47 protein-coding genes and 1 tRNA gene (2 of these 48 only partly in view) are annotated in these 57,394 nt (G+C 71.0%); 32 read left to right on the top strand and 16 right to left on the bottom strand.

What is annotated here, in order from left to right; translation table 11 throughout:
• Positions 1 to 5,908: the 5' portion of an amino acid adenylation domain-containing protein gene (locus ABFJ78_RS12110; protein ID WP_436386012.1), read on the bottom strand. 12,221 nt of this gene lie to the left of the window's left edge; only the first 5,908 of its 18,129 coding nucleotides appear in the window; it begins with the start codon at positions 5,906 to 5,908; its stop codon lies beyond the left edge, outside the window.
• A 136-nt stretch (positions 5,909 to 6,044) separates the two neighbouring features.
• Between ABFJ78_RS12110 and ABFJ78_RS12105 the strand changes: the two genes are divergently transcribed.
• The 4 genes from ABFJ78_RS12105 (at position 6,045) to ABFJ78_RS12090 (ending at position 9,504) form a co-directional block, all read left to right on the top strand.
• Complete coding sequence (locus ABFJ78_RS12105) at positions 6,045 to 7,082, top strand: FecCD family ABC transporter permease (RefSeq protein ID WP_436386011.1); 1,038 nt, start codon at positions 6,045 to 6,047, stop codon at positions 7,080 to 7,082.
• 1 nt (position 7,083) lies between these two features.
• The gene (locus ABFJ78_RS12100) at positions 7,084 to 8,136 is read left to right on the top strand and encodes a FecCD family ABC transporter permease (RefSeq protein ID WP_436386009.1); all 1,053 of its coding nucleotides are present in this window, start codon (positions 7,084 to 7,086) and stop codon (positions 8,134 to 8,136) included.
• Between the two features lie 4 nt (positions 8,137 to 8,140).
• Positions 8,141 to 8,944, top strand: coding sequence for an ABC transporter ATP-binding protein (locus ABFJ78_RS12095; RefSeq protein WP_436386007.1), 804 nt, complete (start codon positions 8,141 to 8,143; stop codon positions 8,942 to 8,944).
• A gap of 74 nt (positions 8,945 to 9,018) precedes the next feature.
• Positions 9,019 to 9,504 (top strand): DinB family protein, encoded by a 486-nt coding sequence (locus tag ABFJ78_RS12090; RefSeq protein WP_436386006.1) that lies wholly within the window; start codon positions 9,019 to 9,021, stop codon positions 9,502 to 9,504.
• Here ABFJ78_RS12090 and ABFJ78_RS12085 read toward each other — a convergent pair.
• On the bottom strand, positions 9,491 to 10,789 hold the full coding sequence (locus ABFJ78_RS12085; protein WP_436386005.1) for a lysine N(6)-hydroxylase/L-ornithine N(5)-oxygenase family protein: 1,299 nt from the start codon (positions 10,787 to 10,789) through the stop codon (positions 9,491 to 9,493). The two genes, ABFJ78_RS12090 and ABFJ78_RS12085, sit on opposite strands and share 14 nt — an antisense overlap.
• Positions 10,790 to 10,903: 114 nt before the next feature.
• Between ABFJ78_RS12085 and ABFJ78_RS12080 the strand changes: the two genes are divergently transcribed.
• Positions 10,904 to 11,848, top strand: a complete 945-nt coding sequence (locus ABFJ78_RS12080; protein WP_436386003.1) for a methionyl-tRNA formyltransferase — start codon at positions 10,904 to 10,906, stop codon at positions 11,846 to 11,848.
• A 5-nt stretch (positions 11,849 to 11,853) separates the two neighbouring features.
• Here the strand turns inward: ABFJ78_RS12080 and ABFJ78_RS12075 are convergent, their stop codons facing one another.
• Positions 11,854 to 12,843: a hypothetical protein gene (locus ABFJ78_RS12075; RefSeq protein ID WP_436386001.1), complete on the bottom strand. Its 990-nt coding sequence runs from the start codon at positions 12,841 to 12,843 to the stop codon at positions 11,854 to 11,856.
• Between the two features lie 172 nt (positions 12,844 to 13,015).
• Here ABFJ78_RS12075 and ABFJ78_RS12070 point away from each other — a divergent pair, with 172 nt between their 5' ends.
• The 4 genes from ABFJ78_RS12070 (at position 13,016) to ABFJ78_RS12055 (ending at position 18,258) form a co-directional block, all read left to right on the top strand.
• Entirely contained in the window at positions 13,016 to 15,106 is a 2,091-nt protein-coding gene (locus ABFJ78_RS12070) for an alpha-galactosidase (protein WP_436385999.1), read from the top strand.
• Positions 15,107 to 15,215: 109 nt separating this feature from the next.
• The gene (locus ABFJ78_RS12065; RefSeq protein ID WP_436385998.1) at positions 15,216 to 16,487 is read left to right on the top strand and encodes an extracellular solute-binding protein; all 1,272 of its coding nucleotides are present in this window, start codon (positions 15,216 to 15,218) and stop codon (positions 16,485 to 16,487) included.
• Positions 16,469 to 17,440 (top strand): carbohydrate ABC transporter permease, encoded by a 972-nt coding sequence (locus ABFJ78_RS12060; protein ID WP_436385997.1) that lies wholly within the window; start codon positions 16,469 to 16,471, stop codon positions 17,438 to 17,440. The genes ABFJ78_RS12065 and ABFJ78_RS12060 overlap by 19 nt, the downstream gene beginning before the upstream one ends.
• Positions 17,437 to 18,258, top strand: coding sequence for a carbohydrate ABC transporter permease (locus tag ABFJ78_RS12055; protein WP_436385996.1), 822 nt, complete (start codon positions 17,437 to 17,439; stop codon positions 18,256 to 18,258). The genes ABFJ78_RS12060 and ABFJ78_RS12055 overlap by 4 nt, the downstream gene beginning before the upstream one ends.
• A 769-nt stretch (positions 18,259 to 19,027) precedes the next feature.
• Here the strand turns inward: ABFJ78_RS12055 and ABFJ78_RS12050 are convergent.
• Positions 19,028 to 20,665: an ABC-F family ATP-binding cassette domain-containing protein gene (locus ABFJ78_RS12050; RefSeq protein WP_436385995.1), complete on the bottom strand. Its 1,638-nt coding sequence runs from the start codon at positions 20,663 to 20,665 to the stop codon at positions 19,028 to 19,030.
• 147 nt (positions 20,666 to 20,812) lie between these two features.
• Between ABFJ78_RS12050 and ABFJ78_RS12045 the strand changes: the two genes are divergently transcribed.
• From ABFJ78_RS12045 to ABFJ78_RS12015, 7 genes are all read left to right on the top strand, one after another.
• On the top strand, positions 20,813 to 21,724 hold the full coding sequence (locus tag ABFJ78_RS12045; RefSeq protein WP_436385993.1) for a PaaX family transcriptional regulator: 912 nt from the start codon (positions 20,813 to 20,815) through the stop codon (positions 21,722 to 21,724).
• Between the two features lie 2 nt (positions 21,725 to 21,726).
• Positions 21,727 to 22,506, top strand: coding sequence for an enoyl-CoA hydratase/isomerase family protein (locus ABFJ78_RS12040; protein WP_436385992.1), 780 nt, complete (start codon positions 21,727 to 21,729; stop codon positions 22,504 to 22,506).
• A 118-nt stretch (positions 22,507 to 22,624) separates the two neighbouring features.
• Positions 22,625 to 24,880 carry a glycosyl hydrolase family 18 protein gene (locus ABFJ78_RS12035; RefSeq protein ID WP_436385991.1) on the top strand — a complete coding sequence of 752 codons (2,256 nt, stop codon included), beginning with the start codon at positions 22,625 to 22,627 and terminating at the stop codon, positions 24,878 to 24,880.
• A 173-nt stretch (positions 24,881 to 25,053) separates the two neighbouring features.
• Positions 25,054 to 26,226 carry an alginate lyase family protein gene (locus tag ABFJ78_RS12030; protein WP_436385989.1) on the top strand — a complete coding sequence of 391 codons (1,173 nt, stop codon included), beginning with the start codon at positions 25,054 to 25,056 and terminating at the stop codon, positions 26,224 to 26,226.
• Positions 26,227 to 26,343: 117 nt separating this feature from the next.
• Positions 26,344 to 26,417, top strand: a tRNA-Pro gene (locus ABFJ78_RS12025).
• 136 nt (positions 26,418 to 26,553) lie between these two features.
• Positions 26,554 to 27,075, top strand: a complete 522-nt coding sequence (locus ABFJ78_RS12020; RefSeq protein WP_436385988.1) for a hypothetical protein — start codon at positions 26,554 to 26,556, stop codon at positions 27,073 to 27,075.
• 87 nt (positions 27,076 to 27,162) lie between these two features.
• Positions 27,163 to 27,966, top strand: a complete 804-nt coding sequence (locus tag ABFJ78_RS12015) for an SAM-dependent methyltransferase (protein ID WP_436385986.1) — start codon at positions 27,163 to 27,165, stop codon at positions 27,964 to 27,966.
• On the opposite strand, the gene ABFJ78_RS12010 is transcribed toward ABFJ78_RS12015, so the two are convergent.
• The 3 genes from ABFJ78_RS12010 to ABFJ78_RS12000 all read right to left on the bottom strand — a co-directional run bounded on the left by ABFJ78_RS12010 (position 27,956) and on the right by ABFJ78_RS12000 (position 30,029).
• Positions 27,956 to 28,315 (bottom strand): ClpX C4-type zinc finger protein, encoded by a 360-nt coding sequence (locus tag ABFJ78_RS12010; RefSeq protein ID WP_436385985.1) that lies wholly within the window; start codon positions 28,313 to 28,315, stop codon positions 27,956 to 27,958. The genes ABFJ78_RS12015 and ABFJ78_RS12010 overlap by 11 nt on opposite strands.
• Positions 28,316 to 28,341: 26 nt before the next feature.
• Positions 28,342 to 28,719, bottom strand: coding sequence for a hypothetical protein (locus ABFJ78_RS12005; protein ID WP_436385984.1), 378 nt, complete (start codon positions 28,717 to 28,719; stop codon positions 28,342 to 28,344).
• 95 nt (positions 28,720 to 28,814) lie between these two features.
• A complete protein-coding gene (locus tag ABFJ78_RS12000; protein WP_436385982.1) occupies positions 28,815 to 30,029 on the bottom strand; it encodes a GDSL-type esterase/lipase family protein in 1,215 nt (404 codons plus the stop codon).
• Between the two features lie 131 nt (positions 30,030 to 30,160).
• Here ABFJ78_RS12000 and ABFJ78_RS11995 point away from each other — a divergent pair, with 131 nt between their 5' ends.
• Positions 30,161 to 30,397 (top strand): hypothetical protein, encoded by a 237-nt coding sequence (locus tag ABFJ78_RS11995; protein WP_436385981.1) that lies wholly within the window; start codon positions 30,161 to 30,163, stop codon positions 30,395 to 30,397.
• Here the strand turns inward: ABFJ78_RS11995 and ABFJ78_RS11990 are convergent.
• The 3 genes from ABFJ78_RS11990 to ABFJ78_RS11980 form a co-directional block, all read right to left on the bottom strand.
• Positions 30,394 to 31,233, bottom strand: a complete 840-nt coding sequence (locus ABFJ78_RS11990; protein WP_436385979.1) for a lysozyme — start codon at positions 31,231 to 31,233, stop codon at positions 30,394 to 30,396. The genes ABFJ78_RS11995 and ABFJ78_RS11990 overlap by 4 nt on opposite strands.
• 91 nt (positions 31,234 to 31,324) lie before the next feature.
• Positions 31,325 to 32,773: a radical SAM protein gene (locus ABFJ78_RS11985; protein WP_436385978.1), complete on the bottom strand. Its 1,449-nt coding sequence runs from the start codon at positions 32,771 to 32,773 to the stop codon at positions 31,325 to 31,327.
• Positions 32,773 to 35,391, bottom strand: coding sequence for a glycosyltransferase (locus ABFJ78_RS11980; RefSeq protein ID WP_436385977.1), 2,619 nt, complete (start codon positions 35,389 to 35,391; stop codon positions 32,773 to 32,775). Before ABFJ78_RS11980 ends, ABFJ78_RS11985 begins: the two co-directional genes overlap by 1 nt.
• A 138-nt stretch (positions 35,392 to 35,529) precedes the next feature.
• Between ABFJ78_RS11980 and ABFJ78_RS11975 the strand changes: the two genes are divergently transcribed.
• From ABFJ78_RS11975 to ABFJ78_RS11955, 5 genes are all read left to right on the top strand, one after another.
• Positions 35,530 to 36,612 (top strand): sensor histidine kinase, encoded by a 1,083-nt coding sequence (locus tag ABFJ78_RS11975; RefSeq protein WP_436385975.1) that lies wholly within the window; start codon positions 35,530 to 35,532, stop codon positions 36,610 to 36,612.
• Positions 36,609 to 37,253, top strand: a complete 645-nt coding sequence (locus ABFJ78_RS11970) for a response regulator (RefSeq protein WP_436385974.1) — start codon at positions 36,609 to 36,611, stop codon at positions 37,251 to 37,253. Before ABFJ78_RS11975 ends, ABFJ78_RS11970 begins: the two co-directional genes overlap by 4 nt.
• A gap of 88 nt (positions 37,254 to 37,341) precedes the next feature.
• A complete protein-coding gene (locus tag ABFJ78_RS11965) occupies positions 37,342 to 37,731 on the top strand; it encodes a hypothetical protein (protein ID WP_436385972.1) in 390 nt (129 codons plus the stop codon).
• 1 nt (position 37,732) lies between these two features.
• Positions 37,733 to 39,019 carry a DJ-1/PfpI family protein gene (locus ABFJ78_RS11960; protein WP_436385971.1) on the top strand — a complete coding sequence of 429 codons (1,287 nt, stop codon included), beginning with the start codon at positions 37,733 to 37,735 and terminating at the stop codon, positions 39,017 to 39,019.
• Positions 39,020 to 39,163: 144 nt separating this feature from the next.
• Complete coding sequence (locus tag ABFJ78_RS11955) at positions 39,164 to 42,811, top strand: family 78 glycoside hydrolase catalytic domain (protein WP_436385970.1); 3,648 nt, start codon at positions 39,164 to 39,166, stop codon at positions 42,809 to 42,811.
• A gap of 16 nt (positions 42,812 to 42,827) precedes the next feature.
• On the opposite strand, the gene ABFJ78_RS11950 is transcribed toward ABFJ78_RS11955, so the two are convergent.
• Together ABFJ78_RS11950 and ABFJ78_RS11945 are read right to left on the bottom strand one after the other, a co-directional pair.
• Complete coding sequence (locus ABFJ78_RS11950) at positions 42,828 to 44,150, bottom strand: cytochrome P450 (protein WP_436385969.1); 1,323 nt, start codon at positions 44,148 to 44,150, stop codon at positions 42,828 to 42,830.
• 38 nt (positions 44,151 to 44,188) lie between these two features.
• Positions 44,189 to 44,533, bottom strand: a complete 345-nt coding sequence (locus ABFJ78_RS11945; protein WP_436385968.1) for a hypothetical protein — start codon at positions 44,531 to 44,533, stop codon at positions 44,189 to 44,191.
• 186 nt (positions 44,534 to 44,719) lie between these two features.
• Here ABFJ78_RS11945 and ABFJ78_RS11940 point away from each other — a divergent pair, with 186 nt between their 5' ends.
• The 10 genes from ABFJ78_RS11940 to ABFJ78_RS11895 all read left to right on the top strand — a co-directional run bounded on the left by ABFJ78_RS11940 (position 44,720) and on the right by ABFJ78_RS11895 (position 51,354).
• Positions 44,720 to 45,979: a cation:proton antiporter domain-containing protein gene (locus ABFJ78_RS11940; RefSeq protein ID WP_436385967.1), complete on the top strand. Its 1,260-nt coding sequence runs from the start codon at positions 44,720 to 44,722 to the stop codon at positions 45,977 to 45,979.
• Positions 45,980 to 46,018: 39 nt separating this feature from the next.
• A complete protein-coding gene (locus tag ABFJ78_RS11935; RefSeq protein WP_436385965.1) occupies positions 46,019 to 46,480 on the top strand; it encodes a hypothetical protein in 462 nt (153 codons plus the stop codon).
• Positions 46,477 to 46,731, top strand: a complete 255-nt coding sequence (locus ABFJ78_RS11930; RefSeq protein ID WP_086675478.1) for a hypothetical protein — start codon at positions 46,477 to 46,479, stop codon at positions 46,729 to 46,731. Before ABFJ78_RS11935 ends, ABFJ78_RS11930 begins: the two co-directional genes overlap by 4 nt.
• Positions 46,728 to 47,027 (top strand): monovalent cation/H(+) antiporter subunit G, encoded by a 300-nt coding sequence (locus ABFJ78_RS11925; protein ID WP_436385964.1) that lies wholly within the window; start codon positions 46,728 to 46,730, stop codon positions 47,025 to 47,027. Before ABFJ78_RS11930 ends, ABFJ78_RS11925 begins: the two co-directional genes overlap by 4 nt.
• Positions 47,024 to 47,260, top strand: a complete 237-nt coding sequence (locus ABFJ78_RS11920; RefSeq protein ID WP_372665374.1) for a Na(+)/H(+) antiporter subunit B — start codon at positions 47,024 to 47,026, stop codon at positions 47,258 to 47,260. The genes ABFJ78_RS11925 and ABFJ78_RS11920 overlap by 4 nt, the downstream gene beginning before the upstream one ends.
• Positions 47,257 to 47,991 carry an MnhB domain-containing protein gene (locus ABFJ78_RS11915; RefSeq protein WP_436385963.1) on the top strand — a complete coding sequence of 245 codons (735 nt, stop codon included), beginning with the start codon at positions 47,257 to 47,259 and terminating at the stop codon, positions 47,989 to 47,991. Before ABFJ78_RS11920 ends, ABFJ78_RS11915 begins: the two co-directional genes overlap by 4 nt.
• 5 nt (positions 47,992 to 47,996) lie before the next feature.
• A complete protein-coding gene (locus ABFJ78_RS11910) occupies positions 47,997 to 48,332 on the top strand; it encodes a sodium:proton antiporter (RefSeq protein ID WP_436386770.1) in 336 nt (111 codons plus the stop codon).
• A gap of 4 nt (positions 48,333 to 48,336) precedes the next feature.
• Complete coding sequence (locus ABFJ78_RS11905) at positions 48,337 to 50,127, top strand: complex I subunit 5 family protein (protein ID WP_436385962.1); 1,791 nt, start codon at positions 48,337 to 48,339, stop codon at positions 50,125 to 50,127.
• A gap of 94 nt (positions 50,128 to 50,221) precedes the next feature.
• Entirely contained in the window at positions 50,222 to 50,404 is a 183-nt protein-coding gene (locus ABFJ78_RS11900; protein ID WP_436385961.1) for a CsbD family protein, read from the top strand.
• A gap of 68 nt (positions 50,405 to 50,472) precedes the next feature.
• Positions 50,473 to 51,354 carry an alpha/beta fold hydrolase gene (locus ABFJ78_RS11895; protein ID WP_436385959.1) on the top strand — a complete coding sequence of 294 codons (882 nt, stop codon included), beginning with the start codon at positions 50,473 to 50,475 and terminating at the stop codon, positions 51,352 to 51,354.
• Here the strand turns inward: ABFJ78_RS11895 and nrfD are convergent.
• The 4 genes from nrfD to selB all read right to left on the bottom strand — a co-directional run.
• On the bottom strand, positions 51,332 to 52,255 hold the full coding sequence (nrfD, locus tag ABFJ78_RS11890) for an NrfD/PsrC family molybdoenzyme membrane anchor subunit (RefSeq protein WP_436385957.1): 924 nt from the start codon (positions 52,253 to 52,255) through the stop codon (positions 51,332 to 51,334). The genes ABFJ78_RS11895 and nrfD overlap by 23 nt on opposite strands.
• Complete coding sequence (locus ABFJ78_RS11885) at positions 52,252 to 53,097, bottom strand: 4Fe-4S dicluster domain-containing protein (RefSeq protein ID WP_436385956.1); 846 nt, start codon at positions 53,095 to 53,097, stop codon at positions 52,252 to 52,254. The genes nrfD and ABFJ78_RS11885 overlap by 4 nt, the downstream gene beginning before the upstream one ends.
• Positions 53,090 to 56,317, bottom strand: coding sequence for a formate dehydrogenase (fdh, locus tag ABFJ78_RS11880; protein ID WP_436385954.1), 3,228 nt, complete (start codon positions 56,315 to 56,317; stop codon positions 53,090 to 53,092). The genes ABFJ78_RS11885 and fdh overlap by 8 nt, the downstream gene beginning before the upstream one ends.
• 279 nt (positions 56,318 to 56,596) lie before the next feature.
• Positions 56,597 to 57,394, bottom strand: partial view of a selenocysteine-specific translation elongation factor gene (selB, locus tag ABFJ78_RS11875; protein ID WP_436385953.1) — the 3' portion only. 918 nt of this gene lie beyond the right edge of the window; the window shows 798 of its 1,716 coding nt (coding positions 919–1,716); its start codon lies off the right edge, out of view; it ends in the stop codon at positions 56,597 to 56,599.

The following is a 57,394-nucleotide window of genomic DNA, read 5'->3' as shown; positions in this document are numbered from 1 at the left end:
GCACCGGCCGCAGGGCGGCGTCGAGTACGTAGGTCCGGGTGTTCCACACCGGACGTCCGATCGGGACACTCGTGTCGTCAGTGGACGTTCGCCAGGACGTGACGTCGACCGAGGCTTCGGTCGGGCCGTAGAGGTTGTGCAGCTCGGCGCCGAGGACCCGGCCGAACTGGGTGACGGCGTCGAGCGGCAGGGCTTCGCCGCTGCACAGCACCCGGCGCAGGCTGGTGCACTCCCTCGCCGCCGGCTCCTGCAGGAAGACCTGGAGCATCGACGGGACGAAGTGGACGGTCGTGATCCCGCGGTCTCGGATCAGCCGGGCGAGATAAGCGGGATCCTTGTGGCCGTCGGGCCGGGCCAGGACTTCGGTCGCGCCGGTGATGAGCGGCCAAAGGAACTCCCACACGGAGACGTCGAAGCTCGACGGCGTCTTCTGCAGGACCCGGTCGTCGCCGGTCAGGCCGTACTCGTCCTGCATCCAGAGCAGGCGGTTGACGATGCCCTCGTGCGGCACGACGACACCCTTGGGCCGGCCCGTCGAACCGGACGTGTAGATGACGTACGCCGGGTTCTCCGGCCGGAGGGTGACCTCGAGTGGCGCGTCCGAAACACCGGCGACAACCTCCGGGTCGTCCAGGAGCAGCGCACCCTCGACGGCGGTTTCCGCAGTAGCCAGGACCAGCGCGGGCCGGGCGTCTTCGAGCATGAACGCGATGCGGTCGGCCGGGTAACCCGGGTCGAGTGGCAGGTAGGCCGCGCCCGTCTTGAGCACCGCGACGATGGCCGTGACGAGGTGCGTCGAGCGCGGCAACGCCAACGCGACGACGCGCTCGGGACCGGCGCCCCGCTCGGCGAGGACCCGGGCGAGGCGGTTCGAGACGGCGTCCAGCTCGACGTAGGTCAGCTCTTCGTCCTCGAAGACGAGCGCGGTGGCCTCCGGGGTCCGCGCGACCTGGGCGGCGAACAGCTCGGGCACGGTGACCGCGGGGACGTCCTCGACGGCGCCCGACCAGGTCTTTTCGAGGCCGTCGCGCTCGGCCGGGGTGAGCACGTCCAGCGTGCCCAGGCGGCGGTCCGGGGCGGCGACGACCTGGCGCAGCAGGACTTCGAGGCGGTCGAGCAGGCCGGTGACGGTGGCGTGGTCGAAGACCTCGGCGTTGAACTCGGCCTGCCCGTGGATGCCGTCGGCCCGCTCGGTGAAGGAGAACCAGAGGTCGAACTTCGCCGTGCCGGTGCCGACCGGCCGCTCGGTGACGGTCAGCCCGGGCAGCTCGACGCCGGCGCCGGGCGTGTTCTGCCAGGCCAGCATGGTCTGGAACAGCGGGTGGTGCGCGAGCGAGCGCACCGGGTTCAGTGCCTCGACCAGGCGCTCGAACGGGACGTCCTGGTGGGCGTAGGCGTCGAGGCTGCGGTCGCGGACGCGCGCGACGAGGTCTCGGAACGACGGGTCGCCATCGGTGCCGACGCGCAGGACGAGCGTGTTGACGAAGAACCCGACGAGGTCGTCCAGCGCGGGGTCGGTCCGGCCGGCGATCGGCGTGCCGACCGGGATGTCCGTCCCACCACCGAGCCGGGACAGCAGCGCCGTCAAGCCGGCGTGCACGACCATGAACGGGCTCGCGCCGCACGCGCGGGCGAGCTCGGCCAGCCCGGCCTGCAGATCGGCGTCCCAGGTGAAGGTGAAGAACTCGCCGCGGTAGGCGGACACCGCCGGGTGCGGCCGGTCGAGCGGCAGCGGGATGCGCTCGGGCAGTCCGTCGAGGGTCCGGCGCCAGTAGTCCAGCTGCGCGGTCTCCTCGGCTTCGAGGAGTTCCCGTTGCCAGAGCGTGTAGTCCGCGTACTGCACGGGCAGCGGCGTCCACTGTGGATCGTCGCCGCGCAGCCGGGCGCGGTAGGCCGTGGCGATGTCCCGCCAGAGCGGGGTCAGCGACCAGCCGTCGGCCGCGATGTGGTGCACCACGAGGACGAGCACGTGCCGTCGCTCGTCGACGGTCAGCAGCGCGGCCCGGACCGGGACGCCGGCCCCGAGGTCGAACACGCCGCGCACGAGCGTGTCCACCTCCGCGTCCACTTCGGACTCCGGCACGTCGCGGACGGTCAGGTCCACCACCACGTCGGCCAGGATTTCCTGGTACGGCACGCCGTCTGCGGTCGGGAAGACCGTCCGCAGGGCCTCGTGCCGGTCGAGGACGTCGTGCAGAGCCGCCCGCAGCGCCTCGACGTCCAGCTCGCCGGCCAGCCGCATGACGAGCGGGACGTTGTAGGTCGCCGAGCCGCCTTCCAGGCCGTGCAGGAACCAGAGCCGCTGCTGCGCGAACGACAGCGGCAGCCGTTCGGGCCGGTCGGCGACGCGGGTGAGCGGGCGCCGCTCGGTGCCGGTCACCGCGCCGGCGAGGAGCTCGGCGAGGGCGGCCGGGGTCGGCGCGTCGAACACCGCCCGCACCGGCACCTCGGCGCCGACGGCCGCGCGGATGCGCTGGATCAGCCGGGTCGCGAGCAGCGAATGCCCGCCGAGGCCGAAGAAGTCGTCGTCCGGACCCGCCTGCGGCACTCCGAGGACGTCGGCGAACATCTCGCACAGCAGCTGTTCGACGGGGTTGCGCGGCGCGCGGCCCGGCCCGGCGGCGAACCGCTCGGGACTGGGCAGGGCCTTGCGGTCGAGCTTGCCCGAAGCCAGCACCGGCAGCTTGTCGAGCACGACGAACGCCGACGGCACCATGTACAGCGGCAGCCGGTCCCGCACGTGCGCCCGCAGCGACGCCACCAGCGCGCCGGTGTCCCGCCGCGCCGCCGGGTTGTTCGCGTACGACGCCGGCGCGCCCGATTGCCGCCCGGGGCGGTAGGCCTGGCCGTCCTCCCCCCTCGAGAAGACGGCCTCCAGCACACCGCTCTCGGCGGCCCAGGTCACCGCGACCCGGTAGCCGGCGGTGTCGCCGAGCCGGTGCAGATCCTCGGGGTCGACGCCGTCTCGATGCTCGAGTGCCTCACGAGCGGCGGCCGGATCGCCGGTGTCGAGCGCGCGCGCCGCCGCCAGCTCGCCGGACAGCCGCGCGTCCGGAATGCCGGTGACCCGCAGCCGGCTCGGCGTCTCGGCGGCCAGGAACCGTTCCACCGCGCCGAGATCGCCGAACGCGACGACCTGCTCGTCGACCGGCTCCGGCTTCGGCGCCTTCCGCAGGACGACGTCGTAGCGGTGCCGGGTCAGCTCGTTGTGCGCCCGGCCGCGCTTCACCCAGAGGTCGACGTCGCCGAAGCCGTCGAGACCGCGGGCCAAAGCCGGGAAGAAGTCCGGGTCGAGGACCAGCTCGCCCTCGCGCGCGATCGCCTGGTCGACCGCCGCCACGTCGGCGCGGCCGTGCCGCAGCTCGACGGAGGTGCGGAACGCGCGCAGCGACCGGAGGTTGCGGATGTCGCCGAGGAAGATCGTGCCGCCGGGCTTCAGGAGGCCCGCGGCGGTTTTCACGACCTCGGTGAGGTAGTCGGCGCTCGGGAAGTACTGCGCGACGGAGTTGATGATCACCGTGTCGAACGGTTCGGCCGGCAGCTCGCCGAGGTCGTGCGCCGGGCGGGCGGCGAGGTGCACCCGGTCGGCGTAGGGTGTCGCGGCGACCTCGCGCCGGACGTTCTCGATCGCGCTCTCGGAAAGGTCGACACCCCAATACGTTTCGGCGTCCGGGGCGATCCGCGAAAGGATGAGCCCGCTCCCGACGCCGATCTCCAAAACCCGCCCGAGGCCGGAGCTTTCACGTGAAAGCGATGGTTCCCTCAGGGAACGGATGCGCTCGATCGTCGCCGCATGCCACTCCCGCATCTCTTCGAGGGGGATGTCGGAGCCGTCGTAGCTGGAGTTCCAGCCCGCGAAGTTCTCTTCGATGCCGGTGGATCCGGCGAGCATCTCCTCGTGGACGGCGTGCCACTCCTCGACGTGCCCCTGTTCGGCCGCCTGGTCGCGGTCGGGCAGCGGCACCGCGTAGGCGACGAGCCGGCCGTCCTGCGCGACGACGACCGACTGGCCGACGCGCGGGTGCCCGACGAGCACCGACTCGATCTCGCCCAGCTCGATGCGGTAGCCGCGGATCTTGACCTGATCGTCCGCGCGACCCAGGAACACCAGCCGCCCGTCCGGCAGCCACTTCACCAGGTCACCCGTGCGGTAGAGCCGGCCACCCGACCCGAACGGGTCCGCCACGAAGCGTTCCGACGTCAGCCCGGGCCGGCCGAGGTACCCACGCGCCAGGCCGGAGCCGGCGAGGTACAGCTCGCCGGTGACGCCGACCGGGACCGGCGCGAGCGAGGCGTCGAGGACGTACGCGCGGGTGCCCGGGTCCGGGACGCCGATCGGCACGGCCGAGCCGGGCGCGATGTCCGGGTCGCACAGCCCGAGCGTCGAGTTGGTCGTGGCTTCGGTCGGGCCGTAGGCGTTGAACATCCGGCGGCCCGGCGCCCACCTCCGGACGAGTTCCGGCGACACGCGCTCGGTGCCGGCCAGCAGCACGCTGTCGCGCGGCAGGTCGCAGTCGTCGGGGAACTCGGCGAGCAGCGCGGGCGGCAGGATCATGAAGTCGACGCCGTGGGCGTGGGCGTACTCGGCCAGTTCGGGGCCGGGCACGCGCCGCTCGGCGGGCACGACCACCAGGCGCCCGCCGGACAGCAGGCCGAGGCACAGGTCCCAGAAAGCGACGTCGAAGCTCGGCGACGCGAACTGCAGCACCCGGCTGTGCGGGCCGATGCCGAAGCGCTGCGACTGCGTCGCGACGAGCTTCGCCACCCCGGCGTGGGACACGACGACGCCCTTGGGCCGTCCGGTGGAGCCGGAGGTGTAGATGACGTAGGCCGCGTTCGCCGGGACGATCGCCGCTCGGGGCTCGGTGTCCGGAGCCGCGGCGAGGTCCAGTTCGTCGAGAAAGACCGGGCTCTCGAAGTGATCCGCCAGTTCACCGGTGGTCAGCACGCACACCGGGCGGGCGTCGGCGACCATGAACGCGAGGCGCTCGGCCGGGTAGTCCGGGTCGAGCGGGAGGTAGGCGGCGCCGGCCTTGAGCACGGCCAGCTCGGCCACGATCATCTCGACCGAGCGCGGCACGGCCAGCGCGACGACCCGCTCGGGCCCGGCCCCGAATCCGATGAGGACGTGGGCGAGCCGGTTCGCTCGCGCGTCCAGTTCGGCGTAGGTCAGTTCCTCGTCCTCGAAAACGAGCGCCACGGCGTCCGGCGCCTCGCGGACGCGGGCGGCGAACAGCTCCGGCAGCGTCGACAGCGGGGTGTCGAGGTCGGTGTCGTTCCATTCGTCCAGGAGCTGACGGAGTTCCGGCGCGCTCATCAGGTCCAGCCGCTCGACCGGCCACTGTGGACGCTGCCGCGCATCGGCCAGGAGGTTCGCCAGGTGCCCGAGCATCCGGTCCACTGTGGACTCGTCGAGCACGTCGGCGCGGTAGTCGGCGACGAGTTCGTCGTCGACGACGAGCAGGTTCAGGTCGAGCGGGAGGTCCGTCTCGGCGCCGAAGCCGACGCTGACGAGCACCGATCCCCCGCGACCGGGCTCGGGCTTCAGCTCGGCGACCAGCTCGTCCAGGGGGACTTCGTGCGCCAGTGCTTCTTCGCGCGCGCCACGCACGCGCGTGACGACGTCGGCGAAGCCGGGCGAGCGGCCGAGGTCGACCCGCAGCGGGGTCAGCGAGCCGATGCCGAGGACGACGTCGGCGGTGCCCGCGTACCGGGACAGCAGCACGACGAACCCCGCCAGGAGGGTCAGCTCGCCGGCGTCCGGCCGGGGCCTGGCCAACCGGGCCCGGACGGGCTCCGCGGAGTACGGCCGGTCGACCGGCAGCGCGAGCTCCTTCGGCGCCGAGGCGAGGCGGTCACGCCAGAATTCCAGCTCCGCCACCTGCTGCACAGCGTCACCGTTGCTCACCGGTAGACCAGCCTCCCACTGCTCGAGACGCCCCGAACCGGGCGTGGACTTAGGGCAACCTAACAAACCGAGGGTGAGAATGCACTGCTGTACCATCGGTTAGCCTTACCTAAAATCAGTACCAGTCGGAGGTGCGGTGCGAACAGACCCCGGAGGGATCGCTCTCACGCGACGCCCGCCACACACGGGCCGCGCCCTCGGTCTGCTGGCCGCTTTCGCCGTGCTGGTCTTCCTGTGCCTGCTGAGCGTCTGGCTGGGGTCGAAGGAGATCTCGTTCGGCGCGGTCTGGCAGGTGCTGTGGCACGACGACGGCTCCGCGGACGCCGTGATCATCCACAGTGTCCGGATGCCGCGGACCTTCCTGGCGGTGCTGGTGGCGGCCGGCCTCGGCCTGGCCGGCACGGTGATGCAGGCGCTGACCCGCAACCCCCTGGCCGATCCGGGCCTGCTCGGCGTCAGCGCCGGGGCCGCGTTCGCGATCGTGTTTTCGATCACCGTGCTGGGTGTCAGCTCGCTGTACGGCTACATCTGGTTCGCCTTCGCCGGCGCGCTCGCCGCGACGGCCGTCGTCTACTACCTGGGCACGCGGGGCCGGGCCGGGTCGAGCCCGGTCAAGCTGGCACTCGCCGGTGCCGCCGTCACGGCGTTGCTCTCTTCCTTCACCAGCGCGATGGTCCTGTCGGACCCGGTGGCGCTCAACCGCTACCGCTTCTGGTCCGCTGGTTCGCTTTCCGGCGTGGACGCGACGGCGTTGCTGCGGGTCCTGCCGTTCCTCGTGGTCGGGGTGGTGCTGGCGATCGCGAGCGGTCCGGCGCTGAACAGCCTCGCCCTCGGCGACGACGTCGCGATCGCGCTCGGCCGCAAGCTCGGCCCGCTGCGACTGCGCGGCGCGCTGGCGATCACGCTGCTCACCGGCGCGGCCGTCGCCGTCGCCGGGCCGATCGTGTTCCTCGGCCTGATCGTCCCGCACGCGGTGCGGTTCGTGATCGGGCCGGACCACCGCTGGCTGCTGCCCTACACCGCCGTGCTCGCGCCGTGCCTGCTGCTCGCCGCCGACATCCTCGGCCGCGTCCTGGCGCGGCCGAGCGAGATCCGCGCGGGCGTGATCGTCGCGTTCCTCGGCGCGCCGTTCTTCATCTACCTGGTCCGCCGACGCAAGCTCGTGGAGTCGTGACGTGAGCCTGCTGCGGATCCGGCGCGACCGGGTCACCTTCCGCGCCGGTCCGGTGTCCGGCCGGGTCCGGCCCCGGCTGCTGCTCGTTTCGATCGTTCTCGCGGCGCTCGCGTTCGTGCTGTTCTGCGTGGGCATGACGATCGGCGACGTCCCGATGACCGTGTCCGACGTGCTGTCCGGCCTCTTCGGCGGCAGCGACAGCGGAAACGGCTACATCGTCCAGGAACTGCGGCTGCCGCGGGCACTGACCGGGCTGCTGGCCGGGTTCGCGTTCGGCGCGTCGGGCGCGGTGTTCCAGACGATCACCCGCAACCCGCTGGCCAGCCCGGACATGATCGGCATCAACGCGGGCGCGGCCACTTTCGTCGTCGCGGGCATCGCGTTCGGCTTCGGCGGCGGGCTCGGCACCACCACGCTCGGCCTCCTCGGCGGCCTGCTCACGGCGCTGCTGGTGTACGCGCTGGCGTGGCGGCGCGGCACGACCGGCTACCGGATCCTGCTGGTGGGCATCGGGATCTTCGCGATGTGCACCAGCCTCACCGACTACCTGCTGAGCAAGGCGCAGATCACCGAGGCGCAGGCGTCGCTCGGCTGGCTGGTGGGCAACCTCGCCAACCGCGGCTGGGAACACGTCGTGCCGCTGTCGCTCGCGCTCGTCGTGCTGTACCCGCTGGTGCTGGCGCTGTCCCGGTGGATGGGCACGCTGCTGCTCGGCGACGACGTGGCGGCCGGGCTCGGCACGCCGGTGCAGCCGGTCCGGCTGGGCCTGCTGCTGGCCGGCGCCGGCCTGGTGGCGTTCGCGACGGCGTCGGCGGGCCCGGTTTCGTTCGTCGCCCTGACGGCGCCGCAGATCGCGCAACGCCTCGCCCGGCTGTCGTCGCCGCCGGTCACGGCGTCCGCGCTCACCGGCGCGGTCGTGGTGCTGGGCAGCGACATCATCGCGCGCTCGCTGACCGCGTCGGCGCTGCCGGTCGGCATCGTGACCGGCGTGCTCGGCGCCCCGCTGCTGCTCTGGCTGCTGGCCAGGGCCAACCGATCCGGCTCCGGAGGCTGAAAAGATGACACCGTCCCTGCGTGTGCAGGACCTGCGCGTCGCCTACGACGACCGGGTCGTCATCGACGGCCTCGACCTCGACATCCCCTCGGGGCAGATCACCGCGATCGTCGGTCCGAACGCGTGCGGGAAGTCGACGCTGCTGCGCACGCTGGCGCGCCTGCTGACGCCGAAGGCGGGCGGGGTGTACCTGGACGGCCGGTCGATCCACGACCTGCCGACGCGCCAGGTCGCCCAGCGGCTCGGGATCCTGCCCCAGTCCCCGGTGGCGCCCGAGGGCATGACGGTGGCGGACCTCGTCGGCCGCGGCCGCGCCCCGCACCAGAGCTGGTGGCGCCAGTGGTCCACATCGGACGAAGGGGCGGTGCACGCCGCCCTGGCGGCGACTTCGATGACCGACCTGGCCGACCGCCCGGTGGACGAGCTGTCCGGCGGCCAGCGCCAGCGCGCGTGGATCGCGATGGCGGTCGCGCAGGGCACCCCGGTGCTGCTCCTGGACGAGCCGACGACGTACCTCGACCTGGCTCACCAGATCGACGTGCTGGACCTGGTGGTGGACCTGAATCGCAGCGAAGGCCGGACGGTGGTCATGGTGCTGCACGACCTGCCGCAGGCGTGCCGCTACGCCGACCACGTGATCGCCATGAAGGCGGGGCGGATCGTGGCGTCGGGCAAGCCGGTGGAGGTGATCACCGAGGAGCTGGTGGACGAGGTGTTCGACGTCCGCTGCCAGGTGACCCCGGACCCGGTGAGCGGAACCCCGATGGTGATCCCGATCAGCCGCCACCACCCGGCTCCGGTCAGCTAGCGCTATCCTGGCCGTGGCCCGCCTCGTGCCGTTCCGAGGTCCGTCCGGCCGCAGACCCACTTTTGGAGCTGACTGTGTTCGTGCTGCCCGAAACCACCACCGGACCCGAGCGCCGCCTGCTGGAGGCGACGATGGACCGCAACCGCCGCGCGGTGATCGACACCGCGCGCGGCCTTTCCGAGACCGACGCCCGCGAGCGGCTGGTCACGTCGCTGACCACGCCGATCGGCCTGGTCAAGCACGCGGCCATGGCCGAACGGCGGTGGTTCCAGCTGTTCCTGCTCGGCTTGCCCGAGTCCGAGTGCGACGGCCCCACCACCCCCGGCGACGCCAGTTTCGTCGTCGCCGAGGGCGAAACGCTCGCCGACGTGATCGCCGAATTCGAGCGGGCGAGCGAGCGGTCCCGAGAGATCGCCGCCGGCTTCGGCCTCGACGACACGTGGACCCACGAGATCCTCGGGGAAGTGAACCTGAGGTTCGTCTACCTGTTGCTGATCGAGGACTTCGCCCGGCACGCCGGCCACGGCGACATCCTGCGGGAGCAGCTCAGCGCGCGCTGACCGCGTACTCCCCCGCCGGCTCCGCGACCACCCGTCGGTCCACAATGGACTGCAGGATCTCCCCCACCCGCACCGCGGTGTTCGACAGCAGCGACGACGTGATGCCGTGCGTGTGCTCGGTGCCGCCCTGCAGGTAGATCCCGCCGCGCAGGGGCGCGTCGGTCGACAACCGGTAGTCGCGCTCGATGCGCAACCGGCCGGACTCGTCGCGCAGGAAACGCTCTCCCAGCTCGCCCAGCAGCGGCGTCGGGTCCGCCGGCCGGTAGCCCGTCGCGTACACCACCGCGTCCGCCTCCAGCACCGTCCGCGCGCCCGTCGTCAGCGACTCGACCGTCACCGTTCCCGACGGCGTCACCTCGACCGGCCGCGACACGTTGAACAGCCGCAACCGTTCGACGCCCAGCACCTTCTCGCGGTAGACCCGGCGGTAGAGCTCGTCGATCAGGTCGATGTCGACGGCCGAGTAGTTCGTCGCGCCGTGGTAGCGCATCAGGCGGTCCTTGACCGGCTCGTCCGCGCCGTAGAACTGGTCGACCGCTTCGGGGTCGAAGATCCGGTTCGCGAACGAGCTGTCGTCGGCCGGGCTGTAGCCGTAGCGCGCGAACACCGCGCACACCTCGGTGCGCGGGAACTCGTCGTGCAGCAACGCGGCCACCTCGGCCGCGCTCTGCCCGGCGCCCACGACGACGAACCGCCGTGGCGAAGTGCCGCGAAGGGCGTCCACGCGGAACAGCAGCTCGCTGTTGTGCCAGATCCGGTCGCCGGCGGCGACGCCGTCGGGCAGCTGGGGCCGCAGGCCGGTGCCGACCACGAGGTTCCGGGCGCGCAGGGACGAGCCGTCCGAGGCCTCGACGTCGAAGTAGGCCACTTCGGAACCGTCGTACACCGGCTTCACGGCGACGACCTCGGTGCCGTACGAGACGACGTCGTCGACCTTCGCGGCCGCCCATTCGAAGTAGTCGTGGAACTCGACGCGCAGCGGGAAGAGGTTCTTGTGGTTGATGAAGTCGACCAGCCTGCCGGCCGCGTGCAGGTAGTTCAGGAAGCTGAACTCGCTGGTCGGGTTCCGCATGGTGACCAGGTCCTTCAGGAACGACACCTGCATCGTCGCCGTGTCGATCAGCATGCCGCGGTGCCAGCCGAAGCGCGGCTGCCGCTCGAGGAAGTGCGCGGTCACCGGCTCCCCGGCGCCGGCGTTGTGCTCGGCGAGGGCGATCGCGAGGGCCAGGTTCGACGGTCCGAAGCCCACGCCGACGATGTCGTAGATCGGGACCTCTGCAGTCATGTTGCTCCCTCGCGCGCTCCGGTACGGTTCAGGGAACCCTAACCTAACTTAGGCGAGCCTCGCCTAGTACGTTCGTGGTGATGTTCGTCCCCGATCACGAAAGGGCACTCTCGAATGCGCGTGGCGATGTTCGGCTACCAGACCTGGGGGCACCGGACCCTCCAGGCGCTCATCGACGCCGGCCACGAGGTCGCCCTCGTGGTCACCCACCCGAAGAGCGACCACGCCTACGAGCGGATCTGGGCGGACTCGGTGGCCGACCTCGCCGAGGCCAACGGCATCCGCGTCCTGCTGCGCGACCGCCCGGACGACGCCGAACTGCTGGCCGAGCTGAAGGCCGCGGACCTCGACCTCATCGTCGCGAACAACTGGCGCACCTGGCTGCCGCCGGAGATCTTCGAGCTGCCGCGCCACGGCACGCTGAACATCCACGACTCGCTGCTGCCGTCCTACGCGGGCTTCTCGCCGCTGATCTGGGCGATGATCAACGGCGAGCCGGAGGTCGGCGTGACCGCCCACATGATGGACGGCGAGCTGGACGCGGGCGACATCGTCCTGCAGCGCGCGATCCCGGTCGGGCCGGCGGACACGACGACGGACCTGTTCCACCGCACGGTGGACCTGATCGCCCCGATCACCGCCGAAGCCATCTCGAAGATCGAGACGGGCTACACGCCGGTGCCGCAGGACCGCTCGAAGGCGAGCTTCTTCCACAAGCGCGCGGCCCGCGACAGCCTCATCGATTGGACGTCGTCGCCGTCGGACATCGAGCGCTTCGTGCGGGCGCTGTCGGACCCGTACCCGAACGCGTTCACCTACCACCGCGGCGAGCAGTTGCGGATCCTGAAGGCGTCGGTGTCCCGCGGCCACTACGGGGGCACACCGGGCCGCATCTTCATCCGCGAAGGCGACGGGGTGGTGATCGTGGCCGGCCCGCAGGCGCGGCACGGCCAGTCCCCGGGCCTGGTGGTCGAGCGCGTCCGCACGGCCGACGGGACCGACCTGCCCGCGGCCGAGTACTTCAAGACCATGGGCGGGTACCTGACCGACCGCCCCTGACCTCCTCAGCCGTCCTTGCCCCGCGCCGGTTCCGCCACGTTCTGCTCCACGGCGCCGGGCAAGGTGCGGACGATCGTGTCCTGCGCCCGCCGTTCGCTGAACCCGGCGAGGAAAGCGAGCCCGGCGAAGAACAACGTGACCTGTTCCCCCGGCACCGGAACGGCGAGCGGGAGCAGCCCGGCTCGGACGAGCACGAACATCGCGGCGCCGAAAACCGCACCGATGATCAGCCGGAAACACCCGGAAAGAATGACGACCAGCCAGCCTTGGTCGAGGCTCACCCGCACTCTTTGCCGGTTCGCCGTGCGCGTCATGACGCTGACGATCGCGCCGATGGCGCCGGCCACCACGCAGATCACCAGGTGCGAACCGATTTCGACCTTCAACAGCGAATGCACGGCGATCGCGACGGCGGCGGCCACGACGACACCCACCGCGAGGCCACCGAGATAGCGGACGAGAGCCCGGTCGAGCGCGGCGTCACGCGCGTTCTGCTCGATCTGGCGGATCTCCTTCCGGGCCGATGCGACGGCGGCGGTCAGCCGCGCACCCTTCTGCTCGGAGCCCACCATCGCGTCCAGCACGCTCAGGAGGGCGACGGCCTCGGTGTAGATGCCCTGCACCAGAATCTCCTGCGGCTGTCCGCCGAGCAGCACCGAGTACTTCCGCTCCACCCGGCGCGCCGACCGGAAGACATCGTCGAATTCGGCGGTGCTCTGAACCGCGTCGTAATACTGCCGCAGCTTGTAGACGGCCCGCTTCACCTCGCCGTTCTGTTCTTTGGCGACCACGAGAAGAGCCGCCTGGAAATGGGTCGCGTAATACTCCTCGACGATCTTTCCCTGGTTCGCCTCGTACGCGGCCCGCAGCCTCGCGAATCGTGGCCGGCCCTTCTCCTGGTAGGCCTCGATCAGATCGTGCACACACGGGCAGGCGACCGGCTCATCGGCCTCCGAGTCCGCGACCGCGGTTATTTTTCTCGCGTTGATCACCATGACACTTCTCCCCTCGCTGACGACCACAAGCAGGCGCCGCCACCCCTCACCCATTGTGATGGCGCATGCCCGGAAGAACCAATATCGCGCGGCAACGCCACCCGAACGGCCGTAGTGCCGATGGCCGGGACGGCCCTTGGCGGCACCGCACCCCGGCGCCAGGATGTGCCGCATGGGCGAGATCAGCTACCTCGAGCGTCACCGCGCCTGGGTGCTCACCGGCGAAAAGACCACCTACGCACTGCGTCTGAACGAGGACGACGTACCGACCCACCTCTACTGGGGCCCTGCCCTCCCGGCCGACACCGTCGAAGAGCTCGTCACGGAAACACTGCCCTGGTGGGACGGTTTCAACGACCCCAACGAAGGCCTGGACGAACTGGCCGCCGACGGAGGCACCCGTTATTGGACCCCCGCCCTGCAGGTCCGCTTCGAAGACGGCACCCGGGCCCTCGAATGGCGCTACGAAACGCACGAAATCGCGCAAGATCACCTGACGATCCGGTTCGAGGACCGCCACTACCCGCTCCGGATCGCCCTCCACTACCGCTTGAAGACCGACGTCCTCGAACGCTGGACCGAGCTGACCGCGGACACCGACGCCGAGGTGGTCCGGGCCGACTCCGCGACCTGGTCGCTGCCCGTTCGGGACGACTACCGGCTCAGCCACGTCACCGGCCGCTGGGCCGCGGAAACCCAGCTGCACCGGACCCCCGTGCCCCACGGTGAGACCGTCTTCGCGAGTCGCCGCGGGATCACCGGGCACCACGCCAACCCGTGGGTCATGGTCGACGACGGCACCGCCACCGAGCGCCACGGCGAGGTCTACGGCGTCGCCCTCGCCTGGAGCGGGTCGTGGCGGCTCACGACCACGCGGTCGTCGACCGGGCGCCTCACGGTCAGCGGCGGCTTCGGCCAAGACGGCGTCGTCCACCGCGTCGGCCCCGGCTTGCCCTTGCGCACGCCCGTGCTAGCCGGTCTTTACACCTCCGGCGGCTTCGGCGCCGCCAGCCGCGCGTGGCACGCTTACGTCCTCGGAGACGTCCTGCCGCACGCGCGAGAACTGCGTCCGGTGCTCTACAACTCCTGGGAGGCAACGGGTTTCGACGTCTCCGAGGAAGGACAGCGCGCCCTCGCCGAGCGGGCCGCGGCGCTGGGTGTCGAACTGTTCGTCATGGACGACGGCTGGTTCGGCGCCCGGACCGGCGACCACGCCGGGCTCGGCGACTGGCACGTCAATCGGGAACGCTTCCCCGACGGGCTCAAGCCCCTGGTCGACACCTTGCACGGGCTCGGCATGCGGTTCGGCATCTGGGTCGAGCCCGAAATGGTCAACCCCGACAGCGACCTCTACCGCGCCCACCCGGACTGGGTCCTGCACCACCCGCACCGGCGCCGGTCGGAGCTGCGCAACCAGCTCGTGCTCAACTTCGCCCGGCCGGACGTCGCCGAGTGGGCCCACGCCTGGCTCGACCGGCTCGTCGGAGACCACGGCGTCGACTTCCTCAAGTGGGACATGAACCGGCCGTTCAGCGAAGCCGGCTGGCCGGGCGACGCCGACCCGGACCGCCTGTGGGTCGAGCACACGAGAGCCGTCTACGCGCTCATGGACCGGTTGCGCGCGGACCACCCCGGTCTGCGGATCGAAGCGTGCAGCGGCGGGGGCGGGCGGATCGACCTCGGTGTGCTGGCGCGCGCCGACCAGGTCTGGACGTCGGACAACACCGACGCGCTCGACCGATTACGGATCCAACACGGCTACAGCCAGCTCTACCCGGCGCGCGCGATGTCCGCGTGGGTCACCGACAACCCCAACTTCGTCACCGGGCGGTCGGTGCCGCTGCGGTTCCGCTTCCACGTCGCCATGGCCGGCGTGCTCGGCATCGGCGGCGACATCGTGCGCTGGCCCGACGAGGACCTCGCGCTCGCCCGCGAGCTGATCGCCCTCTACCAGGACATCCGGCCGGTGGTCCAGCACGGCGCGCTGTACCGGTTGCGGCCCCCGGTCGACGACGGCGTCACCGCCCTGCAGTACGTCCACGAAGATCGGACGGTCGTCTTCGTTTACCGGCAGGCCGCGCACTTCGCCGCGCCGGAGCGCCCGTTGCGCCTCGATGGCCTGGATCCCGCTCACCGGTACCTCGATTCGGCTGCCGGCACCACGCACAGCGGAGCCGTGCTGCTCGCCCGCGGACTGCCGCTCACGCTGCCGACCGGCGACTTCGCGAGCACGGTGATCCGCCTGCGTCGAATTCCGCGCTAGAGATCGGATCTATCGACCGCGCATCGACGGTTTCGTGGCCGGATCCCGCTTGACAGCCGGTTAGACGTCAGATCAAATGCGTCATACATCACATATGGTGGGAGGCTCGATGAGAAGGTTCCTGGCGTTGGGGGCAGCGGCGCTCCTGGCCCTGAGCGCGTGCTCGGTCGGCTCGAACACCGGCAGCGGCGGCGCCGCGGAGATCACCTTCCTGACCTTCGAGACCCCGAACCTCACCCCGGCCTACTGGGACGCGGCCATCAAGCGCGTCACCGACAAGAACCCGGGGATCAAGGTCAAGAAGCTCGTCGCGCCGACCGCCGACGGCCGGACGTCGTACGCGAAGCAGCTCCTGCAGTCCGGCCAGTTCCCGGACGTGATGATCGCCGTGGATTCGGCGGGCTTCGCCGAAGCGGGCAATCTCTACGCCTGGACACCGGACGAGCTCAAGGACTTCCAGTTCCCCGACGCCAATCCGGTGCACGGCAAGTACTACCAGCTGCCGGCGAACACCCAGACCATCCCGCCGATCTACTACAACAAGAAGATGTTCGCCGACGCGGGCATCAGCGCGACTCCGAAGACGTGGGACGAACTCGTCGCCGACGCCGGCAAGCTGGCGGACAAGGGTTTCGCGCCGTTCACCATCGGCGGCGGCAAGGACGGCTTCCCGTCGTCGATGATCCTCTCCGGCCTGGTCAGCACCGAGGTCTACAACACGATGCCGGACTGGCTGACCCAGCGCCGCCAGGACAAGGTCAAGTTCGCCGATCCCGCGTTCCAGAAAGCGTTTTCGAAACTGGCCGACCTCGCGTCGAAGGGGTACGTGGACAAGACGAGCGTGTCGCGCGACTACGCGGCGACCGAGCAGGCCTTCCTCGACGGCAAGAGCGCGATGTACCCGATGGGCAACTGGTTCGCCGCCAACGCCGACAGCAAGAAACACGACTTCGAGATCGGCGTGTTCGACTTCCCCACCGAGGACGGCAAGCTCGTCGTCCCCGCCTACACCGGCGGCGGCATGATCGTGAACGCCAAGGCCGCGAACCTCGACGCCGCCAAGAAGTTCGCGCTCGGCTTCCAGCTCGACAAGGACCAGCTCGACGCGTCGGTCAAGGCCGACGGCCTGTTCCCGGCGATCAAGGGCTACACCCCGCCGGCGGACGTCGGCCCGACCTTCAAGGCCGGCTACGACCTGTACACCCAGGCCGTGGCGAAGAACGCTGTGGTGCACGCGTTCCGCTGGGAGACCGCCGACGACGGGCTGCTGCCCGGCATGAAGGACAAGGTCGACCAGGCCGCCCAGGACGTCATCACCGGCCGCAAGTCCGTGGCCGACGCGTGCGCGTTCCTGGACACCGAGTGGGCGAAGGCGGGCTGACGACCTTGGCCGCCGTCGTCTCCGCGCCCGCTCCGCCTCGCCCCCATCGTTCCCCCGCGCACCGTCGGCGGCGCAAACCGATCCTCCCGCGGGTGTGGCACTTCGCGTCGTTCGGCGCCCCGGGCGTGCTCGTCTACCTGTGCTTCGTGCTGGCGCCGATCTTGATCAGCTTCGGGTACAGCCTCACGAACTACAACCCGTTCAACCCGCCGGTGAAGTTCGTCGGCTTGGACAACTACAAACTCCTCTTCACCGACGAACAGTTCCTCACCGCGTTGAAGGTCACGACGATCCTGACGCTGATCGTGGTCGTCGTGCCGAACGTGCTGGGTCTCGGTGTCGCGCTGCTGCTGGACCGGAAAGGCTGGCTGTACAACGCTTTGCGCAGCGTGTTCTTCACGCCGGTGATCCTCAGCTCGGTCGTCGTCTCGATCGTCTGGTCGCGCTTGCTCGACGACCAGGGCCCGTTGAACAACTTCCTGCGCGCCTTGGGCGTCGAGCACCCGCCGGGCTGGCTGTCCGATCCGGACGTCGCGCTGTTCTCGGTCGCGTCGATCGTGTGCTGGCAGATGCTCGGGTTCTGCGTCGTCGTCTACCTCGCCGGGTTGCAGGGCGTGCCTCAGGAATTGTTGGAGGCTGCGGAGATCGACGGCGCCGGGCCGTTGCGGCGGTTCCGGGCGGTCACCTGGCCGCTGCTCGCGCCGTCGCTGACGATCAACACGGTCGTGCTGCTGATTTCGGCGTTCAAGACCTACGACTACGTCAAGGTGATCACCAACGGCGGCCCGGGTTCCGGCGCCACCGCGACGATCGCGTTCGACGTCCTGCAGACGGGTTTCGACTCGAACCACGTCGGCTACGCGTCGGCGATGGCCGTGCTGATGCTGGTGATCGTCGCGGTCGTGACGACGGTCGTGCTCGGTTTGCTGCGCCGCCGGGAGGTGGACCTGTGACCCGGTCCTGGCTGCGGCCGACGGTCGCGTTGCTGGTCAGCGCGGTGTTCTTCGTGCCGCTGTACCTGGTGCTGACGAACGTGGTCAAGCAGGGCGACCTGATCGCGAAGGAGCCGGCGTCGCTACCGCTGCCGCCGACCCTGGCCAACATCCACGCGGTGCTGACCCGGCCGGACGGCCTGTTCTGGGTCAGCCTGGCCAACAGCGTCGTCGTGACGGTGTTGTCGATCCTGGTGTTGACGGTGCTCTCGGCGATGCTCGGCCACTACCTGGCGCGGTCGGGCAAGCGGTGGACGAGGGTCCTGACGCTGGTGTTGTTGGCCGGCCTGATGATCCCGCCGCAGGTCATCCTCATCCCGATCACCGACGTCCTGCGGGTGACGCACCTGATGGCGACGCTGCAGGGGCTGGTGCTGTTCAACGTCGGGTACTACGTGCCGTTCGGCGTGTTCGTGTTCACGGGGTTCATCCGCGGGGTGCCGGTGGAGTTGGAGGAGGCGGCGCTGCTGGACGGCGCGAGCCGCATGCAGGTGTTCTGGCGAGTGGTGTTCCCGCTCCTGCGCCCGGCGACGGCGTCGGTGCTGATCTTCCTGGGGGTGTGGATTTGGAACGACTTCATCGACCCGCTGATCATTCTCGGGCCGAGCCAGGGCACCACGATCACCACGGGGATTTACCGGTCGATCGGCCAGTACCAGGCGGACTTGGGCAGCGTGTTCGCGTTGATGTTCTTGGCGACGTTGCCGGTGTTGATTTTCTACCTGGCGCTGCAGAAGCAGTTCGTGAAGGGTTTGACGGGCGGCGCGACCAAGGGCTGAGCGGAGCTCTCATGCGAGAGCACCGCTCTCTCTGCCGGCGCGTGCCGTGCTCACGCCTAAGAGCGCTGCTCTCATTAGACGGCGAGCGGCGCTCAGCTTCGAGAGCACCGCTCTCACACGCACGGGAGCACCGCCCCGGGCCGAGAGCACCGCTCTCGCGCACACGCGAGCGCCGCCCCGAGTCGAGAGCGCCGTTCACGCGCACATGAGAGCAGTACCCTGGGTCGAGAGCACTGCTCACTCGCACACGCGAGCGCCGCCCCGAGTCGAGAGCACTGCTCACTCGTGCGGGAGCACTCCCCAAGTCGAGAGCACTGCTCACTCGCAGACGAGAGCGACACCCGGGGCCGAGATCACTGCTCACTCGCGAACGAGAGCGGCACCCCGGGTGGAGAGCACTGCTCACTTGCGAGCGCTACCCATTCACGAGCGCTGCTCACTTGCGGGTACTGCTCATGCTTCTGCGGCCATCGCCGAGACCGAGCGCAGCTCACACTCCTGCGGACATCACTAAAACCGAGAGCACCGCTCTCGCGTGGGCGTGCAGGCGCCCCGAACTCGAGAGCGCTGCCTCGACATAGCTCCGCACCACGCTCAGAACCGTGAGCACCGCTCGCAAGCGAGAGCAGAACCTTGCTCAGACTCAAGAGCACTGATCGCCCGCAAGGTCACCGCTCACAGTCGAGAGCACTGCTCACAACCCTTCCCGACCGATGCTCACAAACGAGAGCACCGATCACCATCTCGACAACCAGAAGCACCAAGCGACTCACAATTCGCGGACCTTGCCGCCGTCCACCTCAAGTCGCCGCCCCACGTGCACGGCGTCCAGCATCCGCCGGTCATGGGTCACCAGCAGCAGCGTCCCCGGGTACTTGTCCAGCGCCGACTCCAGCTGCTCGATCGCCGGCAGATCAAGGTGGTTGGTCGGCTCGTCCAGCACCAGCAAGTTCACCCCGCGAGCCTGCAACAGAGCCAACGCCGCTCGCGTCCGCTCCCCCGGCGAGAGCGTCGCCGCGGAGCGGAGCACGTGCGCGGCCTTCAACCCGAACTTCGCCAGCAACGTCCGGACATCCGCATCCGCCAGCTCCGGCACTTCACGAGCGAAGGCCGAAGCGAGCGGAACGTCCCCGAGGAACAACCGCCGCGCCTGATCGACCTCGCCGACGACGACACCCGGGCCCAGCGCGGCAGCACCTTCGTCCAACGGCAACCGGCCGAGGAGCGCCGCCAGCAACGTCGACTTCCCGGAGCCGTTGGCACCGGTGATGGCGACCTTGTCCGCCCAGTCGACCTGCAGGTCCACCGGCCCGAGCGTGAACCCGCCCCGGCGCACGACCGCGCCGCGCAGGGTCGCGACCACCGCGCCCGCCCGCGGGGCCGCGGCGATCTCCATCCGCAGCTCCCACTCCTTGCGCGGCTCCTCGACGACCTCCAGGCGCTCGATCATCCGGTCGGTCTGCCGCGCCTTCGACGCCTGCTTCTCCGTCGCCTCGGTGCGGAACTTGCGGGCCGCCTTGTCATTGTCGGGCTGCTTCCGGCGCGCGTTCTTGACGCCGTTCTCCATCCACGCCCGCTGCATCCGCCCACGCGCCTCCAGGGAAGCCTTCGTGTCGGCGAACTCCTCGTACTCCTCGCGCGCGTGCCGGCGCGCGACCTCGCGCTCCTCGAGGTAGGCCTCGTACCCGCCGCCGTAGACGTTCACCTGTTGCTGCGCCAGGTCCAGCTCGACGACGCGGTCGACCGTGCGGGCCAGGAACTCGCGGTCGTGGCTCACCAGGACGGTCGCCGCCCGCAGCCCGGACACGAACCGCTCCAGCCGGGCCAGGCCGTCCAGGTCGAGGTCGTTGGTCGGCTCGTCGAGCAGGAAGACGTCGTAGCGGCTCAGCAGCAGCGACGCGAGCCCGGCGCGCGCGGCCTGCCCGCCCGACAACGACGTCATCGGCTGGTCCAGGTCCACGGCGAGCCCGAGGTCGGCGGCCACTTCCGCGGCGCGTTCGTCCAGGTCGGCGCCGCCCAGGTCGAGCCAGCGGTCCAGCGCCACGGCGTAGCGGTCATCCGCGCCGACCGCGCCCTCGGTCAACGCCGAAGTCGCCGCGTCGAGGTCCGCCTGCGCCGCCGACACGCCGGTCCGCCGCGCCAGGAAGGCCCGCACCGACTCGCCTTCGCGCCGCTCCGGTTCCTGGGGCAGGTGCCCGACGGTCGCCGTCGGCGGGTTCAGCCGGATCTCGCCGTCGTCGGGCTTCGCGAGCCCGGCCAGCGTCCGCAGGAGCGTCGACTTGCCGGCGCCGTTGACGCCGACCAGGCCGACGACGTCGCCGGGCGCGACCACGAGGTCGAGGCCGGAGAAGAGGATGCGGTCACCGTGGCCCGCGGCCAGGTCCTTCGCGACGAGAGTTGCGCTCATGAGGTGGCCAAGTCTACGGGGCCGTGCTGAACTGTCAGATCATGGTCAAAGCCACCGACTGTGTGTGTCCGGTGGCGCTTTGATCACTCAGTGTGGGTACCCTGTTCGGTTGTCGGAACAGCCAAGCAGTGAGGTCGGTGAAACAGCATGGGCGAATCCGCTCCCCCGGTCACCCTCGGCCGCAGGCCGAAACCGAGGGAAGGCCGCCCGTCCGCGCCCCGGCCCACGGTGAGCCGCCGGCGCGAGGTCAGCCACGCGAGCGCGCGGTCGCTGCTGATGACCGTCCTCGGCGAGTACACGCTGCCGCGCGACACGCCGGTCTGGACGTCGATGCTGGTCGAGGTGCTCGGCATCCTCGACATCGAGGAGAAGTCGGCGCGGCAGGCGCTGGCCCGCTCCGCCGCCGAGGGCTGGGTGGTCTCCGAGCGCGTCGGGCGCCGCGTGCGCTGGTCGCTGACGCCGCCGGGACGCCGTCTGCTGACCGAGGGCGCCGAGCGGATCTACGCGTTCGGCCGCGAAGAGCGCCCGTGGAACGGCCAGTGGCTGATGCTCATCGTCTCCGTGCCGGAGGCCAAGCGCGACCTGCGCCACCGGCTGCGCACGCGGCTGACCTGGGCGGGCTTCGGCTCACCGGTGGCCGGCGTGTGGGTCAGCCCGGACCTGAGCCGGCAGCGCGAGGCCCAGCAGATCGTCAACGACCTCGGCCTCGACGCCCAGGCCATGTCCTTCACCGCCACCTACGGCGAGGTCGGCGAGCAGGAGACGATGGTCGCCCGGTCCTGGGACCTGACCGAGCTGAAGGACCGCTACGAGGACTTCATCGACCGGTTCACCGGCCTGCACCCCACCGGCGGCCGCGCGGTGCTGCGCGCGCAGACCGAGCTGGTGCACGAGTGGCGGCGGTTCCCGTTCCTCGACCCGCAGCTGCCCGCCGAGCTCCTGCCGGCGAAGTGGAGCGGGACGAAAGCGGCGGAACTGTTCCATCACAAACACGTCGACTGGCGCCCCGAGGCCCAGCAGTATTGGGACGACATCGTCGCCGCCGAAGAAGCAGGGTGAACATGACCGACCAGGTCCGCCTCGATCGTGACGGCGGGCTCGCCGTCCTGACCGTCGACGCTCCGCCGTTGAACCTCTACACGGCCGCCCTGCAGGATTCGCTTTCGTCTGCGCTCGACGAACTGGAGCAGGCGCCCGCGCGCGCTCTGCTGGTCCGCGCCGAGGGCAAGATCGTCAGCGGCGGCGTCGACGTCTCGCTGTTCGACGCGCAGGGTTCGCCCGCCGAGGCGAAGGTGCTGTTCGACGAGATGCTGGCGATTCCGGACCGGGTCGCGGCCCTGCCGTTCCCGACCGTGTTCGCCGCGCACGGCCTGTGCCTGACCTGGGCGTTCGAGGTCGCGGTGGCCTGCGACATCATCCTGGCGGCTTCGCGCGCGAAGTTCGGGCTCGTCGAGAAGGTCGTCGGCCTGACGCCGACCATGGGCGGCACCCAGCGGCTCGCCGACCGCGCCGGCGTCGGGCGCGCCAAGGAGTTCGTGATGACCGGCGACACCTACGACGCCGCGACGCTCGAGCGTTGGAACGTCGTCAACCGCGTCCTGCCGGACGAGGGCTTCGACGACGCCGCGCGGGCCTTCGCGCGTCAGCTGGCTTCCGGACCGACCCGGGCCCACGCGGCGACCAAGCGCGTCCTCGACCACTTCTCCGCCGGCGGAGTCCCGGAAGCGAACGCGCACATCACTGCGATCGCGGCCGAGCTGTTCGAAACCGAGGACCTCCGGGGCGCCGTCAAGTCGTTCCTCGCGGACGGGCCCGGCAAGGCGACATTCTCGGGTCGTTAACAGTCCGTTCGGACACCGGTTGCCGCCGTTCGGGCGTGCGCGGTTCTCCCCGCACCGGGTTACATTCGATGTGGTCTAGACCACATCGTCCCCGCCTCGTGCCGCTTGGAGAACCGCCATGAGACGCACCTCCGCACGACTACGCTCCGCACTCGCCGTCGTACTGATAGCGGCCGGCGGCACCGCGGCGCTCGCGCCACCCGCCGCCGCAGCCGGTTCGCTGACCGCCACCCTGGCGATGAGCGGCACGACCGGCACCTACACCGTCGCGAACACCGGCACCGCGTCGGTGAGCAACTGGGCGATCACCTTCACACTGCCCGCCGGCGTGACCGCCTCGACCGGCGAAAACGGCACGGTGACCCAGAACGGCACCCAGGTCACGCTCACCCCGGCGTACTACATCGCGACGCTGGCGCCGGGCCGGACCACCTACCCCTACAGTCCGACGTTCCGGCTCAGCGCCGCTGCCACGCCGGCGCAGTGCCGCGTCGACAACGCCAACTGCGACGGTTCACCCGACACTCCCCCGGGCGCGCCGGCGAACCTGCGGCTGGTCACGAAGACGACCAAGACGGTCGCGCTGGCGTGGAACGCCTCGGCGGCCGGTTCGTTGCCGGTGACCGGGTACGACGTCTACCAGGGGTCTTCGCTGGCCACGTCGGTGACCGGGACCGGCGCCACCATTTCCGGGCTCACGCCGGGCACGGCGTACTCGTTCACGGTGAAAGCCAAGGACGCCAAGGGAAACACGTCGGCCGCCAGTGCGGCGCTGGCCGTCACGACCAACAACCCGGCCGACGACACCCAGCCGCCGTCGGCGCCGAGCGGGCTGCGCTCGACGGCCGCCGACTCGGGCAGCGTGTCCCTGGCGTGGACGGCGCCGACCGACAACACCGGCGTCGTCGGCTACGACGTCTACCGCGGGTCCACTTTGGCCACGACGGTGACGACGACGGCCGCCGTCGTGACCGGGCTGGCACCGTCCACTTCGTACACCTTCACGGTGCGCGCCCGTGACGGCTACGACAACGTGTCGGTGCCGAGTGCCGCGGTGACAGCCCGGACCGGCGACATCGTTTCCGGCTACGCGAAGGTCGGGTACTTCGTCCAGTGGGGTATCTACGGGCGCCAGTACTTCGTGAAGAACCTCGAAACGTCGGGCGCGGCGGCGAAGCTGACCCACCTGCTGTACGCGTTCGAGAACATCGATCCGGTGAACCTGACGTGCCTCTCCGGCGTCACGAAGGGCACGACGACGAACCCGCAGGACCCCAACCAGGGCGACGGCGCGGGTGACGCCGAAGCTGACTACTCGCGCCCGTTCTCGGCGGCGCAGTCGGTCGACGGGGTCGCCGACACGGGCTGGGAGTCGTTGCGCGGCAACTTCAACCAGCTGAAGAAGCTCAAGGCGAAGCACCCGAACCTCAAGGTGCTGGTGTCACTGGGCGGCTGGACGTATTCGAAGTACTTCTCGGACGTCGCGGCCACGGACGCGTCGCGCAAGAAGTTCGTCTCGTCGTGCCTCGACACGTGGATCAAGGGCAACATCGCGCCCTACGGCGGCGCCGGCGGCCCGGGCACCGCGGCGGGCATCTTCGACGGCATCGACCTCGACTGGGAGTGGCCGGCCAGCGCCGACGGCCACCCGGGCAACCACTGGAGCCCGAACGACAAGAACAACCTGACCGCCCTGCTGGCCGAGTTCCGCACGCAGCTCGACGCGTACGGCGCGACCACCGGCAAGCGGTACCAGCTGCACGCGTTCACCCCGGCTGACCCGGCGAAGGTCGCGGCCGGGTGGGACCTGTCCCGCGTGTTCAGCTACCTGGACGTCGCGAACGTGCAGGGCTACGACTTCCACGGCTCGGGCAGCGACAACTCGTGGGAGCCGAACCGCACCGGTCACCAGGGCAACCTCTACGCCGACGCGGACGACCCGTACAACTTCCACTTCAGTGCGGAAAGCGCGATCAATGCGTACACCGACGCGGGCGTCGACCCCCGCCGGTTGACACTCGGATTGGCGTTCTACGGGCGCGGTTGGCAAGGCGTCGCCGACGGCGGAAAGCACGGCGAATGGCAGTCGGCGACCGGCGCGGCGCCGGGACAGTTCGCCGAGGAAGCCGGCACCCGCGGGTACGCGAACCTCGTGGCGAGCGTGCCGGCGTGCACGGTCTACCACGACACCGCGGCGGTGGCGACGTCCTGCTACACCGGCAACGGCGGCCAGTGGTGGACGTTCGACGACGCGTGGTCGATCGGGCTGAAGACCACGTGGCTCAAGTCCCGCGGCCTGCTCGGCGTGATGGCGTGGGAGATGTCGGGTGACACCGGGACGTTGATGAACGCGGTCAGCGCCGGGCTCGGCTGATGCGTTCAGCCCGCTGAACGGAAACCACCTTCCGTTCAGCGGGCTGAACATTTCCGCATTCTTTTCTTCAGGAGCCAAAGAAAGGGCTGCCAGCTCCTTGACTAGTGGTGGTCTGGACCATAAAACTTGAGCGCAGCGCGCTTGCCCCGGACACCGTCGTCTCGAGGAGAGCCATGTCCCGCTTGAGAAAAGTCGTCACGCTCGCCGCCCTCGTCCCGCTCGCGCTCGGCCTGGTCAGCACCCCGGCCCCCGCGGCGCCGGCGACGTTCACGCACCCGGGTGTACTGGTCAGCCGCCCGCAGCTCGACTTCGTCAAGACCCAGGTGAACGCCGGCGCCCAGCCCTGGAAAGCGGCGTACGACCAGGCGGTCTCGAGTTCCTACGCCTCGCTTTCCCGCACGCCGAAACCGCGAGCGGTCGTCGAATGCGGGTCCTATTCGAACCCGAACTACGGGTGTACCGACGAGCGGGAAGACGCGCTCGCGGCGTACACGGACGCGCTGATCTGGTACATCTCCGGCGACGCCCGGTACGCGCGGAAGGCGATAGCGTTGATGGACGCGTGGTCGGCGACGATCACCAGCCACACCAACAGCAACGCACCGCTGCAGACGGGCTGGGCGGGTTCGTCGTGGCCCCGCGCGGCGGAGATCATCAAGTACACGTATTCGAGCTGGCCGAACTCGGGCCGCTTCGGCACGATGCTGCGCAATGTGTACCTGAACAAAATCATCAACGGCAGCAACAGCAACGGCAACTGGGAACTGTCCATGATGGAGGCCGCGGTGGGCATCTCGGTGTTCCTGGAGGACAAGACGAACTTCGACAAGGCGGTGACGAGGTACCGCAACCGCGTCGCGGCGTACGTGTACCTGTCCTCCGACGGCGCGTTGCCGAAGACGGTCCCGGGCAGCGGGTTGTCTTCTCGCGACCAGATCGTGAACTATTGGCAGGGCCAGTCGACGTTCGTGGACGGCCTGACCCAGGAAACCTGCCGCGACTTCACCCACACGGGGTACGGCATAGCGGCGATAGCGGACGTGGCGGAGACGCTCCGCATCCAGGGCCAGGACGTGTACGGAACGGATGTGGGCGAGCGCCTCAGGCAAGCGCTGGGCTTCCAGTCGAAGTACCAGCTGGGCACGGCGGCCCCGTCCTGGCTGTGCGGCGGCTCGTTGAAGCTCGGCCTGGGCCCGGTGACGGAGGTGGGGTTCAACGCGCTCCACACCCGCTTGGGCATCGCGATGACGAACACGCAGACGTTGACGGAGCGCCAGCGCCCGGCGGGGTCGAACAACCTGTTCGTGGCCTGGCAGACGCTGACCCACGCAGCGAACCCGGCTTGATCTTGAGGTGGTCCGTCTGACCTGCATTCTCGCAGGTCAGGCGGATGGGGGCCCCAGTTGCAGGGGGTCTTGGCGGGCACGCTAAAGTACTTCTCACGCACTCAGCGAGTGCGGGTCCGGGCTGTGGCGCAGTTTGGTAGCGCACTTGACTGGGGGTCAAGGGGTCGCAGGTTCAAATCCTGTCAGCCCGACGGACAAGCCACGTTTACGCAGGTAAACGTGGCTTTCGTCGTATCTGGGGTTCCTTCGCGCGCCACGTGGCGGCTAAACCGACTCGGCGAGTCATGCGTGGAGCAGCGGGGAGCAGACCTCCGGGAGGCACACGAAATGAAGCCGGGCAGAACCGCCGTCAGCGTGGCAGTCGCAGCGGCCGCCGTCCTCAGCTTGTCGACTTCGGCCGAAGCGAGACCCTCCGTCGGGGCCTACTGCGTTCAGGACCTCACCGGTGGCGCCGAGGCTTGCTTCACGACCGAGCGCGCCCTTGACGCCTACCAAACGCAGCTGTCGCTCAGTCCCTTGCTCACCGTCTTCGACAGCACCGGCTGGCACGGCGGAAGCGGGTACCTGAACTTCGTCAGCGCCTACGGACGCACCTACTGCGACGCCGCCAAGGACGAGAACGAGGCCTCGGAAGGAGATCTCGGCACGCGGCACTTCTCGAACGGCTTGAACGTGGCCGGCCACATCAGCTCTTACGTTCTCAAGGCCGGCTCCGGGTGCTTCGTCACCTTCTCAGACCAAACCGGCTTCAACGGCAATAGCGTTACCTCGAATCAGAACTGCGACGATATGGCCCGGTGCTTCGGCCGCTACTTCAACGACCGCGCACGTTCGCTCGCCGTCACCTGACCGGTTGGTGAAGCAACGGACTGGCAGCGGCACCGCCACCGCCGGACCCGATAAGGTGTTCGGAGCCGATTCGAGGGGGGAACTGTCATGACCGACCAGGAAGGCGCGGACTGGATTCCGCCCGGCGCGGATCTTTCCCGGCCCAGCGCCGCCCGGATCTACGACTACCTTCTCGGCGGCGCGCACAACCTCGCCGCCGATCGGGCCGTTGCCCAGAAGCTCGAGGCCATCCAGCCCCAAGTTGCCGGCGTGGCGAGGCGGAACCGGGCCTTCCTGCGACGCGCCGTGCGGTTCATGCTCGACCAAGGCGTCCGGCAGTTCCTCGACCTCGGGTCCGGCATTCCGACCGTCGGGAACGTGCACGAAGTCGCCCAAGCCGTCGATCCGATGGCCAAGGTCGTTTACGTCGACTACGAACCCGTTGCCGTCGCGCACAGTCTCATGCTGCTCAAAGACAACCCGAACGCCCAGGCGCTCGAGGCCGATGCCACCGATACCGCAGCCGTGCTCGGGTCCGGGCCCGTCAAGGACCTGCTCGATCTCAAGAAGCCCGTCGGGCTGCTTGCCATCACCCTCGGGCACTACCTTCCCGACGTCAGCCACGTCTTCAAGAACTACCGCGACGCACTCGCGCCCGGTAGCCACCTCGCGCTGACCCACCTCACCAACGACTTCGCCGTCCTGCGCGACCCCAAGATCGCCGAGACCATGCGGTCGACGCAGGACCACATCTACCCGCGCTCACGCGACGAGGTGCTCGCCCTCTTCGACGGATTCGAACTCGTCGAACCCGGCCTGACGACCTCCGCGAACTGGCGGCCGGACCGCGTTGCCGCCGTTGTCGATCCCGAAGAGGACGGCCTCTACGCCGGCGTGGGCATCAAGCGGTAGAGCCGCCGAAACGCTCCCACGCCGACTGGCGGGTCATTCCCAGCGCTTCGCCGATCTGCGACCACGTGCCGCCGAGCGAACGCGCCTTGCCCACCCACGCCGCGAGATTTTCCTGCACCTGCGTCGTGGCGGCCGCGACCGGGCGCAGGTTCTGCAGAACCTGCTCGAGCGGCAGGTCGTGCTCCCACGGCGCGATGAGCGGCGCGTCCGCCGGCTTGCCTTCGATCACCGATACGCACAGCTGCACGCACCCGTCGCAGATGAAGACGCCCGGGCCGCCGACCAGCGTGTCGACCTCCGTGTTCGGCTTCGCGCAGAACGAACAGCGCGCGATCACCCCAGTTGCCATCCTGACCTCCTTTGTCAGGATGGACCTTACAGCCGTAAGGCGGAGCCTGACAAGCTCAGGAAGTTCGACGTCCACTCGGCGAGTTCGGCGAAGCGGCCACTCAACTCTTCGATCTCGGCCCACCGCCGGTGCTCGCGTTCCAGATCCGATACGAGGAAGTCCTCGACGAGGAGCAGCAACGTGGCGATCTCGTAGGCGACGTCGGCGAGCTGCAGGAAGGGCCGGTACTCGGCCTCGGTGCCGGTCCCGTTCCGCGCGGCCCACTCACGAGCTCCGAGCCCGGCGGTTCGGCAGGCCGACTCGACCGAGCGCCGGATCGCGCCGCGCCGGGAGTCGGGCCGCCCTTCGGTCAGCGGGGCGATGTTCCAGGCCACGGACAGCAGGCAGCACCCCGCGTCATCCATTGAGTTGTGCTTCACGCGACGTACTCTGCGGACCCGCGGGCACCATCCCCGCGTTCCGACTCGCCGGGTCACCTCATCGTGTGCAGAACCGGCCCCTATCGGGCGAGCATCGGCACCGAAACGAAGTCCGCCAAGGCCTGCTGGCCCGCCGCGTTCGCGTGGATCCCGTCGCCGTTGTCGTACGCCGGCAGGATGCTGTTGGGCTTCAGCGGGTCCTTGAGCACCATGTCGAAGTCCACCACGCCGGAACACGTCCCGCCGCAGGAAGACCAGCGGGACACGAACAGCCCGATCTCGTGGCGCGCCAGGTTCGCCTGGTCGTTGTACCCCGGCCGCGGCGTGCTCGGCGTGACGTACACCGCGATACCCGCCGCGCGCAGCCGCTGGAACACCGACCGGTAGCTCGCCAGGATCGTCTCCGCGTCGCAGCCGTACGCTAGGTCGTTGGTGCCGTAGTAGTAGATCACCGACTTCACGCCGTGCAGGGCCAGGACGTCTCGGTCCAGGCGGCTTCCCGCGTCCAAGCCCGCGACCGACGGCGGCATGCCCGGGCACGACGGCGCGCTCGTCGTGCCCGAGACGCCGGCGTTCGCGACCGCGAGCGACGCCGGGACGAGGCGCCGCGCCAGGTCGTCCGTCCAGCGCTTGTCCGCGCCCAGCTGTGTGCAGCCGGGGCCGCAGTTCGTGCTGCCGATCCCGTCCACCACCGAGCTGCCGAACGGGACCACCGTGCCCTTCAAGGACACGTTGTGCACGTCCACCGCGCTGACCACGTACGTCGAACCGACCGTCGACGTGAAGGCCGCGCCCGAAGCGTCGGCTGTGTGGTCGCCAGCGCCGACAGCGGTCAAGTAGTTGTCGCGCAGGGCCGCGCCGTGCCGCCCGACGACCGCCGTGCCCTCGACGGACATGCTCACGGCCAGGTTCGTGTCCGGCCTCGTCACGAGCCTGGTCTCGTCGCTCCACACCTCGCCGCCGGCGGGGATCGTCACGCCCGGACGGCCGCCGAAGGTCAGCGGACGCGGGGCGGTCACGGCGGCGCCGCCCGCACTCGGCCCCGCGGTCGCGTGCCCGATGGTCAGCGGCCCGGTGCCGAACGTGTTCTGGAGCCGGACGCGGACCGCGTCGCCACCCTCGCTGAGGTGGGTGATCATGCGCAGCGACTGCCCGGACACCGGCGCGTCGGCCCGGCCGTCCTGCGACTGGGCCCACGACGTGAACCAGGCGTGCCCGGTGCCGGCGGCGCCGGGCGCCGAGGCGACGACGGCCGCGGCCACGGAAAACGCGGTCAGAAGGGCGATCCTGCGCACGGCGGCTCCCTTGTCCATTGAGGACAGTCGACGGCGACGGTCCCGCAGCCGATCGTAAGCAGCCGATCACGGGAACGACAGGATTCTGTCCGATCTTGTCAGCGGCGGAGCGAGTGCAGTTCCATGGCGGCATGGAGCAACCACTCTTCGGCGAACCGTACGAGACGCACGACGGCACGACCGTGATCCCGGTCAGCCGCCCGGTCGGGGTGTTCGCGATCCGCGACGGCCAGGCCAAGTGGGAGCCGGCGGTCGACGCCACGCGCGTGGCCCTGCTGGCCGTCGGCACCGGGCTGGTCGCCGCGACGCTCGGCGGCCTCGCGGTGCTGCACCGGCCGCCGTGGCCGGACCTGCGCCGACGCCGCTAGGCCGCCCCGCCCGCCAGCGCCACGACCCGGCCGAACGGCCCGTTGTAGTAGTTCTGGTCCCCCGGCAGGCCGCCGCCGCGGGCGAACTGCCAGATGCTCTGCTTGTCCCAGCCCGCCGGGAGCTCGCCGACCTCCGGGCCGTAGCGCGCGAGCCACAGCGGGTTCGTGTTGCCGAACCCGGACGCGTTGCCGGTGCACCGCTTCCACCACGCCGTGCTGGTGTAGATCAGGGCGCTGCGCTTGACCTTCGCCAGGTAGGTCCGGGTGAAGTCGGTGATCCACGCCGTCATGTCGGCCTGGTTCTTGCCGTAGCAGACTTCGCCGTACGGGTTGTACTCGATGTCCAGCGCGCCCGGGAGCGTCTTGCCGTCGGCGCGCCAGCCGCCGCCGTGGGCGATGAAGTACTCCGCCTGCTGCGCGCCACCCGAGATGTCGGGACGGGCGAAGTGGTAGGCGCCGCGGATCAGGCCCGCGTTGTGCGCGCCGTCGTACTGCTGGGCGTACTGCGGGTTGACGAACCCCGTGCCCTCGGTCGCTTTGACGTAGGTGAACTTCGCGCCGCCGGCCGACGCGGCGGCCCAGTCGACGGCGCCCTGGTGCCCGCTGACGTCGTGCCCGAGCGTCTGGTCGGTCGGTTCGGCTCGCGCGGAGCCGGGCACCACGCCCTCGTGCAACGCGATCTGCGTGCCCGCGAAGTTCGTGGCCGCGAGCGAGTAGTCCGGCGAGGCTTCGGCGGGGACGGCTACGACCAGCGAAGCGAACGCCGCCAAGGCACCCGCCGCGGCGAGCCGGGGCCGCCGGCGCTGTTCGTCGTGTCCGGCAACGGTTCGGCTCATCGGGGCTCCGATCTCGGTACTGGCACGTCCGAAGCCCATGGTGCCTGCCCGCGTCGCTCGCCGCGAGCGATGTGTCACTCGATGTAGTGATCTATAGCTCGGTGGTGATGATCGCTTCGACCAGCACCTCCCCCACCGGGGTGAGTTCGACGACGCCGTCGTGCGGACGCAGCTCGACGAGACCCCGCTCGGCCAGCGAAGTGAACTTGCCCAGCCACGGTTCCGCGAACAGCGAGCGTGCCGGGAACCGCGCCGCGTGCAGGGAATCCCGCAACGGCTGCAACGTCGTCAACGCCATCTTCACCGCCCGCGCCTCCTGCGCTTCGGGCGTGAACCGCGTCGCCGACCCCAGCGGAATCCGGCCGGCCGACACGGTTTCGATGTACCGGCGGGAGTTGACGTCGGTGATCGCCTCGGACGCGCGGCAGCTCGACGAACCGCCCAGCCCGATCGCGACCTCGGGCTCCTGCTTGTCCTGGTCGACCATGATGGCCTTCCACTTCTCGGGCCCGAGGCCGGCGCGCGCGAAGTACATCGTCGGGTGCTCGGTGTAGCCCGCCGCGCGCAGGCCGCCGGTGAGCAGCTCGCGCATCTGGTACTGCTCGCCGAGCGTCGGCCAGCGGTGGCCGTCGCGCACCAGCTTGTCCCGGTACGCCGGCAACTGCCACGCCGCCGGCTTTTCACCGGTGACGCCGGTGCGGGTGTCGCTGTAGGACGCCAGGTGCAGCTTCGTGCACACGACGGCCGTGACTTCGTTCTCCAGCACGACGTCGAGGTCGCGGCGGACGCTGTCGAGGGTTTGGTCCAGCAGGCCGTACATCAGGTCGATGCTGACCCACTCGAAGTCCAGCGAAGCCGCGTTGCGGACGAAGTCGACGCACATCTGGGCGCTGTGCTCACGGCCGCACAGCTCCAGGACGTGGTCGTCGAACGACTGGACGCCGCTGGACAGCTTGGTGCACCCCAGTTCGCGCAGCAACGAAAGCTTGGCGGGCGTGAACGTGCTCGGGTCGCCCTCGAACCGGATCGTCGTGCCGGCGGTGAACCCGAACTCCGCGCGGTAGAACTCGAGGAGCCGGCGGATCTCCGGCTCCGGCAGCAACGACGGCGTGCCGCCGAAGACGTTGAACTCCCCCACCTCCGCGCCGCGCAGGTTCGGCACGGCGTCGAGCCACAACCGCGCCTCGGCGATGTTCAGGTCGACCCAGTGCCTGGCTTTCTCGTACTGCACCTCGGGTTTGCCCTTGACCAGCACGACCGGGTACTGGCAGAACCGGCAGCGGTACGCACACGTCGGGATGTACGACCAGAGGTGGATCGGGCCCGAGGACGCCAGCTGGGCATCCAGGTCGCGCAGGAAGTCCGCCGGCGAACCGGGGACGTTGCCCGGGAACACGTGCGCCCCGAACGGGTCCTCCTGCACGAAGTCGAGCAGGTGCCGGTTCTCCGGCGCTTCGAGGACGTCGAGCACCGCGGGCCGCGGCCACGCGGGGTCGAGCGTGTGCAGCGAGCCGATCGCCTCTTCGTAGGCGAGGGTCATCAGAACACCCCTCCGTTGCCGAAGTAGTTGTGGGCTTCTCCCGATTCACGGTCTTCGCAGTAGTAGTGGACGAACTCGGCGAACCGCGCGGCCGGGACTTCCGCCAGGCACGGCGGAAGGGGTGGCGGGTAGCCGATGTCCTCGCCGACGTGCCGGCGCAGGCAGGCGAACAGCTCGTCGGCGAACTCGAAGTACAGCCGGTACGACGGCGTCTTGTACGCGTGGATCGGCGTGAAGTCGACGACGCGCATCTCGTCGCGGATCTCGGCGATCCGCCGCGCGAGCCGGGCGGCGAGGTCGGCGCCGAAGAACGCGATGACGGCGTCGTCCTCCAGCAGGGCCGGGGTCAGCAGCACCGGCAGGATCGTGTTCTTCGGCGTGAAGTCCTTGATGGAGAACTCCCACGCCTGCCGCGCCTCGGCTTCCGTGAGATCGGCAGGCGCCGCCGGCGCGGACGGCCGGATGTCCCGCATGACGATGATGCCGTCGGAACCGTAGGCACGGCCGGCGATCACCTCGTCGATCGCGTGGTCGACGCGCCGTGGGTTGATCTCGACGCGTGAGCGCGGCGCGTACGTGATCGCGTCGCCGCCACTGGCGACCTTGATGCCGAAGTCCCAGTCGTCGGACAGGTGGCTGACGAACTTCCCGTCCCGCAGCTGGTAGAAGATCTCGATGCCGCCCGCGCGCTCGTAGGCGTCGCGCTCGACGGCGAAGCCCTTGCCGTCCGGGAAGCCGCCGAACAGCGAAAACGTGACCGCGCGGCACCGCAGCGGCCGCTGGATGGCGTCCCACAGCCGCGGCCGGCCGGTGAAGTGCGAAGCGTTGTAGTAGTAGTCGCAGACGCCGATGGCCGCCTTGCTCGACTCCATCGCGGTGAACAGTTCGCTCAGCCAGTGCGGGTCGACGCGGCAGTCCGCGTCGGCCGAGACCAGGTAGAACCGCTCGGCCGGATCGGCGTCCGGCCGGTTTCGGCTGCGGGCGAGGGCGAAGTCCATGCCCGCCCGGCGCGCGCACGACACACCCTGCTCGGACTCGGCGATCACGTGCAGCGCCAGGTCCGGGTGTGCCGCCGCGAAGGCCTGCGCGACGGCGACGGTGTCGTCGGTCGAGTTGTTGTCCACCAGCACGACCTCGTACCGGCTCTTGTCCAGCGGACCGTCGCCGTCGCGCTGGTCGTGCAGCGTCCGCAGGACCTCCGGGAGGTTCGCGGCCTCGTTGTACACCGGCAGCACGACGGACAACCGCGTGCCGGCCCCCATCGGCGGCGGGTACAGCCGGTCGACGAGGTCGTCGACCACCTCCGTGCCGAAGTGCGCCTGCCCGAGTTCGGAGTTCGCCCGCACCACGTCCGCCCGTTTCCCTTCGTCGGTGATCAGCTCGGCCACTTCGCGGGCGAACGCCGCGTCCGGCAGGTCGCGGGCCCGGATGTCCAGCACCGGCGCCCGGAACCCCTTGCGGCCGTAGACGACGTCGTACAGCTCGTACCCGCTGGTGATGTACGGCGTCCCGGAGGCGATCGCCTCGCTGACCGGGTTGCCGTAGCTCTCGTAGTCGTAGGAGGTCAGGAACGACACGACGGTCGCGTGCGCCAGCAGGTCCCGCACCGAGTACCGGCCGGGCACGCTCGTGTCGTACGGCGTCAGCCAGCCGCCGAACACGACGCGGTCGCGCACGCCGAGGCCCTCGGCCAGCCGCACCAGCCGCGCGTACTCGATGGGTGCTTCCGAGACGTCGCCGGCGACGAACAGCCACGCGTCCGGCAGCAGCGTCAGCAGGTGCAGGTCCCGGTCGATGCGCTTCTGCGGGATGATCCGCGTGATCCGCGCGAGCAGCGGGACGTCCTCGGGGATGCCGTGGTCCCGCCGGAAGCTCGAGGCACTCTTTCCCGCCGAGAGCTCATCGATGCAGCCCGCCGTGCGCTCGTCGATCCGCGCGGGCGCGATGGTGAACGCGTTGGGCAGGACGTCGATGTTCCGCAGACCCGGAACCCACTCCAGGGTTTTCGCCAATGCCTGCTCGTGCAGCGCGAAGTAGTGGATGTGGGGCGAATTCCGCGGCGCGGGGACGCCGGGGTAGGGGAACCGGCCGTACTTCGCGATGCCCGGCTCGCTCTGCCACATCAGGTCGTGGTCGCGCCAGAACACGAACCGGCCGAGCCGGTGCCGGGCGCCGTAGCGGCCGATCGCGCGGTAGAGCGCTTCGGTGTAGGTGATGTTCTCGGGCAGGGTTCCGTTCTCCACCATCACCATCGTGACGCCGAGGCGTTCCCAGGTGGCCACGACGCGGTCGGCCAGTTCGCCGGCGATCCGGTCGATCTCCGCGCGCAGCGTCTCGTCGCCGAGCTGGACGACTTCGCGCAGGACGCGGTCGACGAACTCGCGGTCGTAGCCGCGGATCTCCTCGACGCCGTCGACGCGGTCGAGCGTGACCCAGCCGGGCAGCAGCCCGGCTTCGTCGCGGTAGGGCCGGAAGAACGCGCCCTTGTCGGCTTTGATGTCGTAGCCGAGGTCGAGGTGGACGCGGTGGCCGGTGAACCGGCGCGCCGTCTTGAGGAACTCGACCACGACCCCGGACAGCGCGGTGGCGTCGAAGGACACGCCCCAGAGGACTGACATCGATGTCGGACTCCCGTCTCGGCTTCGCCGTCACTCCCAGCCTACGGGCTGTGGCGGCGAGTGGCCGCGTGAGCGGAGAGCGCTTTCCCCTGCGGTGCGGTGGTTGACCGCGGCGCGGCCACGCCCCAGAGTGGCTCCATGAACCGGGCCCTCGGGGTGCTGACCTGCGGCGCCTTCCTCTCGATCGTGCTCGGGGTCCTCGGGTCCGGGGAGCCCGTGCTCTCGCTCGTGCTCGGCGCGGTGTTCGCCGTGCTGGCGACCGCGGGCTTCGGCTGGGTACGCACCCGCGGCCGCCCGGCGTGGTCGGCCGCGTACGTCGGCGTCCAGCTGCCGCTGGCCTTCGTGACGTTCACGATCAACGCCGGGGTCGGGGCGACGTTGTTCCTCGTCGTGCTGGTCAGCCAGTGCGTGCTGCTGCGGCTGCCGCTGCCGGTGGTCGCGCTCGTCATCGCCGTGGTGCCGCTCGTGCACCTCGGGATGTCACTGGGCGAAGGCCTCCGGGAAGGCCTGGGAACGCTGGTATCCGTGCTGTTCGCGGCCGTCATCACCGAGCTGCTGGTGCGCGAACAACGCTCGCGCGGTGAACTCGCCGAAGCGCACGAGAAGCTGCGCGACTACGCGACGCAGGCCGAGCGGCTGGCGACGGCGCAGGAGCGCAACCGCGTCGCGCGCGACATCCACGACGGGCTCGGACACTCGCTCACCGTCGTCCAGATGCAGGTCAAAGCCGCGCGGGCGGTGCTGCCGACCGACCCGGGCAAGGCCGACGAGGTCCTCGCGAAGGCGCAGGAGCAGGCGGAGAACGCGCTGTCGGAGGTGCGCCGCTCGGTGAAGGCGTTGCGCGAACCGCGGCCGACGCCGTTGCCGGACGCCCTCCGCGCGCTGGCGTCGGAAGCCGGCGTCCCGGCCGAGCTGACGATCTCCGGTGCCGAACGGCCACTGCCGGACGAACACCGCGAAGCCCTGTTCCGGGCCGCGCAGGAGGGTCTGACGAACGTCCGGAAGCACGCGGAGGCGGCGCACGTCGACGTCCTGCTCGACTACGCCGACGCGTCCGTGCGCGTCTCGGTGCGTGACGACGGCGTCGGCGCCAACGGGGCCGCGGCGGCCGGCTTCGGGCTGGTGGGGCTGCGGGAACGTGCCGAGCAGCTGGGTGGCAAGCTCGCCTTCACCTCGGCGCCCGGCGAGGGCAGCGCGCTGAGCATGGAGGTCCCGGGATGACGCCGGTCCGCGTCCTGCTCGTCGACGACCAGGCCCTGTTCCGCGAAGCGCTCGCCACGCTCCTGGCGACCCACGAGGGCATCGACGTCGTCGGCGAAGCGGGCAACGGCGAGGAGGCGCTGGGTCAGGTCGCCGCCCTCGCTCCGGACGTGGTCCTGATGGATCTGCGCATGCCGGTCCTCGACGGCGTCTCCGCGACCCGGCGGCTGCGCGGCGAGCACCCGGACGTCCAGGTCATCGCGCTGACCACTTTCGACGACGACGAAGACGTCTTCGCGGCCCTTCGCGCGGGGGCGGTCGGGTACCTGTTGAAGGACGTCTCTTCGGCCCGGCTGATCGAGGCGGTGCTGGCGGCCGCGCGCGGGGAGTCCGTGCTGCAGCCGTCCGTCGCCGCGAAGGTCGTCGCGCGGTTCGCGCAGCTGTCCGAGCCGCGGCCCCAGCCGCTGGTGGTGCCGTTGTCCGAACGCGAGCAGGACGTCCTGCGCCTGCTCGCCGACGGCCGCAGCAACCGCGAGATCGCCGCGAAGCTGTTCCTCGCCGAGGGCACGGTGAAGAACCACGTGACGAACCTGCTGGGGAAGCTCGGCGCCCGCGACCGCACCCAAGCCGCGCTGCGGGCCCGGGACCTCGGCCTGCTCTGACGGTCACATGACCCGGGTCATGACTTCCGGCACGTCCGGAGCGGGCCGGCATTCGGGATTCTCGTCCAGGACAACCCTGGAGGGAACGATGACCACCACCGCACCGGCCCGGACCACCGGCCGCAAGCTCGCCCGGTTCACCGGCCACTACGTCGAAATGGTCGCCGCCATGCTGATCGGCATGGTCGCGCTGCACCCGCTCTGGCCGCCGGCCTGGCTCGAGCGCGCGGACGTCGACGCGCTCGTCATGGCCACGAACATGACGATCGCGATGACCGCGGCGATGCTGCTGCGCCGGCACTCGTGGCCCCGCATCGCCGAAATGGCCGCCGCGATGTACCTGCCGTTCGTCGCGCTGCTCGTGCCGTACTGGCTCGGCGCGATCTCCGGCGGGACGCTGATGGTCGCCGGGCACGTCGTCATGTTCCCGCTGATGCTGGCCGCCATGGTGTGGCGCCGCGCCGAGTACTGGCACTGACATGCGGACCGTCCTGAAGTGGTTCGCGCTGGTCGTCGCCGTGCTCGCCGTCCCTGCCGTGGGCGCGACCGTCTCCGCGCTCTCGGCGTTCAACGCCCTCTACTCCCCCGGCCCGGACCGGCCGGTGCCCGCCGCGGCCGCTGCTGCTGGGCACGACCCGGCCAAGCCGACCGCGGTGGTCGTCGTCGGCGACCGCGGGGCCGTCGTGTCCGACACCCTGGCGCCGTACGAGATCCTCGCCGCCACCGGCCGGTTCAACGTCTACACCGCCGCGCCGAAGCGCGAGCCGAAGCCGCTGACCGGCGGCCTCGACCTCGTGCCCGACCTGAGCTTCGCCGACCTCGCCGCCCGGCTCGGCCCGAAGGCGCCGGACCTCGTCGTCGTCCCGGCGCTGCCGGACGTCGGCGAGCCGAGCACCGAACCCGTGACGCAGTGGCTGCGCGCGCAGGCCGCCCACGGCGCGAAGCTGCTGAGCGTCTGCAACGGCGGCGGAGTGCTCGCCTCCGCCGGCCTGCTCGACGGCCGGCCCGCGACCGCGCACTGGCTGAAGCTCGAAGCCTTCTCGAGCGACTACCCGGCTGTGCACTGGGTGCGCGGGCAGCGGTTCGTCGACGACGGCGACGTCGTCACGACCGCCGGGATCCTGTCCGGCGTCGACGGGACGCTGCACTGGGTCGAACGGCTCGCCGGCCGCGAGGCGGCGGCCGACGCCGCGAAGGCGATCGGCTGGGCGCGGTACGGCACCACCGTTCCGGTGCACGCGCCGGAATCGATGCCGGACGCGGCGGCGATCGTCAACGCCGCTTTCCGCTGGAACCCGGACGAGATCGGCGTTCTGCTCGCGAACGGCGTCGGCGAGATCGAACTGGCGTCGGTGTTCGACACCGAAGGCCAGTCGCTGTCCTCGCGCACGCTCGCCGTGAGCGCGGACGGCGCCCCGATCCGGTCGCGGCACGGGTTGACGTTCGTGCCCCGGGCGGTACTGGCCGACGCGGACCTCGACCGGCTGCTCGTGCCCGGGGCGACGCGCGGGGTCACCGGCGGCCCGGCCCCGGAGTACGTCCACGACCGGCCCGGCTTCGCTTACGACACCGCGGTGAGCGCGCTCTCGCGCCGCACGGACGTCGCGACCGCGCGGTGGACCGCGAAGGTCCTGGAGCTGCCCACCGACGGCGTCGGCTTCGAAGGCCGCGCGTGGCCGTGGTGGCCGACGGCGCTCCCGGTCGCCCTGCTCCTGCTGGGCGCGGCCGCCGTCGTCGTCGTGCGCCGTTCGCGTAAAACGATTTAGACAATCGGACATCGTCGAAGCGATTCGCCTCCGTACGTCCCGGCGGAGTATTGCCATCGCGTGATTTCGTGATTACAGTCACGTATCACGTTGATTTGAAACGTTTAAATATCGCCGCCCCATCCCCGCCGCAAGGGAGCCCGCATGCTGCCCTCGAAGCTTTGGCGCGCGACCACCACGACGCTCGCCGCGCTCCTGGTCCTGTCCACCGCCTCGGTGCCCCCGGCGGGCGCCGCGCCGCCGGTGGACCTGACCGGTGCGCACTGGATCTGGTACCCGGAAGGCGATCCCGCGAGCTCCGCGCCGGCCGCGACCCGGTACTTCCGCACCACGTTCACCGCCCCCGCCGGCGCGGTCAGCGACGCCCGGTTCGTCGTCACCGGCGACGACACCGCCGACATCTGGCTCAACGGCAAGCCCCTCGCCTCTTCGGCCCGCACCGCGGACTCGTGGCGGTCGGCGCTGTCGGTCGACCTCGCACCCGCGCTGACTCCCGGCGTCAACACGCTCGCCGTCGCCGTCCGCAACTCCGGCGGTGCCGCCGGCCTGCTCGGCCGGCTGCGCGTGACGACCGCGTCGGGCACCACCGACCTCACCACCGGCGCCGGCTGGAAGAGCGCGACGACCGCGCCGGACGGCTGGGAACAGCCCGGGTTCGCCGACGGCTCCTGGGCCCCGGCCAAGGATCTCGGCGCCTACGGCACCGGCCCGTGGGGCACCCGCGTCGGCACGCCGAGCCCCTCGGCGCAGACGCCGCTCTGGGTCGCGAGCGCGACCGTCGGGCAGCGCGTGAACCCGATCGGCGTCGACCAGCCGCGGTTCGGCTGGAAGCTCGCGTCTTCGGCGGCGCAGCAACGGCAGTCCGCGTACGAGATCCTGGTGTCCTCGGGCGGCAAGGACGTCTGGGACAGCGGCCGCGTCAGCTCGGCGCAGCAGGCCGACGTCGCCTACGGCGGGCCCGCGCTCGGCTCGCTGACCGCGTACACCTGGAAAGTCCGCGTCTGGGACGGCCAAGGCCGGATGAGCGGCTGGAGCCCGGTGCAGCGCTTCGAAACGGCGTTGCGCGACCCGGCCGCCGAATGGACCGGCGCCTTCCTCGGCCGCGCCACGGCCGGCCCGGACCTCGCCGGCGCGAACTGGGTCTGGTACCCGGAAGGCGACCCGATCGGCGGCGTTCCGCCCGCCACCCGGTACTTCCGGAAGACCGTGGAGCTGGCCGCGGCGCCCGCGAAGGCGACGCTGGTCGTCACCGGTGACGACACCGCGACCGTCTGGGTCAACGGTACCCGGGTCAGCGACTCGCCGCGGGTCCCCGACTCCTGGAAGACCGCCGCCGTCCTCGACGTCGGCGGCCTGCTGACCGCGGGCGCGAACACGATCGCGATCAGCACCGAGAACACGACCCAGAGCCCGGCCGGGATGGTCGCCAAGCTGACCGTCCCGAATGGACCGACAGTGGTCACCGACGGGTCGTGGAAAGCGAGCCAGACCGGCCCGGACGGCTGGCAGCAGCGCGGATTCGACGACAGCTCCTGGCCGGCCGCGCGGGCGCTGACTGCGTACGGCACCGGGCCGTGGGGTGCGAACGTCGCCGTCAGCGCCCCCGCTCCCCTGCTGCGCAAGAGCTTCACGGTCTCGAAGCCGGTCGCGAGCGCGCGGCTGCTCACCACCGCGCTCGGCCTCCAGGAAACGCACCTCAACGGCGCCAAGGTCGGCGACGAGGTCCTCGCCCCCGGCTGGACCGACTACGCGAAACGCCTGCAGTACCGCGTTTCCGACGTCACCAAGCAGATCCGCGCCGGCGAGAACGTCCTCGGCGCGCTGGTCGGCAACGGCTGGTACTCCGGGAGCGTCGGCATCGCCGGCAGCCAGAAGTACGGCACCGAGCCGTGGTACTCGGCGCAGCTGAAGCTGACGTTCACCGACGGCACTTCGACGACGGTCGCGACGGACGGCACGTGGAAGGCGGGCGACGGCGCGATCCGCGCCGACGACCTCTACCAGGGCGAAACCTACGACGCGCGGCTTGCCACCGGCTGGGACCGGCCCGGCTTCGACGACCGCGGCTGGGCGGAGCCCCGCGTCAAGTCCGGCGCCAAGCCGAACCTGGTGTCCCAAGTGGACAACGGCGTCACCGTCCAGCAGGAGTTCAAGCCCGTCGCGTGGACCCAGCCGAAGCCGGGGGTCTGGGTGGCCGACCTCGGCCAGAACTTCAGCGGCTGGAACCGGCTGGCCGTGACCGGCCCGGCCGGCACCACGGTCACGATGCGCCACGCCGAGGTGCTCAACCCGGACGGCACGATCTACACGACGAACCTGCGCGCGGCGCAGGCGACCGACCGGTTCACGCTCGCGGGCACCGGCGTCGTCGAGACGTACGAGCCGCGCTTCACGGTGCACGGCTACCGGTACGTCGAGCTGACCGGTCTGCCGTCGGCCCCCACGGCGGCGACGCTGACCGGGCGGGCGATGTGGACGTCCGGCGCGCAGGCCGGCACGTTCACCTCGTCGAACGCGCTGGTGAACCAGCTGCAGCACAACATCCTCTGGGGTGAGCGCTCGAACATGCTGTCGGTGCCGAGCGACTGCCCGCAGCGCGACGAGCGGCTCGGCTGGACCGGCGACATCGGGATCTTCGCCGGTACGTCGACGTTCAACCTCGACGTGGCGAACTTCCTCGGCAAGTTCAGCGACGACCTGGTCGACGCGCAGCACGACGACGGGTCGTTCACCGACGTCGCGCCCGGCGTGCTCAGCGGCTCGGGCACGGCGGGCTGGGGCGACGCGGGCGTCATCGTGCCCTACACCCTGTGGCAGCGCTACGGGGACACCGGCGTGATCGACGAGCACTTCGCGGCGATGGTCAAGTGGGTGGAATACCTGCGCTCGACGTCCGGGGCGGACCTGATCCGCGACCACCAGACGTACGGGGACTGGCTCAACGTCAACGACAACACCGCGCAGGACCTGATCTCGACGGCGTTCTTCGCGTGGTCGTCACGGCTGGTGTCGCGGATGGCCGCGGCCACCGGGCGGAGTTCGGAAGCGGCGAAGTACGGGACGCTCGCCGACCAGATCGGGACGGCGTTCACCAACCGGTTCACGGCGGCCGACGGCACGGTGGGCTCCGGCTCCCAGACCGGGTACGTCCTGGCGCTGGCGTTCGGGCTGCTGCCGGCCGCGCGCGTGCAGCCCGCGGCGGACAAGCTCGCCGCTCGGGTGGCGGCCGCCGGTGGGCACCTGAGCGTCGGGTTCCTCGGCGTGGAGAACCTGCTGCCGGTGCTGGCCGCGCACGGCCACGCCGACGTCGCGTACCAGGTGCTGCTGCAGCCCGGTTTCCCCGGCTGGGGCTACATGATCGGCCACGGCGCGACGACGATCTGGGAGCGCTGGGACGGGATCAAGCCGGACGGCTCGTTCAACGACCCGGGCATGAACTCGTTCAACCACTACGGCCTCGGCTCGGTGGGCGACTTCCTGTACCGCTCGATCGGCGGGCTTTCGCCGGCTTCGCCGGGGTACGCGTCGCTGCTGGTGGCGCCGCGGCCGGGCGGCGGGCTGACGTCGGCGAAGTCGGCGTACGAGACGCCGTACGGGTCCGCGGTCAGCGACTGGTCGATTTCGGGCGGAAAGGTGACGCTGCGGGTGACCGTCCCGGCCGGTTCGTCGGCGACGGTCAAGGTGCCGACGTCCCAGCCGGGTTCGGTGGCCGCGCCGCCGGAAGCGGTGCCGTCCTCGGCGGGTACGTACTTCGTGCCCGCGGGTTCGTACGTGTTCACCGCTTCGGCATGAAGACCGGCCGGTGTCGTCACGGTTCGCGTGGCGGCACCGGCCGCACACCGAACTTCAAGTGGAAGTTGTCCAGGGTGGCCGGGAGCGGGCGGTCCGGGGCCAGGACCGGGCCGGTCTGCTGCTCGAACCCGCGGTCACGCACCAGGTTCGCCAGCAGCGTGCTCGTGCAGAACTGGACGAGGTCGCGGCCCGGGCAGATCGCCGGGCCCGCGCTGAACGGCACCAGCGCCGGGTTCGCCTCCGCGCGGCCGTCCAGCCAGATGTCCGGTTCGAAGCGGTCGGCGTACGGCAGTTCGGCGTCCCGGTGGAAGAACGGCGTGAAGATCACGACCGTCGTGCCCGCCGGGCCCCACGCCGTCTCCTCCGTCGTCTCGCGCAGGATCATCGGCGTCGTCGGCCACAGCCGGACCGCTTCCAGCACGCACGCGCGCAGGTAGCCCAGCTGCTGCGGCTCGGCCGGGTCGGCGTCCGGCAGTTCCGCACGGGCCCGCTCGAGCGCCGCCGGGTGGGTGGCCAGCAGGGCCAGGGTCCGGAACGTCACCATGCCCGCCGCGTCGAAGGCGAACAGCCAGTGCGCCACCTGGTCGACCGCGGTGCCGTCGTCCCCGGCCGACGCGATCGCCGCCGCCAGGCTGCCCGGTTCGGCGCGGCCGAGGTGCTCGGCCAGCCGGGCGTGGAAGCGCTCGCGCACCTGCTTGCGCCGTGGGTGCAGGTACGCCCAGTTCGCGTCCAGCCGCAGCCGCTCCAGCAGGTCGGTGAGCATTTCGTCGTCGCGGGCGCCCGGGCCGAGGACGATCGTGCGCACCAGCCGCCACCAGGCGACGTTGAAGGTGTCCCAGGTCAGCTCGGTCCCCCCGAGCAGGACGGCGGCTTCGTCCGCGATCGCGCGGGCGAACGGCGCCGCCAGCTCGTGCAGCGGACGGCCCGGCTCCAGCACGGCTTCGGTGAACCGGCGCCGCGGACGGCGGTCGGCTGCATCGGAAATCAGCACGCCGTGCGGCTGGAAGTGGCCCAGCGCGGCGCGCTTTTCCACTGTGGACGGACTGAACGGCGTCGGCGCGCCGGCCAGCAGCGTGCCGACGTCCGCACCGGACAGGGCCAGCTCCACCGACCGGCCGGGAACGCGCAGCTTCAGCGGGCGCCCGTCGTACCGGTCCCGCAGCCGCGTGAGCAGCTTGACGGCCGGGCGGTCGACCTGCAGCTTGCCGGCCAGCCCCAGCACGGCCGGACGGCGTTTGATCACTCCGCCCGCGAGGATGGGCAGCGCCACTTCAGCCGCGACGCGCAGGGTCTCGGTGACGGAAGCGGTCACCGGTCGGGTCACCTGAGTGGACGTCATACCGCCCGGTTACCCGAGTGGCGGAAACGGAAACACCGTCAGTGACGCAGCGCGAGGTTCAGCACGTCACCCGCGTGGTCCAGGCAGTCGGCGCAGATCACCGCGTCCCGCGCGGCACAGTCGACCCGCAGCAGCGGGCGCCGCAGGCCGAGGAACGTCCGCCGCTCCCGGCGGCCGCAGAACTCGCACACCGCGGCCCGCGGCGACGTCACCGCCGCCAGCACATCCCCGCTCGGCGTTTCGCGGTCCGCGCCGTCGCGCACCACCTTCAGCCCGGCGCGCACGCACTCCACGCAGATCGGCCCGGCCTTGCCTGGGACGCGCGGGCCGCGCACCGCGCCGCAGAACCGGCAGGGCCGTCCGGCCCCGTTCGCCGCCGTCACGCCGCCTCCTGACCGGTTTCGCCGCCCGCGCACCGGGAACCCCGGGCGCGACGTCACCTCCCGGCCACGCTACGCGCATCCGGCCGCGCGGGGGCGTCGGCGGATCCCGGCTCACGCTCGGCCGGGACCCGCGCGCACGGACCTCCCGCCCGGGCGGCACCACGGCACGAGCGGGCTGGAGGAACGTTGTCGTCGTTGACCGTGTTGTTCGGGGTGGCCGGGCTGCTCGCCCTCGCCGCGGCCATCGTGCCGAAGCTCGTGGCGGACCGGCCGTTCTCGGTGCCGCTGGTGATGCTGATCGCCGGGATCGTCCTGGGCCTGCTCCCGCTGCCCGCGCCCTACGGCAACGGCTGGAGCGATCCCGCGGCCCACCTGCACGGCGTCGAATCGTTCACCCAGCTGGGGATCCTCGTCGCGCTCGCCGGGGCGGGCCTGTCCGTGGACCGCCCGTTCGGCCTGAAGCGCTGGGGTTCGACGTGGCGGCTGCTCGCCCTGACCATGCCGCTGTCGATTCTGGCGATCGCCGCGCTCGGGTACTGGTGGCTCGCGCTGGCGCCCGGCGTGGCCCTGCTGCTGGCCGCGGCGCTGGCGCCGACCGACCCGGTGCTGGCCGGCGACATCGGCGTGCCGCACCCGGACGTCGAGCCGGAACTGGCCCGGGACAACGAAATCCGCTTCACGCTGACCACCGAGGCGGGGTTCAACGACGGGCTGGCCATGCCGTTCGTCCTGCTCGGGCTCGCGATGGCGGGCAGCAGGCCGAACCTGGCCGTCTCGTGGGTGCTCGTCGACCTGCTGCTGCCGGTCGTGACCGGCGTGGTGGTCGGCCTGGTCGCCGGGCGCGGGCTCGGCTGGGCGATCTTCCACACGTCGTCGGACCGGCTGCGGCTCGCCGAATACGGCGACGGCCTGGTCCTGCTGGCGCTCGCCTTCCTGCCGTACGCGCTTTCGGAACTGGCCCACGGCAACGGGTTCGTCGCCGTGTTCACCGCCGCGGTCGTGGTCCGCAAGCAGGAGCGGGAGCACGACTACCACGGCGTCCTGCACGCGTTCGGCCACCAGCTGGAACGGCTCTTCGTCCCGCTCGCCCTGCTCGGGCTCGGGCTCGCCATCGGCGACGGGCTGCTGCGCGGCCTCCGTCCGCTGGAAGTCGTCATCGCCGTGGTCGCGGTGCTGGTGGTGCGGCCGGTGGTCGGCTGGCTCTCCCTGCTCGGGTCCTCGGCCGGCCGGCCGGCGACGCTGGCCATCGCGTTCTTCGGCGTCCGCGGCATCGGCACGCTCTTCTACCTCGCCTACGCGCTCGACCGGCTGCCGCTGGCGGAGCAGGGCGTGCTGTGGCGGGTCGGCGCGCTCGCCGTGGCCGTGTCGGTGCTGGTCCACGGCATCCTGGCGGAGCCCGCCATCCAGCGGATCGAGCGGATGGGCGGTCACCTGCCCGCCCACTGAGCCGGTTGGCGGACGCGACGCCGGGGTACTCCGGCCGACGTGCTGTCCGAAGTGCTGCCCTGGTGGCTCGGCCTGACCGGCCTGTGGGTCCTCACGCTGTCGACGCCGTCGTGGCCGGAGCTCGTGGCCGCGGGCGTGGCGGCGGTGCCGTGCGCGTTCGCGGCCCGCGCCGCGCGCCGGGCCGTCGGCGGTGCGTGGCGGCCCCGGGCGGGCTGGCTGCGGTGGCTGCTCGCGGTCCCGGGAACGGCGGTCCGCGAATCCGGCCGTGCCCTGGTCGAGGTCCTGCGGCACCCGCGCGCGGGCCGGTTCGACACGCTCGAACTGCCGGCCGAGCCCGACGCGGTCCACGAAGCCAGAGCGGCCTGCGCGGCCGCCGTCGTCGGCAGCACCCCGGGGACGATGGTCGTCGCCACTCCCGAAAACTCCTCAGCCGAGCGCGAACTGGTCGTCCACCGGCTGCTCGAGGGCGGCTCCCGCGTGCTGGACGAGGTGCGCCGGTGACCGGCTGGCTGGTCGCCGCCGTGCTGCTCATGGCGGGCGGCCTCGGCCCGGCGCTGTGGCTGGCCGCGCGCGGGGACGCCATCGGGCGGCTGGCCGGCCTCCAGCTCGCCGGCCCGGTCACCGTGCTCACGCTGCTCCTGCTCGTCCAGGCGTACGGCCCGTCGAGCGCGGTGATCCTGCCGCTGGTGCTGACCGTGCTGGCCTTCGCGGGCACGCTGCTGTTCATCCGGCTGCTGGGGACGACGGAATGACGGTCGTCGCGCAGGTTCTCGTCTTCGCCGGGGTCGCCGTCGTCGTGGTCTCCGCGCTGGCGATGCTGCGGGCCAAGACACTGCTCAACCGGCTGCACCTGCTCGCCCCGGTGACGACGCTGGGCGCGCCGCTCGTCGGTGTCGGGCTGGCGCTGGCCTCGGGGTGGCACCTCGGGTCGGGCGCCATCCTGCTCACCGTCGTGCTGCTGGCCGTGACCGGCCCGGTGCTGCAGTCCGCCGCCGGGCGCGTCGAGGCGCGGCGGCGGGGCGCGATCGACGAGGACCTGCCGTCGTGACCACGGTCGTGCTGCTCGTCGTCCTCGCGTTCGTCGCCGTCGCGGGGTTCGCGGTGGTGGCCACCCCCGACCCGCGGCGGCAGGCCATCACGCTGTCGCTGTTCAGCCTGTGCCTGACGCTGCTGTTCGTCGTGCTCCAGGCGCCGGACGTCGCGCTCTCGGAGCTGGCCGTCGGGTCGGCCGTCGTGCCGCTGCTCGTGCTGCTCACCATCCGGAAGGTGGGCGGGCGATGACGCTGCGGGCCCGGACGTGGCTGTGCGCGGCCGGCGCGCTCGGCGTCGCCGTCCTGTTCGTGACGGCGTTCCTGCGGATGCCCGGCTTCGGCGGTGACCTGCACGTCTACCGCGACCTCGCATTGCCCGCCGCCCTCGCGCGGGCGACGCCGAACCTCGTGTCGTCGATCAACTTCGACCTGCGCGCGCTGGACACCCTGGGCGAGGAGACCATCGTCGCCGCCGCGGTCGTCGGCACGCTGTCGCTGCTACAACCGTCCAAAGAGGAACGTCGGCGGATCGAACCGCAGCGCGGGTACGTCATGCCGGTGGTCAAGGTCGCCGGCTACCTGCTGCTGCCGGTGACCCTGCTGCTCGGCCTGGACGTCGTCGCGCACGGCCACCTCACTCCGGGCGGCGGCTTCCAGGGCGGGGTGGTGCTGGCCACCGGCTGGCACCTGCTCTACATCTCCGGCAGCTACCCGGCGCTCGCGCGGCTGCGCCCGATCGACTGGTGCGAGTACGCCGAAGCGGCGGCGACCGGCCTGTACGTCGTCACCGGGCTCGCCGGCCTGGTCGCCGGCGGTGCGTTCCTCGCCAACGTCCTGCCGACGGGCGAGTTCGGCTCGCTGCTGTCGGCGGGCACGGTGCCGGTGCTGAGCGTCCTGGTCGGGATCGAGGTCGCCGCCGGGCTCGTCGTGCTGCTGGCCCAGTTCCTCGGGCAGGGCCTGATCCGGGAGGAGACCGCGTGATCGGGATGGCCTGCTACTGCGTGGCCGGCTGGCTGCTGCTGGTCGGCGCGGTGGGCATCGTGCGCAGCCGGCACCTCGTGCACACCGTCGTCTCCCTGTCGGTGGCGCAGGCCGGGACGTACGTGCTGCTGCTCGGGATCGGCTACCAGGACCACGCCGGCGCCCCGATCGTCGGCCAGGACCAGCGGCAGCCGGTGGTGGACCCGATGGTGCAGGCGATGACGCTGACCGACATCGTCGTGTCGGCGACGATCACCGCGCTGCTGCTCGGCCTGACCATCCAGATCTCGAAGCGCCACGGGACGGTCGATCCCGACGAGCTGCGCGCGTTGCGAGGCTGAGGCGATGTCCGCGCTGCCGTCCCTCGTGGTCGCGCTGCCGCTGCTGGCCGCGTGCCTGCTGCTCGGCCTGGGCCGGGTGCTGCCGCGGGTGGTGGCCGACGGGTTCGCGACCGCGGCCGCGCTGACCGCCACGGTGCTGACCGCCGTGCTGCTCGCCGCCGTCCAGCACGGCCGGGTGGTGGTCTGGCTGGGCGGGCACCACCCGGACGGCGCCCGCTCGCTGGGCATCGTCCTGGCGGCCGACGGGCTCAACACGACGCTCGCGTTGCTGGCGTCGTTCCTGACGACGTGCGCGCTGGTCTACAGCTGGCGCTACTTCGAGGCGGTCGAAGCCCGCTACCACGCGATGATGCTGCTGTTCCTCACCGGCATGCTCGGCTTCCTGCTCACCGGGGACCTGTTCACCCTGTTCGTGTTCTTCGAGCTGATGAGCGGCGTCGCCTACGCGCTGACCGGGTACCGCGTCGAGGAGGCCGACTCCGTCCAGGGCGCGCTGAACTTCGGCGTGGTGAACTCCCTCGGCGCGTATTTCACGCTGATGGGGATCGGCCTGCTGTACGCGCGCGGCGGGCAGCTGGGCCTGGCGCAGCTCGGCGTCGCCCTCGACGGCAAGCCCGCGGACGCGCTGGTGCTCGCCGCGTTCGTGCTCGTCTGCACCGGCCTGCTGGTCAAGGCGGCCGCGGTGCCGTTCCACTTCTGGCTCGCCGACGCGCACGCGGTCGCGCCGACGCCGGTGTGCGTGCTCTTCTCCGGCGTCATGGTCGAGCTGGGTGCCTACGGCGTGCTCCGGGTGCGGCGGACGGTGTTCGGCGGGGTGCTCGACGACGGCGCGTTCGCCCGGGTGCTGCTGGTGCTCGGGATCGCGAGCGCGGTGCTCGGGGCCGTCCTGTGCTTCACCCAGCGGCACCTGAAACGGCTGCTGGCCTACTCGACGATCGCGCACACCGGGCTGTTCCTTTGTGGACTGGCCGCCGCCGACGGCGCGGCGAGCACGGGGTTCCTGCTGGCCGTGGCCGGGCACGCGGGCGCCAAGGCGGCGCTGTTCCTGCTCGTCGGGATCCTCAAGGACCGCTACGGCAGCGTCGACGAGGACGAGCTGTTCGGCAAGTGCGGGCATTCCCGGCTCGAGGGCGGCCTGTTCCTGCTCGCGGGCCTGGTGCTGGCCGGGCTGCCGCCGTTCGGCGTCGCGTTCGGCAAGGACGTGGTCGAGCACGCGCTCGAGCGGACCGGGTACGGCTGGCTGGTGGCCGTGTTCGTCGTCGTCACCGCGGTGACGGCGGGTGCGGTGCTGCGGGCCGGCCTGGGTGTTTACTTCGGACGCGGGCGGCCCCCGCGCCGCGACGACGGCGACCGCACCCCGGGCACCGACGAGGAACCCGAGACGGGCCGCCGCATCGAGCGCACGCCGGTGACGATGATCGCCGCGATCGTGACCGCGCTGGCCGCCGCGCTCGCCGTCCCGTGGCTGCGCGACGCCGCCGTCACGGCCGGGCGGCAGGAGGCCGATCGCGAGGGGTTCCTGCACGACGTCCTGCCCGCGGTCGGCTCGCCGGGGTCGCTGCCGCCGGTGACGGCCGAATGGACGTCGTCCGGCCTGCTGTTCGGCGGCGGCACGGTCCTGCTGGCGCTCGGCATCGCCGCGGCAGCCCTTTGGCCCCACCGGCTCCCGTCCTGGCCGCGACCGGTCCGGACGGCGCTGGACGCGCTGCACCAGGGGCATTCCGGCCACGTCGGGGACTACGTCGCGTGGCTGCTCGTGGGCGTGACCGCCCTCACGGCGCTCGTGCGGCTTTGATGTGTATGCCGCCGAGCACTGGGTAACCCGATGTCAAGGCCCTTTTGGCGACTGGCCGATCCGGAAATGTCGCCGCGACGGAAGGTGCACCCCGATGAACGACAAGTTCGAGAACAAGGGCGAAGAGCTCAAGGGCCGGGCGAAGGAAGCCGTCGGCGACGCCACGGGCAACGAGCAGTGGCAGGCCGAGGGCAAGACCGACCAGGCCAAGGGTTCGCTGAAGCAGGCCGGCGAGAAGATCAAGGACGCCGTCAAGGGCGTCGAGGACAAGGACTGACCCGTAGTCCTGCCGCTGCCGCACCCCGGTCCGCCGGGGTGCGGCAGTTTTCGTCTCGAGGAGGCATCTTGTTCGATGGCTTCACGCTCGACCGCGTCGATGTCGGTGAAGTGACGCTACGGGTCCGCCACGGCGGCTCGGGGCCACCGGTCCTGCTGCTGCACGGGCACCCGCGCACCCACACGACGTGGCACCGCGTGGCACCCCGGCTCGCGGAGCGGTTCACCGTCGTCTGCCCGGACACGCGCGGCTACGGCGAGTCCACCAAACCGCCGGCCGGCGCGGACCACGCGGCGTACAGCAAACGCGTCATGGCGGCCGACAGCGTCGCGCTGATGCGGCGGCTCGGGCACGACCGGTTCTTCGTGGCGGGCCACGACCGCGGCGCCTACGTGGCGACGCGGCTGGCCTTCGATCACCCGTCCGTGGTCCGCGGCGTGGCCATCCTCGACGCCGTCCCGATCGGCGAAGCCCTCGCCCGCTGCGACGCCCGGTTCGCCCGCGAGTGGTACCACTGGTTCTTCTTCGCCCAGCCGGAAAAGCCCGAACGGGTGATCACCGCCGACCCGGACGCCTGGTACGACGTAGCCACCCGGAACACACCCGAGCGTCTCGGCGAGGAGAACTTCGCCGACTTCCACCGCGCGATCCACGATCCGGCCACCGTCACGGCCATGCTCGAAGACTACCGGGCGGGCCTCGGCGTCGACCGCGCCCACGACGACGCCGACCGGGCTGCGGGCCGGCGGATCTCCTGCCCCGCACTGGTTCTGTGGTCCAGTGACGACGACATGGCGGATCTGTACGGGGACGTCCTGGGCGTCTGGCGGAATTGGGCCGAGGACGTCCGCGGGCACGCCATCAGGTCCGGTCACCACGTGGCCGAGGAGAACCCGCAGGACCTCGCCGCCGCGTTGACCCGCTTCTTCAGCCGCCTGCCCGCCGGCTGAGCCGTTCCCGCTGCGGCACCACCACGTACTTCGGGTCCTTTGTGGACGCCACGCCCGCCGCGTAGACGCCGAACCGCGTGCACAGTCCCGAAGCCAGGTAAGCCGCGCCCGCCGCCACGCCGGCGGCCCGGTTCCGGCTCGCCAGCAACGAAAGTCCCGCGCCGGCCGCCGTCAACGCCTTCGCCGCCTTCAGCAGCTTGCCCGCGCGGCCCGTCCGGTACGGCTCCGAGACCAACCCCAAGCCGGTCTCCAGGTGGTGTTCGGCCACCAGTTCCGCCACCGCTCCCGCGAGCCCCGCGCGGACCGCCGGGCCGGCTTCGCCCGCGGGTGCCGCCAGCATGGCCGCGCCCGCGCCGCTCGTCACCGCGCTGCCCGCGAACAGCACCGGGAGCGTCCCGTGGGCTTCGTGCCACGACGGTGTCGCCGTGTCCGCCAGCAGCACCGCCGTGTACGTGCACATCGCGGGGCCCAGCACGGCCGCGCCCGCCCCCGCCAGCTTGCCGATCAGCGGCAGCTTCCCCGTCACCTCGGACGCCGCCGCCACCGCGGCCAGCCCCGAGAACGGCGACAGGATCCACGACCCCACCGAAAGCGGCGACGTCGGCTTCAGCACCCGCAGCATGTGCAGGAACCGCGTCGGCCTGCCCAGGTCGTGGATCAGCGCCACGACGCTCGCGAGGGACCCGCCGGACGCCACGATCCGGCCCACGCGCACGAGGGCCGGCCGCCCGGTGACGTCGGCGAGCGCCGCCATCGTCGCCGACGCGCCCGCCGCGCCGCCCAGGAACAGGTAGAGCGGCACGTCCGGCTGCTTCCACGCCGGCTCCTTGAGGATCGGCCGGCCGTAGTAGGACCTGAACTCGGCGGGCTCGACCATCGCCGGCTCGCGACGCGGGCTCATCGGCGCCGCCCCAGGAACGACATCGCCAGCGCAGCGGCCACGCCGGCCGCCGTCACCGCGGCCCGCTTCCACATCGCCGGCAGATCCCGGGTCGTGACGACCGGGTCCGGCGGCAGCCCGTAGACCTCGGGTTCGTCCAGCAGCAGGAAGAACGCGCCGTCGCCGCCGACGCCGTCGTCCGGGTCACGGCCGTAGAGCCGCGCCTCCGGCACGCCGGAGTCGTGCAGCGTCCGCACCCGCTCGTCGGCGCGTTCACGCAGCTCATCCAGCTCGCCGAACTGGATCGAGTCGGTCGGGCACGCCTTGGCGCACGCCGGTTCCATACCCGCGCCGAGCCGGTCGTAGCAGAGGGTGCACTTGAACGCGCGGCCGTCCGGCTCGCGCTTTTCGATGACCCCGTACGGACACGCCGGCACGCAGTAACCGCAGCCGTTGCAGATGTCCTGCTGCACGACGACGGTGCCGAACTCGGTGCGGAACAACGAGCCGGTCGGGCAGACGTCGAGGCAGGCCGCGTGCGTGCAGTGCTTGCAGACGTCGCTCGACATCAGCCAGCGCACGCCCGGCTCGTCCTGCCCCGGCGCGCCGACGTCCGGCATCCCCAAGTCCACTGTAGACGGTGCCGGGGCGGCGGGCTTGGATTGCTCGACGAACGCCACGTGCCGCCAGGTGTTCGAGCCCAGCGCGCCGGTGTTGTCGTAGGACGAGCCGAGCAGGTCCAGCTCGCCGCGGTCGGGTACGCCGTTCCACTCCTTGCACGCCACTTCGCAGGCCTTGCAGCCGATGCACACCGACGTGTCGGTGAAGAACCCCATCCGGGGCTGGGTGCCGTACTCAGCCATCGGCTCGCCTCCGGTACTCCTCGACCATGGCCGGCAGCGCGGCGCCGCGCGGGCGGCGGCCCGGCCGGATGTCACAGGTGGCCGCCTTCGACTCCTGGATGTGCACGTTCGGGTCCATCACGATGGACAGCAGGTCGTTCGCCGCGTCGCCGCGCGAGAGGCCGTTCGGCCCCCAGTGGTACGGCAGTCCGACCTGGTGGATGGTCCGGCCGCGGACCTTCAACGGCTTCACGCGCTCGGTCACGAGCACGCGGGCCTCGATCGCCGTCCGCGCCGAGATGATCGTCGCCCAGCCGCCGTTCTCCAGGCCGCGTTCGGCCGCGAGCGCCGGGGAGACCTCGCAGAAGAACTCCGGCTGCAGCTCCGAAAGGTAGGGCAGCGTCCGGCTCATCCCGCCCGCCGTGTGGTGCTCGGTGAGCCGGTAGGTGGTGAACACGTACGGGTACACCGAGCTACGCGCCGGGTTGTACGGGTTCGCCGGGCTCTCGAGGGTTTGGCGCGTCGGGGACTCCTGCTGGCCGTACAGCGCGTTCTCCACCGGGCTCTCGAACGGTTCGTAGTGCGTGGGCAGCGGGCCGTCGGCCAGGCCGGCCGGGACGTAGAGCCACGCCTTCCCGTCGGTCTGCATGATGAACGGGTCGCGCCCGCCGAGCGCGTCCTGCGCCTTGGCCCCCTCGGGCGGTACGTGGTCGGGCGCCTTGGTGGGCTCGAAGTCCGGGACGTCCGGGCCGACCCACTTGCCCTGCTCGGCGTCCCAGCTGAGCAGCTTCTTGCGCTCGCTCCACGGCTTGCCGTCCGGGTCGGCCGACGCGCGGTTGTAGAGGATTCGCCGGTTCGCCGGCCAGGCCCACGCCCAGCCCTTGGCGACCCAGTCCTGCTCGCTGCCCGGCTGCCGGTTCGCGGCCTGGTTCTTCCCGCCCGCGCGGACGCCGCAGTAGATCCAGCAGCCACACGCCGTCGAGCCGTCGTCCTTCAGCTGCGTGTACGCCGAGAGCGGGCCGTCCGGGCCGTGGCCGTTGATCTCGGCGAGCACCGACTCCGCGCTCGGGTCGTCGGTCGGTCCCTCGACCGGGTAGCTCCAGGTGAGGTCGCGGATCGGCGCGTCCCGCGGGTCGTCGCCGACGCGTTCCCGGATGATCCGGCCCAGGTGGTAGTAGAACCAGAGGTCGCTGCGGGCGTCACCGGGCGGTTCGACGGCCTTGTGGTGCCACTGCAGCAGGCGCTGGGTGTTGGTGAAGCTGCCGTCCTTCTCGGTGTGCGCGGCGGCGGGCAGGAAGAAGACCTCGGTGCCGATCTCCTCGGGCTTCAGCTCGCCGGTCTCGACCTCGGGGCCGTCCTTCCAGAACGTCGCGCTCTCGATCAGCTGCAGGTCGCGGACGACGAGCCAGTCGAGGTTGGCCAGGCCGAGCCGCTGGAACTTGCCGTTGGCCGAGCCGACCGCCGGGTTCTCCCCGACCAGGAAGTAACCCTTGCACTCCCCCTCGATCTGCTTCTGCACGGTCGCGTACGTCCCGTGGTCGCCGGTCAGGCGCGGCAGGTAGCCGAAGCGGAAGTCGTTGTGCGGCTGGGCCGAATCGCCCCAGTAGGACTTCAGCAGGCTGACGGCGTAGGAGCGCATGTTGCCCCAGAACCCGGTCTTGCCCGCGTCCGCCGCGACGAAGTCGTCGAGGCTCTGGTGCTGGTGCGCGTGCGGCATCGGGATGTAGCCCGGCAGCAGGTTGAACAGCGTCGGGATGTCGGTGGAGCCCTGGATGCTGGCGTGGCCCCGCAGCGCGAGGATGCCGCCGCCGGGACGGCCGATGTTGCCGAGCAGGGTCTGCAGGATCGACGCCGTGCGGATGTACTGCGCGCCGACAGTGTGGTGCGTCCAGCCGACCGAGTACACCCACGCCGTCGTCCGGTCGCGGCCGGAGTTCGCGGTGATCGCCTCGGCGATCTCCCGGAACTGCTCGACCGGCAGGCCGCAGACGTCGGCGACCAGCTCAGGCGTGTAGCGGGCGAAATGGCGCTTGAGCACCTGGAAGACGCAGCGCGGGTGCTGCAGCGTCTCGTCGGTCTCCGGCTTGGCGCCGACCGCCGCGCCGCCACTGCCGTAGGTGTCGGCGCGGGCCGTGCTCTGGTGGCCTTCGCCGCCGTGCTGGCTCTCCGAACCCGGCTCGCCCGGCTGCTCCGGGTCGGTGGACCCGGCCGCGGGCACGGTCGACGCGCCCTCGTACTCCCAGGTCGTCATGTCGTACTGGCGGCGCTCGGGGTCGTAACCGGAGAAGACGCCGTCGAGGTCCTCGGTGTCCTGGAAGTCCTCACGCAGGATGGCGGCCGCGTTCGTGTAGGCGAGGACGTACTCCCGGAAGTCCTTCTCGTTGCTCAGGACGTAGTTGATCAGGCCGCCGAGGAACGCGATGTCCGTACCGGCGCGCAACGGCGCGTGGACGTGCGAGACCGCGCTGGTGCGGGTGAACCGCGGGTCGACGTGGATGATCTTCGCGCCGCGGGCCTTCGCCTCCATCACCCACTGGAACCCGACCGGGTGGCACTCGGCCATGTTCGAGCCCTGGATGACGATGCAGTCGGCGTTGGCGAGGTCCTGCTGGAACGTCGTGGCGCCGCCACGACCGAAGGAGGTCCCCAGACCGGGAACCGTGGCGGAGTGTCAAATACGCGCCTGGTTCTCGATCTGGATCGCGCCGAGCGCGGTGTAGAGCTTCTTCATCAGGTAGTTCTCTTCGTTGTCCAGCGTCGCGCCGCCCAGGCTGGCGAAGCCGAGCGTGCGGTTGAGCCTGCGACCCTGGTCGTCGACGTCCTGCCACGTCTCGTCGCGGGTCTTGAGGACCCGGTCGGCGATCATGTCCATCGCCTTCTCGAGGGGCAGGCGCTCCCAGTCGGTGCCGTACGGGCGGCGGTAGAGGACCTCGGTGACGCGGCTCGGGCTGGTCACGAGCTGCTTGCTGGCCGAGCCCTTCGGGCAGAGCCGGCCGCGCGAGATGGGCGAGTCGGGATCGCCTTCGATCTGCGTGACGCGGCCGTCCTTGACGTAGACCTTCTGGCCGCAGCCGACGGCGCAGAACGGGCAGACGGACTTGACCACTTTGTCGGCGTCTTCGGTGCGGGCGTGCCATTTCTCCGAACCGTCCGATTTGGCCGCCGCGGCGCGCGCGGTCCGGTCGGGACCGGTCAGCTGCCGGTACACCGGCCAGCCTTCGAGCCACCGACGCACACCCATACCTGGCACGGTAGTAGCGATACCCGCGGTTCGCAGGTCTAACCACACGTAGTGAATGACTCATTCATGTCACCGGACGACAGGGTCCCGGCTAAGTCAGGACGACAGGGTCCCGGCTAAGTCAGGTCGGCGCGGCCGATCCGATCGCCCGCACGCCATGAAAGGGTCGTTCACCTCGTCAGACGACATGAACGACCCTTTCATGACATCGCCGCGACGCCGGGCAGACCGCGCGACCACGACTTTGCCGAGACCCTGTCACCCGACGCCATGAATGAGTCATTCACTACACCGGCGAGTCCCGTCACCCAATGGTTGCGTGATGCCCGCCGCGTCGAGGCGCTCCAGCAGCGGGATCATCACCCGGCGGGTGCTGTCGAGGGCCCGCCGGGCCTCGGAAACCGTGAACGGCTGGGGCAGCCCGCGCAGCTCGGCCACCGCGCGCTCCTCGGCGTCCGGGCCGAGCACCACGCCCTCCGCGACCGCCGTCAGCCTGCCGAGGCGCACCGCCGCCGCCAGCTCGCGGCGGCCCAGGCCCAGCGCGCGCAGCTCGTCCGCCTCCGGCGCGCGGAACGGCTGCTCGGCGAGCCGTTTCGTCACCGTCTCCAGGGCCTTCTCGACGGCCGGGTCCAGGCCCGCGCCGGGCCGGCGCACGAGCCCGCCGGTGACTTCGAACCCCGTGCCCGCCAGCAGCGGAGCGACCAGCTCCGGCGCGGGCAGCCCGAGCCGGTGCCGCAGCGCTTCCACCGGCATTCCCGCGGCCAGGGCGTCCCAGCCCCGGACGAGCGCGGCGGCCTCGGCGCGCAGCCCGGCGACGCGCGCCGGGTCGGCGAACCAGTCCCCGATCTTTTCGCCCGTCTCCGGCAGGCCCATCGCCGCGAAGTCCGGCGCCGGCACGAAACCGTGCCGGCGCAGGTAGGTCCCGGCCAGGTCCCGGTCCGCCAGCTCCTCGCCGCGGGCCCGGGCCGCGCCGCGGCGGGCCAAGGACGGCGGCCGGACGTCGAGGACGTCGAACCCGGCGGCGATCCGGTGCTCGCCCGGGTCGCGCAGCAGCCCGCGGTCGCCGACGCGCAGCGG

Origin of the sequence: Amycolatopsis sp. MEPSY49 (assembly GCF_051337345.1) — a bacterium.
In the GTDB taxonomy this organism is placed as follows: Bacteria; Actinomycetota; Actinomycetes; order Mycobacteriales; family Pseudonocardiaceae; genus Amycolatopsis.
Note: the sequence above shows the minus strand (reverse complement) of the source record. Positions and strands in the feature narration are given on the sequence as shown.

Bases quoted from the DNA above. Each gene is read 5' to 3' on its own strand.
- ABFJ78_RS12045 (WP_436385993.1), top strand. From the start codon at position 20,813: ATGGGCGAATCCGCTCCCCCGGTCACCCTCGGCCGCAGGCCGAAACCG.
- ABFJ78_RS12070 (WP_436385999.1), top strand. From the start codon at position 13,016: ATGGGCGAGATCAGCTACCTCGAGCGTCACCGCGCCTGGGTGCTCACC.
- ABFJ78_RS12095 (WP_436386007.1), top strand. From the start codon at position 8,141: ATGACACCGTCCCTGCGTGTGCAGGACCTGCGCGTCGCCTACGACGAC.
- ABFJ78_RS12030 (WP_436385989.1), top strand. From the start codon at position 25,054: ATGTCCCGCTTGAGAAAAGTCGTCACGCTCGCCGCCCTCGTCCCGCTC.
- ABFJ78_RS12035 (WP_436385991.1), top strand. From the start codon at position 22,625: ATGAGACGCACCTCCGCACGACTACGCTCCGCACTCGCCGTCGTACTG.
- ABFJ78_RS11995 (WP_436385981.1), top strand. From the start codon at position 30,161: ATGGAGCAACCACTCTTCGGCGAACCGTACGAGACGCACGACGGCACG.
- ABFJ78_RS11960 (WP_436385971.1), top strand. From the start codon at position 37,733: ATGCGGACCGTCCTGAAGTGGTTCGCGCTGGTCGTCGCCGTGCTCGCC.
- ABFJ78_RS11885 (WP_436385956.1), bottom strand. From the start codon at position 53,097: ATGGCTGAGTACGGCACCCAGCCCCGGATGGGGTTCTTCACCGACACG.
- ABFJ78_RS11950 (WP_436385969.1), bottom strand. From the start codon at position 44,150: ATGACGTCCACTCAGGTGACCCGACCGGTGACCGCTTCCGTCACCGAG.
- ABFJ78_RS12050 (WP_436385995.1), bottom strand. From the start codon at position 20,665: ATGAGCGCAACTCTCGTCGCGAAGGACCTGGCCGCGGGCCACGGTGAC.
- ABFJ78_RS11980 (WP_436385977.1), bottom strand. From the start codon at position 35,391: ATGTCAGTCCTCTGGGGCGTGTCCTTCGACGCCACCGCGCTGTCCGGG.
- ABFJ78_RS11965 (WP_436385972.1), top strand. From the start codon at position 37,342: ATGACCACCACCGCACCGGCCCGGACCACCGGCCGCAAGCTCGCCCGG.
- ABFJ78_RS12010 (WP_436385985.1), bottom strand. From the start codon at position 28,315: ATGGCAACTGGGGTGATCGCGCGCTGTTCGTTCTGCGCGAAGCCGAAC.
- ABFJ78_RS12075 (WP_436386001.1), bottom strand. From the start codon at position 12,843: ATGGTGATCAACGCGAGAAAAATAACCGCGGTCGCGGACTCGGAGGCC.
- ABFJ78_RS12040 (WP_436385992.1), top strand. From the start codon at position 21,727: ATGACCGACCAGGTCCGCCTCGATCGTGACGGCGGGCTCGCCGTCCTG.
- ABFJ78_RS11905 (WP_436385962.1), top strand. From the start codon at position 48,337: ATGTCCGCGCTGCCGTCCCTCGTGGTCGCGCTGCCGCTGCTGGCCGCG.
- ABFJ78_RS12080 (WP_436386003.1), top strand. From the start codon at position 10,904: ATGCGCGTGGCGATGTTCGGCTACCAGACCTGGGGGCACCGGACCCTC.
- ABFJ78_RS11970 (WP_436385974.1), top strand. From the start codon at position 36,609: ATGACGCCGGTCCGCGTCCTGCTCGTCGACGACCAGGCCCTGTTCCGC.
- ABFJ78_RS12005 (WP_436385984.1), bottom strand. From the start codon at position 28,719: ATGGATGACGCGGGGTGCTGCCTGCTGTCCGTGGCCTGGAACATCGCC.
- ABFJ78_RS11925 (WP_436385964.1), top strand. From the start codon at position 46,728: ATGACGGTCGTCGCGCAGGTTCTCGTCTTCGCCGGGGTCGCCGTCGTC.
- ABFJ78_RS11910 (WP_436386770.1), top strand. From the start codon at position 47,997: ATGGCCTGCTACTGCGTGGCCGGCTGGCTGCTGCTGGTCGGCGCGGTG.
- ABFJ78_RS11915 (WP_436385963.1), top strand. From the start codon at position 47,257: ATGACGCTGCGGGCCCGGACGTGGCTGTGCGCGGCCGGCGCGCTCGGC.
- ABFJ78_RS11900 (WP_436385961.1), top strand. From the start codon at position 50,222: ATGAACGACAAGTTCGAGAACAAGGGCGAAGAGCTCAAGGGCCGGGCG.
- ABFJ78_RS11985 (WP_436385978.1), bottom strand. From the start codon at position 32,773: ATGACCCTCGCCTACGAAGAGGCGATCGGCTCGCTGCACACGCTCGAC.
- ABFJ78_RS11990 (WP_436385979.1), bottom strand. From the start codon at position 31,233: ATGAGCCGAACCGTTGCCGGACACGACGAACAGCGCCGGCGGCCCCGG.
- ABFJ78_RS12020 (WP_436385988.1), top strand. From the start codon at position 26,554: ATGAAGCCGGGCAGAACCGCCGTCAGCGTGGCAGTCGCAGCGGCCGCC.
- ABFJ78_RS11975 (WP_436385975.1), top strand. From the start codon at position 35,530: ATGAACCGGGCCCTCGGGGTGCTGACCTGCGGCGCCTTCCTCTCGATC.
- ABFJ78_RS12015 (WP_436385986.1), top strand. From the start codon at position 27,163: ATGACCGACCAGGAAGGCGCGGACTGGATTCCGCCCGGCGCGGATCTT.
- ABFJ78_RS12065 (WP_436385998.1), top strand. From the start codon at position 15,216: ATGAGAAGGTTCCTGGCGTTGGGGGCAGCGGCGCTCCTGGCCCTGAGC.
- ABFJ78_RS12085 (WP_436386005.1), bottom strand. From the start codon at position 10,789: ATGACTGCAGAGGTCCCGATCTACGACATCGTCGGCGTGGGCTTCGGA.
- nrfD (WP_436385957.1), bottom strand. From the start codon at position 52,255: ATGAGCCCGCGTCGCGAGCCGGCGATGGTCGAGCCCGCCGAGTTCAGG.
- ABFJ78_RS11955 (WP_436385970.1), top strand. From the start codon at position 39,164: ATGCTGCCCTCGAAGCTTTGGCGCGCGACCACCACGACGCTCGCCGCG.